Origin of the sequence: Streptomyces inhibens (genome assembly GCF_003389455.1) — a bacterium.
Classification (GTDB): Bacteria; Actinomycetota; Actinomycetes; order Streptomycetales; family Streptomycetaceae; genus Streptomyces; species Streptomyces inhibens.
Map to the genome: position 1 here is coordinate 1 of NZ_QUAC01000245.1, position 41,637 is coordinate 41,637.

A 41,637-nucleotide genomic window follows, 5' to 3' on the forward strand; every position below is an offset into this window, starting at 1 on the left:
CGGCGACGGCCGGCGAGTGCGAGCACGTCCTCAGCACCGATTCCCGGGCCCTTTGCCGCTACGCGACCGTCCCGTACTTCTACGTCCTCATCGCCATGGCCACGCTCGCCCGGCCGCGCCTGCTCCTGGCGGACGAACCGACCAGCGCCCTCGACACCACCGTCCAGCGACAGATCCTTGACCGCATCGGCGCCCTCGCACACGAACACGGCACGGAGGTCCTGTTGGTGACCCACGACCTCGACGTCGCCGCCGAACGGGCCGACCGAATCGCGGTGATCGACGGCGGGCGGATTGTGGAGACCGGGCCCGCACGCCGACTCCTCGACCTCCCGCACCACCCCCGCGCCCGCGCGCTGGTGGCCGCCTCCCGGAAGCTGGCCACCACCACCCGGACCCGCCGGAGCCACGCTGCCCCGGCATCGGAAGAACCGGGCCCGGCCCCTCTGATCGCGGCCGAGCACCTGGCGAAGGAGTTCAAAGGGACCGGCCGGGCTGTGGACGGGGTCAGCCTGTCCATCGGCCGGGGGAGACCTACGCCCTGTTGGGCGAATCCGGATCGGGCAAGACCACGATGGCCAGGATGATCGCCCGTCTTGAAACCCCCTCGGCGGGCCGGGTGACGATGGACGGCGAGGACATCGGCCGGCTGCGGGACAGCGCGCTGCGCAGATACCGCAGCCGCGTCCAGCACGTCCACCAGGATCCGGGCGCCGCTCTCGACCCACGCCTCACCGTGGCAGAGATCGTCGAGGAATCGCTGCGCATGCTGCGGACGGGCAGCAGGACCGTGCGCCTGATCGCCCAGCAGTACGACCAGATCGTGCAGTACACCACCGCCCTGCGGCTGGGCACCGCAGAGGCCGAGCAGGCGCTGCGGCGCTTCACCAAGGGCGGCCCCAAGCACCCGACCTACCAGGCAATCGAGGAGCTGGGCCGGGTGGTGCGCACGGCGTTCATCTGCGACTACCTGTCCGACGCCGACATGAGGCAGGAGATCAACGAGGGCCTGCAGGTGGTCGAGAACTGGAACTCGGCCAACCAGGACCTCTTCTACGGCAAGGACGGCGACCTGACCGGCAAGGACCGGGAGAGCCAGGAGGTCAGCATGCTGGCCCTGCCCCTCCTCCAGTCCGCCCTGGTCCACGTCAACACCCTGCTCAGGCAGCAGGTCCTGGTCGACCCCAAGTGGGCCGACCGGCTCACCGACGCCGAACGCAGGGGCCCGTCACCGCTGTTCTGGACGCACGTGAATCCGTACGGCAGGTTCGAACTCGACATGAGTTCCCGCCTGGACCTCGGCTCCCGGATCACCCTGCCCGGACAGCGGGTGGTTGAGGATGCACCGGTGAGCGGCTGACGGCCTGTACGCCGAAGGGCGGTCCCAGCCATGGAGGCCGGGGCCGCCCTTCGGCATGCTGCGCGCTACACGGCGACCAGGTGCTGTTCGGACGTACCGCCGTACGCGGCGCGACGCCGCTTCGCGAGGAGGTTGTCCGTCCACAGCGGACGACAAAAGACGAAGGCAAGGAGGTTACCCACTCCTTGCCACTCTCAAGGTATAGCGCACGGGGGGACTTGCGGCAAGACCCGGGTCCTGCCGCAGAATCAGCGGACGAAGTCAGGACCTGCGGAAACGGGGATTTTCGATGATCGATGTAATAGTTGCCGGCGGTGGACCGACCGGGTTGATGCTGGCCGCCGAACTGCGGCTGCACGGTGTGCACGTGGTTGTCCTGGAGAAGTTGGCGGAGCCGACCGGGCAGTCCCGCGGGCGCGGCCTGCACGTGCGCAGCGTCGAGATGATGGACCAGCGCGGCCTGCTCGACCGGTTCCTCGCGGTCAGCGAGAAGTTCCAGGTCGGCGGGTTCTTCGCCGGCATCGCCAAGCCGTGGCCCGACGGGGTGGACACCGCACACCCGTACGGCGTTGCCGTCCCGCAGCCGGTCACCGAGCGCCTGCTGACCGAGCGAGCCGTCGAACTCGGGACCGAGATCCGGCGCGGCAGCGAACTGATCGGGCTGAGCCAGGACGAGCGCGCCGTAACCGCCGAACTGGCCGACGGCACGCGGCTGCAGGCCCGCTACTTGGTCGGCTGCGACGGCGGTCGCAGTGCGGTGCGCAAGCTGCTCGGTGTCGGTTTCCCCGGTGAGCCCGCCAAGGTCGAGACGTTGTTGGGTGATGTGGAGGTGACCGAGGAGCCGGCGACGCTGGCCGCCGTCACGGCCGAGATCCGCAAGACCCACGTACGGTTCGGCACCGTGCCCATGGGGGACGGGGTGTACCGCATCATCGTGCCCGCCGAAGAGGTGTCCGAGGACCGTGGGACTGCGCCGACCTTCGAGGAGTTCAAGCAGCGGCTGCGGGTGTTCGCCGGCACCGACTTCGGCGCGCACTCACCGCGCTGGCTGTCCCGGGTCGGTGACGCCAGCCGGCAGGCCGAGCGCTACCGGGTCGGGCGGGTGCTGCTGGCCGGCGACGCGGCGCACATTCACCCGCCGACCGGCGGGCAGGGCCTCAGCCTTGGCATCCAGGACGCGTTCAACCTCGGCTGGAAACTGGCCGCCGAGGTCAACGGCTGGGCGCCGGAGGGGCTGCTGGACAGCTACCACGCCGAACGGCACCCGGAGGGCGCCCGCGTGCTGACCAGCAACCTCGCGCAGGGCGTGCTGCTGGGGGCCGATCCGGGGGCAAAGGCGTTGCGGGAGTTGTTCTCGAAGCTGTTGGACTTCGAGGAGGTGAACCGGTACGTGACCGAGATGATCACTGCGGTCGGGGTCCGCTACGACTTCGGCGAGGGCCACGAACTGCTCGGCCGGCGGATGCGGGACGTGGGGCTGAAGCAGGGGCGCCTCTACGAGCTGATGCACGGCGGCCGCGGGCTGCTGCTCGACCAGACCGGCCGGCTCTCGGTGGAGGGCTGGGCAGACCGGGTCGACCACGTCGTCGACGTCAGCGAGGAACTGGACGTGCCCGCAGTGCTGCTGCGGCCGGACGGCCACGTGGCGTGGGTCGGCGAAGACCAGCAGGATCTGCTCGGCCAGCTGCCCAGGTGGTTCGGCGCTGCCGTCAGCTGAGTGCGCAGTTGTGGGCCGCGTGCGCTGCCGCCGCGTGCGCGGCCGGGTGCCGCATGGTGATCTTGTGTCCCTGCGGTCCGTCCCGGGCCCGATGACCGGGCGGGCGGGACGGACCGGGACTGTCCTTGGACAGCGAAGTTAGTCGACTGTGAGTTGGTGACCTGGGCGGACTTGATTGGTTGGCAAGGGTGCCCTGCGACGTGGAGGTAGTGGTGCTTGGTTCTGGACGTAGAGCCTGATGGTGCCGTAGGAGATCGAGGTCTCGTGCTCGTCCATGAGCTTCGCCCAAATCTCTGCGGGGCCGTGACCAGCTTCAATCATGGAGTCGACGAGGTCCTGAACAGGATCGATGGTGGTTGGTCGGCGAGGCATCGGCTTGCGCGTGCGGGGTTCGAGGCTATTCAGGGCGGCTCGGACGGTCCGCCAGGTGACGTTGTGCCGTCTGCCAGGGCTTCTGCCGAGAGTCCTTCCGTCTCGGCATCCTTCCGGATGCGTCGGTATAGCTCTCTCTTGTCGATCTTCTTGGGAGGTGCGGAGGCCAGGCCCGGCTTGCGGCGTCGGTGAGACGAACGCGTATGGGTCAGGACTCGTTGCAGGAGTTCTGGCGGGTGTCCGGTCAGGAGCGCGAGACGTTCGAGGCGGGGTTTGCCGAACCGGTTCGGCGAGCCGGTGAGGAAGCCGTGCAGGTAGCTGGGTTTGAGGTGGTTGGCGCGGGCCGGGCGCCGCGAAGAGCCCGAGGAAACCCCCGGCGAAGGCCTCGAGGAAGACCCCGGCGAAGACCCTGGGGAATCCCCCGGCGATGACGCCGGGGAAGCCCTTGAAGAAGGAATCCCCGCCAACTCCCGTGAACTCCTGGGAACTTGACCCACCCGCCAGTAGCATCCGGCCGGCCAGTAGCACGCCGCCCAAGCAGCCATCCTCGAAAGGGGCTCCTGCATGCGCTTGACCTCCCGCGTCGCCCCCGTCGCCCTCGCCGTGGCCGCCCTCCTGCTCGGCGTCCTCCCCGCGCAGGCCCAGGCCGACCCCGACCGCGCCCCCGACCGTGCCCCCGACCGGGTCACGGTCGGTGACCGCACCTTCATCGCCGACGGCCAAGGCCGCGCGCTCCAGTGGCGCGGCTTCAACCTCGCCGACAAGAGCAGCCGAGGCACCAACGCGTTCGCCGACATTCACGAGAGCGACCTCAAAGACATGGCCGCCCGGGGCTTCAACCTCGCGCGCCTCGCGTTCTTCTGGGACGACCTCGAACCCACCCCCGGGCACTACGACCGCGGCTACCTCACCAAGATGCGCCGCATCCTCGACTGGGCCAACCGTTACCACATCAAGGTCATCCTCGACGCCCACCAGGACGTATACGGCCCCCACTTCGGCTCCCGCGGCGTCCCCGACTGGGCCACCCGCGACGAGGGGTTGCCGTTCTGGCCGATACCCGACGACTGGTTCTCCGAGTACTTCGAGCCATCCGTACAGACCGCCTTTGACCACCTGTACAAGGACGCCGACCTCCGCGCCGCGCACGCTCGCATGTGGATGACGGTCGCCTCCGCCCTGGGCAGGCACCCGGCGCTGCTCGGCTACGACCTGATGAATGAGCCGTTCGCGAAGTTCCTCGAAGGCGAAGACCTCCCCGCCGCCGCGGCCCGCTTCGAGGCCACCGAGCTCACCGAGCTGTGGAACCGCCTTGCCCGGGCGATCCGCCTGGTCGACCACAGGTCGTGGGTATTCGTCGAACCAACCGTCATCGTCGGTGTCGGCGTCCCAACCCAGATGGGCCACATCGACGACCCGCACGCCGGCTACGCGCCGCACTTCTACGAGACCGCGATGGAAACCGGCGCCGACTACGACCCCAACGGCACCTTCATCCCCGCCTACGAGGCCGCGATCAGCGACTACCCGACCCGTAACCGCATGCCGGTGATCGTGGGGGAGTGGGGCGGCAACCCCTACGTTCCGCACGCAAGCCAGTTCGTCACCGACATGACGGCCTCCCTGGACCGCTTCTCCAGTGGCTGGACGTGGTGGCAGTGGTGCCGGGGCGGCGGCTACTGCTTCCTCGACCAGACGGGCGCCGCGAAGCCCAACGCCCAGCTGCTCGTCCAGCCGTACGCGCGGGCCGTCGCGGGCGACCCGCTCAAGTTCGCGTACGACCCGGCTACACGCACCTACACGCTCACCTTCCGCACCCGCGACAACGCAGAGGGACCCACCCGGATCACCGTGCCCAGGGACACGTACCCAGGCGGCTACCGCGTCGATATCCAAGGCAGCAAGGCCAGTTGGGACGACCACGGCCAGACCGTCACCGTGAGCACCCACGGCAGGGCCGGAGCCACCTACAGGGTCACGATCAGTCCGAGGTAGCCCACCCGATTCGCTCGGGGGCTGCGGCCCGCGGCCCCGCATCAACTGAAGAAACCTTCTCCACATCACTGCGGGCAAGCACCTGCCTCCGGAGCCGGTGACACCACCTCCCCCAGGCCATGCGATCGACGTTCACCTCACACGCCTAGGTTCGCTGGCAAGGAAGCCCGAACGACTGAGTTCGCTGCCAAACGCCTCGATTGGACGACAGCGGTCAGGGACACCGGCGGGTGATGATGATGGTTCCTGTCCTGTCTCATTTGGTCTAGCTCTCGGTGAGTGCTCTGACCAGGCATGATGCATTGTGTGGTGAGACGGTCCGAGGTTGGCGTCTCAGTTCATCGTGTCCGCCAGGTGTGCATGGGTGGCTGTGTCTCGGTTCATCGTGTCTGCGGGCATCCTTTGGTCGCTTCGAGCGGGTGTGAGTGGGCCGAGACCGACCTCACGGTTTCAGCCCCGGTTGAGATCGGTCGCGCGGTGAGAAATTCAGGTACCGCTCCAGCCGGATGGGCTCGGTGCTGCCCTTCACATGGACGTCGGCTGTCAGGTTGAAACCCCCCCCAGGCCGCCGTGGTGAGCTCGAAGCCGGTCGAGCGATTGGTGACGACGCGGTCGGGATCCCGAAATGTCGGGTGCGGGTGGTAGACAACCCTGATAACACGGTCGAGATCGGATTCTGTGTCGCCCTCAAGCGCGATGCGGAGCCGAAAGTACCTGTAGCCGTTTCGGTCGATTGCACTGTCGCGGTGCGCGCTGTGAACCAGATGCACTCTGGGAGCGGCCTCGGTCGGGGCCTCGGTCAGTTCGGCCAGCGGCGGCGGCACTTCAAGAACGGGCTGCGCGCCCGGCCGGGGTCTGTGGGGACGAGGGCCCGAGCCTTATCCCTGATGCCCCCGCCTCGAAGGAGTCGCCGCGCTCGCCTCGGCTGTTGATCGCTTCGATGAGTCGCCCCAACCCAGCGCGGAACTTGAACGCGAGGGTCAGCACCACGATCGGCCAGATTAAAGTCGTCAGAAAAGGTATCCAGTCCTTTTTGAAAGTGGGGCGATCTTCGGAACCGGGGTGCCGGAGTCGTAGAGCTGTTGCGCTTGTTCGATCTGTTCCGGGGTGAGTCGTGGGGTCGTCCGCCGGTCCTGCCGCGGGCTCGGGCGGCGGCAGGACCGTCGTTGGTGGGGGCGAGCACGAGCTCGCGGTGCATGTCGGCAAAGACGGACATCATGGCGAAGAAGTCGCGTCCGTCGAGGGTGTTGCTGTCGATGCCCTGCTCGACGGTGTGGAGCCGGATGCCGCGGTCTCGTAGGTCGGTGCCCACGATGATGTGGTTCTGGACGGAGTGGAAGAGCTGGTCGAGCTGGTGGCCGTGATGGTGTCGCCGGAGCGGAGCTGGGGCAGCAGCAGGTCCCGCTCGGGTCATGCGGTTTTGTGGCCGTTCGTGCGCTCGATGTAGATGTCCTCTTCGTCGACGCCGGCCTGTATGAGCGTGTTGATCTGCGGGACGGGGCTCTGGCTTGCTGCCGCGCGGACGTGGCCGATCACGGCCGGGGCCGTTGGTGTCCGCCGCAGCGGGGATGCGGTCGTCATGGGGTGCTCACCTGGTCAGGGTCTGGACGGCTCGCAGGGCGCCAGGGGTAGAAGGGGAGGCTGCGGTCGCGTGGTTCTTCCTCGATCCAGCGGAGGAGCGGGTCGCGCTTGTCGGCGGCTTCGAGGGTGTAGCCGGTGGCCGCCCGGACGCGGACCTCCCGGATGAACCGCTGCAGATCCCGGTCGTTGCCGGTGAAGGGCAGGAACCGCAGATGGGAAGAGGCGGACAGGCCGGCGAGGGTGACGATGTCCGGGTAGGTGCAGGCGACGAGCTCGATGTCGTCCTTGAAGGTCATCCATTTCGGGCCGCTGAGCGCGGTCATGCGGCGGCGCCATCGCCGGTCGAACCGATTGCTGTCCCATCAGCGGAAGGAGATGTCGGTGGCCTCGGCCATCGCGTAGGTGACGATCTGCTGGCCGTGGCGGCGGACGAGGTTGTAGTGGTGCCGCTGTGCGCGGATCACCTCGGGGACGGTGTGCAGGTCGAGTTGCCGGCCGTGCCGGCCGATCCAACGGCCATGCCGCAGGCAGACGTTGGTGCTGACCGGGACGTGGTGCGAGGCGTGGGTGGTGATGCCCAGGGCGGCCAGGCAGCGGGTGCGGACGGGCTGGGTGGTCCACCCGTTCGGGTAGCGGTTTGAGGGGCTGGGCGGTGAAACAGGCGGTCAGCTCCTCGGTCCGCAGGTCGGGAAGAGCTCGCAGGAGCCGGTCGACGGGGTGTCCGGACAGGCAGTGAAGCGCGTGCAGGGTGATGAGTGGCTTCGTTCACGTCGGACGACAGCGTTTGGTCCCGAGTTTCAGCAGCAGTTAGTGATCACTGGGTTCGCGCTTGTTCGCGAGAAACGACAGAGCAGTGGTGCTTCCCCGCTGCTGTCGACCGATGAACCCGTGGTGATGGCAATTGCTGTCCAGAGGTTGTCAGTGAGTGATCTTCGGGTTGGTCATGGTGCGGGGCGGGCCTTGGACGGAGGTTGCTATCCGGCGAGGGCGAGGTTGTGGAGGCGGGTGCTGCGCCGCATCGCCTGATGTACGCCGTCGCCTTTGAGGCGGGCGGGCGCGGAGGATCTTCCAGGTCTTCATGCGGGAGAAGACGTGCTCGACTTGTGCACGTCCCCGCAGGTGGGATGCGTTGTGTTCTCCTGCCACGCGGACAGTTCCCGGCCGGCTTGGCGTCGATGTGGGATGAGCAGCCTTGTGCCGACGTACCCGCCGTCGGCGCAGCCGCATCACACGCCGGGCGCCGGCACACCGCCGCGCAGCTTTCGGTCCGCTCGGAGCGCGCACCCCCGCGACTCGTGAGTCGACGCCACCAACAGTTCGACAAATGCCCTCTTTGTCATGATGTGAGTCTGGTAGCCGCGGCAGGTGACATAACGAGGACATCCAGGCTGGGAGGCTGCCGGAGATGGGCAAACCAACGCGGCGCGATCTGCTCAAGGGGACTGGGGTGCTCGGCGCCGCCGCCGTCGTTGACGGAGCGTTGGGCACGCCGGCGCAGGCGCGCCCGCTCGTCCAAGAGGGGCCCAAGCAGGCCACCTCGGCGGAGGGTGGGGACGGCGTGATCGACGTTGCCGTCATCGGCGCCGGGGTGTCCGGGGCGTACGCCGCCTGGCGGCTGCTCGGCCCGGAAGCCAGCACAGCAGCGTGCTGAAAGAGCTTCGGCGGCGCGGCGGTCCCCTCGTGGTGGACCTGTTCGAGGGCAGCGAACGCGTCGGCGGCCGTCTCTTCTCAGTGACGCCGCCCGGTATTGCCACACTTGCACGCCGAGCTCGGCGGGATGCGTTACGTGAGCAGCCAACCAGTCGTGGCCGATCTCGTGGACCATCCGTCGGCGGTCTCAGCGCTGCTGGCTGACGTGTGTGGCGGCAGGCCCGGTCCGCGACTGCGGCGGATGGCCGAGAAGGCGGCGGGAAACCCTTTGTACGTCGGGGACTTGGCCGCCGCCCTGGTACGCGAGGAGGCGATCGAGGTCTGCGGCGGGATCGCGGAGGTCACCGTCGGCTGCCCCCTGCCGCCACTGACCAACTGATCACGCACCGGCTGCGCTACCTGCGCGAAGACGTGCTGCAGGCGCTCCGCGTCGCCTCGGTGCTGGGAGCAGGCTGCACGGTCACCGATCTCGCGGCGGCCCTGGGCCGGCCGACACACGAACTGCTCAGCATCGTGGCGGACGGCGAAGCGATGGCCGCGGCCCTTGCTTTCGGGGCGTCGGGGAGTCCGGCCTGCTGAGTCCTCTCGCGGGAATCCTGTAATGGTTGTCATGCCTCGCGGTATTACATCAGCCTGTCGGCATGCGCTCTTCGACACCCAGTGCCCAGGGCACTGGCTCTTCCCACCCCCACCAGCGAGACGGAACGGCCACCGGCTCTACGGATGTTCCGTTCGCCTTGGGGAGGGCTGACCGGTGACTGGCTGCCCGGTGACACCTTCCGGCTCACCCATCCTGGAGATGGCCCGCCGCGCGGCCGAGTATCGCGCGCAAGGCCGTCGCATCATCGACCTCACGCTCGGCGAGCCCGACTTCGCCCCGCCTGTGCACGCGGCTCTTGCCGCCCAGGAAGCCGCTGCCCGCCCGTTGGGCTACACCCCAGCCAACGGGATTCCGGAACTGCGCCGTGCCGCACGGCACGCGCTGGAACGAGACCGCGCCCTGAGTTACACGGATGCCGAGGTGGCCGTGGGGTGCGGTGCCAAACAGGTCATCTTCAACGCGCTCTTCGCCACCCTGGGCCCGGGCGACGAGGTGATCATCCCGGCGCCTTACTGGGCAAGTTATCCGGACATGGTTCGCCTGTGCGGCGCCGTGCCCGTGATCGTTCCCTGCTCGGCCGAATCGGGGTTCAGACTCGCTCCCGACGCCCTGGAAGCGGCCATGACCGAACGCACGCGCTGGGTCGTGCTCAACGCTCCCGGAAATCCTTCGGGCGCCACCTACAGCCATGACACCCTGGCCGGTCTCGCCGAGGTTCTGCGACGGCACCCCTCGGCGATGATCCTTTCGGACGAGATCTACGCCCACATCCGCTACGGCGAGGGGGAGTACATCAGCATCGCGCAGGTCGCGCCTGACCTGCGCGAGCGGATCCTGCTCGTCGACGGCGTCTCCAAGGCGTACGCGATGACCGGCTGGCGGGTCGGCTGGGGGTTCGGGCCGTCCGAACTTGTCCGTCGTATCACCGCCGTGCAGTCGCAGAACTGCACGCAGACGGCGACCGTGAGCCAGATCGCCGCTGTCGCCGCCCTGGAGGGGTCTCAGGAGGTTCTGGCGGAACGATGTGAAACATACCGCCGACGGCGCGATGCGGCTCTGGCGATTCTGCGGCAGAGCCGGCACCTGGAAACGGTGGAACCAGACGGCGCGTTCTACCTCTTTCCACGCCTTGCGACCAGCGACGACCTCGCAGCAGCGGACACCTTCCTCGAAGCGGGATGCGCGACCGTCCCGGGCAGCGCCTTCGGTGCGCCGGGCCACCTGCGGCTCTCCTTCGCCACCGACATCGCCACCCTGGAAGAGGGCTGCCGCATCATCGTCGCCACGCTGGACGGGATCCCGGCGTGATCGCACTGACCGTCAAGGCGCTGATTCCGGTCGTCCTGCTGATCGCGCTGGGCTACGCGCTCAAGCGATCGATGATCACGGCCGAGGGTTTCTGGTCCGAAGCCGAGCGCCTCAGCTATCACGTGCTGCTGCCGGCTCTGTTCCTGCACAGCCTGGCGACGGCTGACACCGACGATCTGCCGGTGCGGGCCCTGGCAGGCACTCTGGTCGCCTCCACGGTGGCAGTCGCCGTGCTGGTCATCGCCTTCAGGCCCATGATGCGACTGAAGCACGACGGCTTCACCTCGGTCTTCCAGGGCAGCGTCAGGTTCAACAACTACATCGGCGTGACCATCGCCGCCGGCCTGTACGGCACCCAGGGCGTCGCCACCGCCGCGGTCTGCAACGCGGCGATCGTACCCACGGTCAATGTCTTGTGCGTGCTGGTCTTCGCGCGGTTCGGGAGCGCACGCCTGCGCCTGACGGGCATCGTCAAACAGCTCGTGACCAACCCGCTCATCCTCGCGTGCGCGGGAGGCATCCTCCTTCAGGCACTCGATCTGCGCCTGCCGCCGGGCATCGAGCCGGCGCTCCAGGCACTCGGAGCCGCCTCGATGCCGCTGGGGCTGCTGTGCATCGGCGCCGCGCTGCGCTTCGGTACGGCACGGTCGTGGGCGGCGCCGATCCTCACGTCGTCGTCCGTCAAGTTCGCCCTCATGCCCGCCGCGACCTTCCTGGCGGCTCAGATGGTCGGCCTGGGCTCCCAGGCGCTGATCATCGCCGTGCTCTTCCAGGCTCTGCCCACGGCATCGTCCTCGTACATCATGGCGAGGCAACTCGGCGGCGACGCACCGCTGATGGCCGGGATCACCGCGACGCAGACACTTCTGGGCATCGCCGCCGTCCCGCTCGTCCTGGCACTGGTCTCGGCATAGCGCCTGCAACCGGGCGGAACGCTAGCGCCGCTTCATGCGGTGGCGGCGGACCGCATCGGTGTTGGCACAGCGCGTGCAGCAGTAGGCGCGGCGACCGCTGCGGCTGGTGCCGACGAAGGCGGTCCGGCAGGAGTCCAGCGCGCAGACGCCCAGCCGTTACTCCAGCCGTAGTTTGTGATCTTCGCGTGGTGGCCACTGTCTGGCGTCACCAGCGGGCGACGAGCGTCTCCTCCTTGCCCCGGTTGCGGTACAACCAGGTGGTTCCCGGCGCTACATCCCTCGTCAGATAACCGATGATGGGGCTCTCGCTGCGTTGCGCTGTCCAGCTCGCCGAGCAGCTTCAGGGCGTCGGGCACGGGAAAGAATGCGGCCTGTTTGATGTCGTCGTCCTCCGGCGCGACGTCTCCCGACCACTCGTCGATCTCGAAGGCAGCGGCCAACGCCGAAGGGTACTGCTCGGAGTCGGTGTGAATGAGGGATGCGGTCCGCACCGGGTCGCCGACCAGCAGTCCCGTCTCCTCCTGTAACTCACGCCGGAGGGCTTCGTGCATGAGTTCGCCGTCCTCGATCCCGCCACCGGGGAGGGATCAGAGAATCTCACCGCCGGCGCCGGGGCTCTCTCGCACGAGCAGCATCTCGTTGCCTCTGCGGATGATGCCAATGACCAGCTGCACCCGCGGTACTGGGGCCTGCGAATCCTCTACCGTCATGTCGCAGACCGTACGTGATGGCCAGTCCGCCGGGCAGCGTGCGCCAGATCTGTCGAACGTCGGACATTTCCAATGAGGAAGTGACGAGAGCGGGGCTGAGGTTCACGCATAGCCGTCGACGGCTGTGGTGGCGTTTGGGGTAGGGGAGCCGGTCGAAGTTGTCGATGTTGAGGCTGATCCTGCGGCCGGTGGTGGAGTCTTCGGTGGTGGCGAGCTGGTGCCCTGGGCTGGCCGCGCAGTCCAAGAGGGCGGTGGGCCACCTGCCGATGAGCGGGTCAAGGCAGGCAGTTGCTGCGAGTCGGCCCGCCTCGTCGTTCGTACGGAAGGCCGGCAGCGGGCGGTGGATCAGCTCGCTGTTGGTGTCGCTGCTTCGGGCCGTAGCGGTTGGACTTCGGCGCCGGTGAGCGTCCGTCAATCTGCGCTTGGTCCCGTCTGGTTCGTCACTGATCCACATTTTCTGCATTGAGCGATGACATGCGCAGGCCATAGGTATATGGTTTCGGCCACTGTCACTCAGGGTGTTGCTCTGGCCAACGATCGATCCGATGGTCGACGGCTGCAGTGCCCGGGGTGCAGTGCCCTACCCCCCTCACAGCTCTGCCCGCGTGCACCGGACCCGGTCGTGCCAGACCGGGGTCGTGCGCGCCGCAGAAAGGCATGCCCATGTCCCGAATACGGGTCACGAGACCCGCCGCTCTGACCGCGCTGGCAGGCGTAGGCGCCTGTCTGGCAATCGTCGTCGTGCCGTCCGCGTTCGCGGGCACGACCACCCCGGCAGGCGGCACCTGTACGATCCGCCCCGCGGAGAAGAGCTCCGAGGCGCCGCTCAGCTGTCTCGGCGTCACCGCTTCTCTCGACCATCTGCCTGCTGTCGGCGAGCAGGCCACCCTCACCGTGAACGTCGAGGCGCAGGCCGACGTCAAGCACGCCGGCCTGTCCGTCCAACTGCCGCCCGCACTCCGGATGACCGGCGAGGAATCCGGCCTCGCCGCACCCACAACGGACACCTTCGGCCAGCGCACCAGCCAGACGCTTGCCCTCACCCCCGGCACCCACACCGTCAAGCTCAAGGTCAAGGCCGTCGCCGCCGGACCCGCCCAGATCCAGGCGGACATCAGCGACATCGACCGTCCCGACCCGCGCCGCGCCGGGCACGACTCGGTGGAACTCACCGTCGGCACATCCAAGGGCTCCTCCGACAAGGGCGTCTCGGTCACCAAGGCCGACGCGGCGCCGGTCCACGGCCCCGGGCCCGGCGCCCGCAAGGCACGCCCGGTCACCCCCAAGGCCGCTGCCCCTGCTCCTGTCTCTGCCCATGCCTCGGCTGCCTCGGCCCCGGCCTCCCCGCGCACCACCGCCGCGGCCACGTCCAACGCCCAGGTCTGCGTCAGCGGCACCTTCCGCAACCGCTTCCAGTCCGCCGAGGGCGGCAGTTGGAACGGCAAGGCCAACCGGGACGAGCCGGTCAGCAACGTCAACATCACCCTGTGGGGCAAGCCGACCGCCAACAGCGGTACGCAGAAGCTCGCCACGGGGATGACCGGCAACGGCGACGGCAAGTTCAACCTCTGCTACACCCCAAGTGCCTCTGTCATCTCCCAGGCATGGGTGGAGTTCCAGACACAGGCCGGCCGGATGTGGTCGGTGGTCGACGGCAGCGGCCGCCTCTACTCCACCGCCACGTACTCGCTGAACAACATCTCGGGNTCTACTCCACCGCCACGTACTCGCTGAACAACATCTCGGGCAACACCAGCCTGGGCAACGTGTACGCCAACGAGGGACAGAGCCGCGCCTGGCACACCCTCGACACCCTCAACAAGCTGTGGTGGAACCGCGGTTCCACGACCAACTGCTGGGCAACCAGCCAGCAGGACGGCCACTGCACCCCGGTCACTGTCCAGTGGTACCCCGGCTCCACCGACGGCACGTACTGGACCACCAACGACGACAAGATCCACCTCGCGGACAACGACCCCGACTCCGAGCACACCACCGTCCACGAAGCGGGCCACGCCCTCATGGGCAAGCTCTACAAGGGCTGGTGGCCGAACGTGAGCAACTGCTCGCCCCACTACGTCAACCGCACCTCCTCCACCAGCTGCGGCTGGACCGAGGGCTTCGCCAACGCGGTGGCGTTCCACACCTTCAACGACACCACGTACTACTGGGGCAACGGCAGCTCCATGAACCTCGCCAATGACCGCTCCACGAACGGCATCGACCCGGGCGACGCCTGCGAGGCCCGCGTTGCCACCGCGCTGGTCGACCTGTGGTCCCAGGTCGACGGCGGCTGGATGAAGAGCAACTCCATGATGTCCCGGACCTGGCAGTCCAGCTTCCGCGAGTACTTCGTCAACGACCGGCCCGATTACGGCCTGGACAGCGGCTCGACGGCCCGGAACATCCTCTACAACCACACCATCCAGTACTGATACTGACTGCTGTCAGCTGGACAGCCCCATGGACCGGGCCGACGGTCGGCCCGGTCCAGCAGCTGTCAGCTACGACGGGCCTCACCCATCCGATCGACGTCGGCTCCGTGCAGGACACCGCGGTGCCCGGTGCCGCCGGGGACGTCCCCGTGCGGATCTACACAGTCGGCGTCATGCGAGAGCGGTGACGGCCTGCTTGTGGTTCTTGCCCTCAGCCCTCTTACGTTCGTAGAACGCCTTCGACGTGGGGCACGACGGAGCGGCCACCATCGATGACATGTAGAAGACCCGCAGCAGGCGTCGGCAGTAGCGACGAGGTCTGCGCATGTTGCCGCTGATCCGCCCGGAGTCCCTTGGGACCGGCGCCAGGCCGGCGACACCGGCTAGAGCCTGTCCGAGGGGGCACATGCGCAGTCACAGATGTATCGCTGCGACGGTGACAGCGCCTTGAAATAAGTACGCTCTTTTGTCATACCGGATCGCTACGGCCCGGAAGTGCGGTGAGGTAGCCGGTGTCGACCTCAGCGACGATCGGAGCGTCCTCGACGATGAGGACTCGGCGGGCGGGGCCGAAAGCGGGGGCGGGTCGGATGTTCAACGGGTCAGCCCGTCACCGGGGCGAGGTCGGCGGCGCCGAAGGAGACCGAAAACCGCTCGCACCAGATCACGACGCTGCGGAACTTCGGCAGGTCCGTGCCGGCCGGGACGGTGTAGTTCTGGTTTCCGAGGTTGCCCTTGAGCTTCCCGAGCGCGACTGCCCCGTCATCGAGCCCAGCCTTCGCCGCATCGGCAGCCCGGGTCGAAAGATAGACCCGTACATCCGGCCCCTCGGAGGTCTTGAGGTCCTCCAGACGCAGCACCTGGCCGCCGTCCGCCAGCCGGACTGTACGGGCGGTGCCGCTGGTGTCGTGCTCGTGGGTGACGAAGCGACCTTCAGCGAGGTCCTTCGGCTTCGTGCTGGTCATCGACGGTTCCCCGTCCTTCACGCCGGCGTTGTCTTTCTTTTGCGGCCCGTCCTTCACTTCGGGGGCGGATGCGGTGGGCAGCGACTCGTTCACCGTGGTGTCGGTGAACGCCTTCCAAGGCTGGAAGAGATAGAGCCCGATCCCGGCGACGACCACCAGCACGAGAAGGAGGGCCACGTAGGTACGGCGGGACACTCGGGACACCAAGACCTCCTGAAGGGGACAAACGGGCCGACCGCGATCGGCCAGCCCAAGCATGCGTCCAGCAAACCCGCAGCCGCCCCGTCGGGGTACCGGGGAGGACGCCCCGTAAGACACCGGTAACCAGCCAGGCCGGCAGTCCCGACCCGGGCGGCGAAGGGTGCGACCCTTGCGCCTCCATGACGATCGGGGCCACCCCTGCTTCGCAGTCATGAGACGCCACCTGGCGCAACCGGCCGCAGCTCACCGTCACGGATGGCGACGACACCAGAGCCACCGCTTTCGGCCTGCCCACGCCTCGTAGGCTCCGTCCTCGCCGTCCTGTTGCTCGCGCAAGCAGCAGCGCCGCCACCGGTCACTCAGCCCGGCCGGTGAACATCCCGCACCTGCCCGGCGAAGTCAGGCCGCCCACTGCACGCGGCGCTGTTTGAGATCACCGCGTGCAGTGGGCCGAGTGGTCAGCCGAAGAAGACCGAGGAGATGTCGCTATCGAATCCGATGGTGCCGAGGTCCGCGATGTCCCCGTTGACGACCTTGGACCTGCCCTTGCAACCGTGCTCGGACCAGGGCCCGTCCGGCGGATCACCGCTGGACAGTTCGCGGCGTCTGATGGCAGGCCGGTTCTTCTCTGATCGGCAGGGAGTCCATGCACGGAAATGGGCTGCAGGCGTGCACGGTCTCCGTGTTACATGGGCTTCATGATGTCTACCGACCGACTACTGGCTTTCGCGGCCATGTCGTTCCTGCTGATTGTGATACCCGGTCCCAGCGTGCTGTTCGTGATCGGGCGGGCCCTGGCGCAGGGGCGCCGTGCCGCGCTGACCACTGTCGCGGGGAACACGCTCGGGGCCTATGTGCTCGTCGTGGCCGTGGCGCTCGGGGTCGGGGCCGTGGTGGAGCGCTCGGTCCTCGTCTTCACGGCGCTGAAGCTCGTGGGCGCCGCGTACCTGGTGTATCTCGGTGTCAAGGCGGTGCGGCAGCGCGGGTCGTTGCATGCCGCGTTCACCGGTGACGGTCCCGCGCATGGCACCCTGCGCACGTTGTGGGAGGGGTTCGCGGTCGGCGTGGCCAACCCGAAGACCATCGTGTTCTTCGCCGCCGTACTGCCTCAGTTCGTCGACCGTGACCAGGGGCACGTCACGGTTCAGATGCTGGTGCTCGGCCTGGTCTTCAATGTCATAGCGGTGGCTTCCGACAGCGTGTGGGGGTTGGTCGCGGCCACCACGCGGAGCTGGTTTGCCCGCTCACCGCGGCGGCTCGCCCTGGTCGGCGGGGTCGGTGGGCTCACGATGATTGGCCTCGGCGTGACCGTCGCCGCGACAGGCCGCAAGGATTAGGTGCTGCCCGGCAGATCATGGACGGAGCCATAGGCGGATCGCTGCGACGGTGACGGTGCCGTGGAAAACGTACGCGCGTTTGTCGTATCCCGTAGCCACGGCCCGGAAGTTCTTGAGGGCGTTGATCGTCCGCTCGATTTCGTTCCTGCGCTTGTAGATCGTCTTGTCGAAGCCGGTGAGCCAACCGCCTTGCTGCCACGGCGCTTTCGGTTGGCCCGCTGGCCCTTCGGCTCCGGGATCGTGTGCCTGATCTGGCGCCGCCGCAGGTAGCGGCGGTTTCGGCGGGACGAATACGCCTTGTCGCCGCCGAGATGGTCGGGACGGGTGCGAGGATGCCCGCCTTCCGGGCGCGGAACGCTGATTCGCTCCAGGACCGGGATCAGCTGTGGGGCGTCGCCCCACTGGCCGGGTGCGATCACGAAGGCGAGCGGACGGCGTCCGCCCTCACCGGCCAGGTGGATCTCGCAGGTCAGCCCGCCCCGGGAACGGCCGAGAGCCTCGTCGGATCGGTGCTGAACGGGTCGGCGAGGCCTGCCCGGAACGCGAGGTGTGCGCTTACGTGCACCTGCGGCGTGCTGGTGGGCACGGCAGGAGGTGGAGTGCATGCTGACCATGCTCCGTTAGTTGTTGGGTGGCCCAGGAGGGCCGGATGTGGCTGGCCATGCTGTGCCGACCGTGGCTTGACTGGAGTGGCCGTCCGGCTCTCCGGGGCGCCTTGGCTGCTGATTGAGATGTGCGCTTTGGTCGCTGAATACGGAGATGACGGCGGGGTGTTCCTCGGGCCGACGATGCGCTCTGCGGAACGAGGAGGGGCAAGTGAGCATCTCACCCGTGACCAGCAGTTACGGGACAGTCCTTAGGTCAGCCCTTCCTCGCGGGCGATCCAGCAGGCATGCGGTGATGCGGTGGTGGATCTCGGCGCCGGTACGGCCCTGTGGCTATGTTCACGAGTTCCGACGGAGGTTGTTCACCGTTGTTCGTTCTCGCCGAAGCCAGTCGCGTCTCACTCAATCCAGTCGACGCGGATCGTAAGGGATGCAGTCGGAGCCGTAGCCAGCAGCCCCTCCCCGCACAGGCTGAGGCCATCATCCTGCCGTAGCGAGGTCACTTGGCGGCCACCGTCGAAATCGCCAACGGTGTCCGCCAGGAAATGCCATCTCCTATGATCTGGCCTGCTGCGATGTGGGAAACCCCGAACCCGCCCTCACTGCCCCGGATCTGCACGTGGTGATGTGCTGTGCGATATGCACCATTACCTGTACGCGGTGCTGAGCTGCACTGTTGATGGGGAGTTGAACCCCTGCGTTGCTCTTCACGCGCCAGGAGTGGGCCGGAAACCGCCGGCCCTCGGTGTGTGCACGCCTCCGAAACAGCTACCTGCTCCACATCGTCACGCTCTGCCGGGACTGCTCAGTCCAGCAGATCGGCCTCCCAGTTCGTACGCTGGATCCGCACATCGATTTCACGGATCTCCCGTGCGAGTACATCTGCTTGACCACGCAGTTCCGCGACCGGAAGCGCGGAGAGCATCATGAGCTCGGATCGAAGCTGGCGACCGTATCCCCGCTCGCCCGTACCCGCTGCCGCATCCGCCGCCGCAGTGACCACCGAGTGACGCAGCCGCAGCACATCCCGGCGCGCGAGCGCGTCGGTGAGTGTGCCGTCCTGGCCCATCTCCACTGCGGCATTGGTTCGGTTGATCCGCCGGATCAGCGTCTCAAGGGCACCCAGCACCTCACCGGCCTCGGCCAGCAACTGGGCTGCATCCTCGGCGGGCGTCTCACCCTCCTGATACCGCGCACTGCCAACGACGCGCGCTCGCAGCTGTTCTACACGACGCGTCGCCTCCGCACGTTCTGCCAGCGCCTCAGCAAGCTTCACGGTCTCCACCTCCCGTCCGCCGTGAATTTCGCACAAGTATACGGACTTAAACCGGCTCAAACGCACCAGGTTTTTCGATCCGCCGAAGCCCGGACCGGGCACTCGATGCACGGCTCTGCAAGATCCACGCCAGCCGGTACGACCACCCGGCGCACCCCAGTGCGATCACCCGTACGACTAGGTGCACTGAGACGGAAGGTGAAACGACTGGGCTCGCCGAGAAGACGTCTCGATTGGATGCGAGCGGTCAACCGTCTCGGGAGGCGGCCGGATCGGCCCGGGGGCATGTTCACGAGAACGGGAGGCACCCGGCGCCCTGCCTTGCTCCCGGGCGTCGCCGCGATCCACCTATGGTTCCGATCATGACCCTTCGGACGGACACTGGACTGTCCGCCAGCGCGGGGCCTCGTCGTCGGGGATGTCCGGGGAGGCGAAGTGGAACGGCACCCCGAGGTGGTCGGCCAGGGCCCGGCCCGCCTCGGCGGCAGCGGTGCCCAGCGGGGGCCCGCCAGGGCGGTGGTGGACAGTCGCCAGGTGGCCTTCCCCGGCTGGGTCGTCCAGGACCGCGGCCAGCAGCACGAACCAGTCATGGATGGTGTCGCCGTCCCAGAGAGCCTCGACCGCGGCCACCCGGCCCGGGAGGACCGCGGCACGGGCTGCGAGTGAGGGGATGTCAAGCGGATCGGGCGGCCTTCGGTGCACGCGGTCGCCGAGGGCCTCGTATCGCGCGTGGACCACCTGTTCCGCCTCGCGCAGGCCCAACCCCAGTGGGCGCAGGGCCTCCCACACGGCCTTGACTGCCGTCATCCGGCGGTCGTGCAGCACGTTCGCGTCGACCTCCTGGAGGGTCTGTTCCTCCAGGTAGGCCCACCAGCCGCTCACTGGGCCGCCGGGCGGGATTCCATGGCGTGCGTCATGGGTCGAACGTACGTCAGTACGCCGCGAACGGCCCAGCCGGCCCGCTAGGAAGGCACGGCGCTGTCGAAACTCGGGTTCTGGCTCAACTTCTGTGGAGCTGCAAGCCCACACCCATGCACGTCCCCAGCGACAGGAGCTGACCTGCCATCCCGTGCGTGCTCAGCCCCAGCCGACTGGCCCCGGCCCTGTCACCACAGAAGTTGAGCCAGAACCGAAACGCGTGAACATTCGCCCCGGTCTCGGGGCCCTCGTGCCTCCCGGATCGGTGTCGAAGAGCTGTCCATGCTCATGGACGAAGCCAGCCCTGCTGTCCGTTGTCATCCAATCGAGGTGTTTGACGGCGAACCCAGTCGTTTCGGCCTTCTTGCCGGTGACGTGGACCGTCCGAGCTGGTCCGGATCGGAATGTGGCGCAGGGGCCAAGGGTTAGCGGCCGTGCTCGGGGCCTCAGTTGGTGTGGTCGGAACTTTGGGGACAGTCATCTTCTAACTTCGACGTCAAAGGACACTGCTAACCGTCGCATTCAATCGAGGCGTTTACTGTCCCGTATCCGGCGATCTGGTCCCCGTCTCAAGTGAACGGGCCCGATTCGCTCGATGTCTCAGATGATCTGGTCCGCCACGGCCCGATCCGATGATGCTCTCGCTCTCGGCTCGTTCATCGAGACGAGGCAGCCCTGTTCTACTCCGGGCCTTGCTCCCCGTCGATGGCGGTACGGGCGACCAGTCGTTCATAGCGCTGCCTGGCGGCTTGAGGAGTGCCGAGTCCGAGACTGAAAGCGATCTCCGGCCAGGTCATGCCGCGGCCCCGCGCCATCTGGAGGAGTCCGGCTTCCAGTTCGTCCATGTCCCCGCGAGCCAGCGGCATGAGGCTCAACGCAGCGGTGATGTCGGTGTGGTCCACCTCCGGCTCGCCGTCATCGAGCTGTGCGGCTCCGCTGAGCAGGAACGACACGAGCCTGATGGCTTCGTGCGGCCCGATGACGGAGGGGTGAACCTGTCGTCGGCGTTGCTCGTCGGTGGCCGCGTGTCGCTCGGAGATGCGGAGCAGGGACGCGTATACGCGGTGCGCCCGTGCCTGGTCCGGATGCGGGGGCGTGAAGGAGCCGGCGGATTGATCGGGAGTCGATGTCATGCAGCCAGGATGGATCAGCACACTAGTTGTTGTCAACGAATCATTGTGAACATTCTGTTTGGTTAGTGCTTTCGTCGAATACGGGGCAGCTGAATGGCGGATCCACCAGCAGCGCCGCGCGGTCGAACGCCGGATCAAAGCCACGGGCCGGGTTCCAGGAGTGACTCGTCATCGGTTACAGCCGAGGCCGGAGCATGACCTGGGCGCGGCTGTCCGCCCAGGCATCCGACGCTCCAAAGCCAGACTGGAACAACTGAGACGACAGCCGGCATCCATACCTGCGGGACCAGATCGATTGAGAAAACCGCCGCCTCTGGCGTCTCACCGTTTCTGGTCGCCGCAGGTCACGGCGCCAACCGTGAACCAGATCATCTGCGACGGGACATGGGTGCCCGCCGTCATCCAATCGAGGCGTTTGACAGTGAACCCCGTCGTCGTAGCTTCCTTGCCGGCGAATCGAGTCGTGTGAGGTGAACGTGCTGCCAGCACTCGGTGCCCCGCACCGCCCCGGACGTGCCCCGCGCGGGATAGCACGCTCGGCTATGGGAGATGTGTCCTGGGCGGATGGCCTCAGTGGGTTGTCCGCGCTCGCCGGTGTCGGCACTGCGGTTGTCGCGCTGCTGATCAGGCGTAGCGCCAACGAGGCCGCGCAGCACTCCAATCAGGCGGCCGAGAGGGCGAATGCCGCCGCTGAGATGGTGGCGCAGGTCGAACGGGAGCGGTGGCACCACGAGATGACCCCGCGCTTCGACGTCACGGTCACCCGGCTTGGGCCCGGGGCGGACCAGCCGGCCTGATGCTGACGTTCGAGGGCCCGCCAGCGCTGGAGCATCTGGGCGCGGTCGAGGTCAGCATCCGAGACGACGGCTACACCCACGGCGTGGGCCTCGGCGGGGGCCCGTCCGAGCAGGAGATTGCCGATACCGTGTGGGGGCCGTACCGCTTCAAGCCCAGCATCGACGGCGCCTCCGCCAACGGCCGCGAGGTGCCCGCCGCTGTTATGGAGCTGAGGGAGGGGCGCAATCTCGCTCTGGAACGGTCCTGCGCCCCCACTTGGGCCAACACCGCCTCGTGGCGCGAGCGCTACGACGGTGATCCGGTGCAGCTGTGGGTGCGCTGCCGTCGCGAGGGGCACCAGCCATGGCTGCTCACGTACAACATCTCCGTGGCCGACCCACAGTGAACGACAGATGCCTTTCGTTCAGGTGGGGCCCGGGGACCACTTGCCGTGTATCGACCGTCCCGCCTCCACGGATCCCGCGTGATCATTTGCCAACCATTCCAGTCGACACAGGTCAGCGCACGGCAAACGACCAACTTCGCTGACAACGGACATCTGTGGAGCTGCAAGCCCACGCCCAGACACGTCCCCAGCGACGGGAGCTGACCTGCCATTCCGTGCGTGCTCAGCCCCAGCCGACTGGCCCCGGCGGCCCTTTCGCCACAGAAGTTGAGCCAGGACCATGAGTCGTGAACAAAGCCAGTTGGCCGGTGCGTGGCGGCCAAGGCGTAGTGCAGCTCGGCTGTGAGCTGACTCGCGTAGTTCATGGTGGCGGTGAGCTGCTGGCAGATGGCGCTGGGCGGCACGTCGCCTGCGGAGCGCTTGAGCGCTTCGATGGCGTCTGTGATGGTGTCGGCCATCCGCTCATAAGCACGGAGTGCATCTGGAGCGGACTCGTCGATCGTGGTGTGGGCGTCGCGGGTGTGCGCGTGGATGATCAGGCGGCCGCAGGCGATGTCGTCGTGGATCTGTTGTGCCTCGGCGCTGACTTGAAGGATTTCCTCGCGCGTGAGCCACGGCATGGGGTAGGCGGCCCATGTCCATTCGTCGTCGATATCGGCCTGCACGGCCTGCGCGAGCGGGACCTCGATGCCTGCTGAGCGGAGTGCACCGACGGCCTTGTCGGCGTAATGGGCCTCTTCGCTGTCGATGCGGGCCAAGATCATCGTTCGTTCGTCGAGGTGCCGGAAGGAATGCGCAGCCAGGGAGCGGGTGCGCGTCACGAGCTGGGATTTCGCACCAGGGACGGGCACGAACTCGTCAACGTCGGCGCCTCATGGCCGGCATGCGTCGAGATCGAGCTCAAGGAAGCCCGGGCGTGGAGAGGGGCACCGGCGGGCCGTGCGGTGGCGCCTCCGGCCGCCGGTGCCCGCTCCCTCGGAACCGGCCGCTCAGCGGATCCCCCAGATGAGCACACCGCCGAGGACGAGCAGCAGGCAGACACCGAGGTTGACCACCTTGTGCTCCAGGAACACCGCGGCGAATTCGCGGATCGTCGCGCTGGGCCAGAAGTACGCGGCAGTGGGGGAGCCCACGACCTGACCGTTGACGCCGGTCTTCCGGGCCATCAAGGCGGCGCGGAAGGCGTGGTAGTTGTTGGTGACCACGACGCTCCGGTAGTCCGGCTTCTCCGCTTCCATGATCGCCCGGCTGAAGCGCAGATTCTCCTCGGTGGTGCGCGAGCGGTCCTCCCGGACGATCCGGTCCGCGGGGAACCCGCGCTCGATGAGGTAGTCCGCCATCGCATGGGACTCCGGGAGCTGCTCGTCCGGCCCCTGCCCGCCGGAGGTCAGCAGCACGGGCGCGGTGCCGCGGGCGGCCAGCCGCTCGTACACCGCGCGTCCGCGTTCCAGCCGGCTGGCCAGCAGCGGCGGCACCTTGGACCCGCCGATCAGCCCGGAGCCGAGCACGACCACGTAGTCGGCGTCCCGGCGGACCGGCAACCGCCCGTAGAGGAAGGCGTATCCAACGAAGCACAGAAAGAGGAACGAGACATAGCCGACCAGCCCGACGGCGGTCGCCCCGATCACCAGCAAGGTGCGCGAGCGCAGGGCCACGGCCGCGATCAGCAGCGCGATGACCGCGAAAATGCCGAGTCCGGCCAGCAGCGACAGCAGGTTGGCGAGGCGCCTGCCTTCCTTGCGCACCATTTTCACGCCGTTGGCGATCAGGAAACAGGCGAGTACGACGGTTCCCAGCGTCGGCAGCGCCAGGAGCGCCACGGCCGCGATCTCCCCCAACAGGGCGTGTGACCGGCCGAGTTTGCCGATCAGTGCGAGCAACGCGAAGGTGACGGCGAGCCCCAGATGGATGGCATTGCCGAACCTGCGGCGATCGCGCAGCACGCCGAGGCAGAAGAGGACGGAGAAGAGGATCGCGGGGGCATAGGCCAACATGGCTGCATCGTAGACAAATTCATGATGCGCTCTTCACACGATGTGGTTGGGGGCGCCGGGCCCACGGATCCGGCGCGCGGGTATGGCCTATCCGCCTTACCGCCGGTAACTTGGCCCTGCCCGCTCGGTGGTGACCTTGCCGAGCGGCTGTCCGCCGGACAAAGCCGGCGAGCACTCCCGAAGCAGCAGGCGGATGACGTGAAGACCTTCTTGCGCGCGGTGTGCCGTGCGCTGGCCCTGTGCCTCGTGATGGCCGGCCTCTTCGTCCCCGGAGCCGCCGCGGCCCCGGCCGCGCACCCTGCGGTGGCCGGGGCGCACCCGGCAGCGGCATGGACCGCTCCGCTGTCCACCAGGGGCCGCTACATCGTCGACGCCGACGGCAGACGCTTCCGGCTGAAGTCCGGCAACTGGGACGGCGCTCAGGGCTCCTGGAACGGCTCGGGCGACATCAATGACCCGGCCGGTCACCACGCCGGCCAGAACTCCCACGGCATCCCGATCGGCCTCGACCGGGTCGGGATCGCCACGCTGCTGGCCGACTTCCGTGCCCTGGGCCTCAACAGCATCCGGCTGCCGTTCTCCAACGAGATGATCCACGCCACGGCCCCGGTGCCCGATGCCGCGGTCGCCGCCAACCCCCGGCTGCGCGGCATGACACCGCTGCAGATCTTCGACGCCGTGGTGGCGGAGCTCACCGCGGGCGGCTTCGCCGTCATCCTCAACAACCACACGAACACCACCCGATGGTGCTGCGGCATCGACGGCAACGAGCGCTGGAACAGCGCCCAGACCACCCGGCAGTGGGCCGACGACTGGGTCTTCATGGCCCGCCGCTACAAGGACAACGGCCGAGTGGTGGGAGCGGACCTCTACAACGAAGTACGCCGCGACATCCTGGACGACCCCAACTGGGGCCTGGGTGACGGGCACGACTGGCAGGCCGCCGCCCAGGAGGCCGCGGATCGCATCCTGACCGAGGCCAACCCCCGTCTCCTCGTCATCATCGAGGGCATCAACTGGACCGGTGTGCCGGTGGACGGCCTGCCGCACGGCCGCCCCACCCTCACCCCGGTCCGTACGCTCTCGCACACCCTCGTCGTCTCCGGGAAGCTCGTCTACTCGGCCCACTTCTACGGCTACACCGGGCCGCACCACAGCGGCGCCACCGGGATCGGGGAGACCAGCGACCCCCGCTACCAGGACCTGTCGGCCGACCAGTTGCGCGCCGTCCTGTACGACCAGGCCTTCTTCGTCGCCGCCGAGACCGGACAGCACTTCACCGCACCCCTGTGGATCAGCGAGTTCGGCGTCGGTTCCGACGAGTCGGGCGCGGCTAGCCGTGCCTGGTTCGCCAACCTGACGGACCATCTCGCCGCCACCGACACGGACTTCGCCTACTGGCCGCTCGTCGGCTGGAGCACCGACGCCCAGGGCCGCCCGGCAGGGGACAGCTGGGCATTGCTGAGGTACGACAACTCGGGACACCGCACCGGAGTGCTGGACGGCGGGGACTGGCGCACGACGGCCTGGCGCAAGCTGACGACGGCCCCGCAGAGGACGGGCCCCGTGCCACCCGCCCCGGCCTGGCACATGCTCACCCTCGACCACCGCGACTTCGTCCAGTCCCTGAGCGCACGGGACCTGGGCGACTGGGACGAGGGCGCCCGCAAAGCGGCCTGTCCCGACGGCGAACGGTTGATCGGCATCAGCCACACCCAGGGCCGCGGTCTGTGCACCGACGCCCCCACCGCCGGCGATCCGCGCCGCCCGGGCAGCCGCCCCGAGGTCGTACGCGACGAGCGCCATGTCCCCGCGGGCGGCGACTGGGCACCCGGATACCGCAAACTCCAGTGCCCCGAAGACTACTTCCTCACCGGATACAGTCTGCGCGGCACGACGGTCTCCGCCGCACTGTGCGCCCCCGCCCGCACGCAGCTCGGCACCGCAGGCCGGACCGTATGGTTCGATCGCGGCGACAGCCGCCCGCCCGGCGACCCGGGCGGCGACTTCGCCCACGGCCACTTCAAAGGCCAGTGCCCGTCCGACGCATACGCGGCAGGCATCGCGTCCACGAGCAGCCTCGGGCACCTGGGCCGCCCCGACGCCCTTCTCTGCCGGCCCCTGGCACGGAGCGCTGCCGACGTACCCGGACGGTGAGTATCCGGACTCATGTCGGCCGAGGCGCGCCCGGACACTCAATCGTGCGGAAGTGCCTGGCGTCGTTGGGAGTGGCCACGACACTGGTTGCTAGTGTCATGGTCTTGACTCCTGCCGCGAATGCGGCGGAGCGGAACTATGAGGTCGTCGTCTGTGACATCGACGGCTACTACAGCACCGCAAACGTCGGCGGGTACAACCAGAACAACCAGTATGTGCACACGCCGAACCTCTCGCTCGGCGCGAAATGCGGGCACCAGCCTCATTGGTGGTTCAAGCCGAACCGGACTGTGGAGATCAACGTCAAGGACGGTGTCACGGGAGATTGGGCCCGGCACTTCAGGGAACTGTCGGCCGCCTGTCCGGTGAAGGCACGTCTCAGAGGATTGGCAACATCCCCTGACACCTGCATGCCCTGAACGATCGGCTGTCCAGGGCCCGCACCATCTCGGTGGTACACCAACCCCATGGTGCGGGTGGCCTTGCGCTTACGGCTGTACCACCAGTCAAGCTGGGGCGTGGACGAGGTCCCACTTCGCGGCGGCACCGACGCCGAGGCACGATCCGCACACGGCTGGCCACGTTCCGCCCCACCGCCCGGACGATCCATCGCCTCTTTGTCTGAATCATCCGGACCACTGCGAGCAGTGGCCGTCGCCGGTCGAGTCGCCTCCGTCTGCGCTCGGATCCGGGGCGCCTCCTGCGAGGCATCATCGATCGGATACCCGGCATCGACCAGCATCCGCACCGCAGTCTCCAAGGAGATCGCCCCATCCCCGTACGCCTGGACCCCCTCGTCAAGCACCGCCGCACGGTCCGTCGGCGTGTGCGGTGCCCACGCCAGCCGCGCGCCGACAGCGACTCTCCAGCACTTCGAGATCTCGGGGTTGGCGGACGAGCCGGTCGAGGTCGTAGAAGATCACGCCGTCGATGACGCCGTTGGCCAGGTCGGCGAGGAGTTGGCGAATTCGGGGCGCAGGACGATCGGAGTCGATGGCTCCGATACCGGGCACTTTCCGGCGAACTCAGGGGCTGGGTGGTGTCGTGGATCCGCTGTACGTTCCGCGGCCGCCACCCCGGGTACTGATCACCATGCGCACTGACTTTGATCCCGCTGTCATGTCCCGCAACGACTTCTACCGGCTGCTGACCGCCACGGTGGTGCCGCGGCCCATCGCCTGGGTGTCCACCACCTCGGCGGACGGCACGCACAATCTCCCACCTGCGAAGTTCTGAGGAAAGTGGTACGGGGGATGGGACGTTAGCCCAGGTCAGGGAGCTCCGGCAATGGCTGGCGTCGGAGTTGAAGCGCTGGCACCGGTCTTGACTTGGACGCGGGCTCCTTTTCTTTGCCTCGTCCCGAGACCGGCCTGCCCACGAGCCAGTGGGGCGCAAATGGGGCGCCGGTTGTGGTCGGCTGCGCAGTCGTTCGCTCATGTCAGAGCATTGCCGGAGGGTGTGAAAGGTGCCCGAGGTCTGGTCGGCCTCGCTCTTGGGCGGCCATGAGTCGGTCGACCGCAGAGGTGTCCGTTGTTGCGGACAGGTAGGCAACGCTGGGCCTTCGAGTGTGTCAAGCCGGCACGTGGACGCTCCTGCGGCTACCTCCTTCGGTGAGGAGCTCACCAGCAGGTTCTTGGTCTGCTGGTGGTACAGCCGCCGCATGGGAGCTGACCTGCAGAAATGGCGGTCCTCCAGTGATCGGGCGCGATGCTGGGCCGTGAATGGTCCGGATCTTGGCCGTGGGGGATGGACGCCACGACCGGGCCAAGGGGGAGTGGAGGTTCGCCGGCAGGCGGCCATGGAGGACTACAAAGGGGCCGTCAGTAAGCTGACGGCCCCTCATGAACGATCGAGGTGAGGAGCTCTAAGTTGAGGGCTGTGCATCGTCACCCCTCACATGAGCAATGCTATCGACAGCAACCGACAGGCCAGGCTGACGAACAGATGTGAGTGCCTTGAGGTTTTTGGTGTGATCTGTCAGAGGCTCGGCGTCATGCCATTCGTGGCCCTGTCCGGCGGTGGCTGGCTCGTTTTCCCTCAGTCGTGTGGGGTCTGCCTGGGGCGGGGTGTATGACCTGAAGGCGGCGTCGCCCTCAGAGAGCATGTTCGTCCTGCGCGAGCGCACTTCGCTGTCAGTCCCGTAAGCGACGCTCACCGCGCGCTGCGGTTGGATCACCTGACGCTCCGTCTCCGACCCATACGCCACACCCCGGTCCAGCTGCGGGCAGTGCCGCAACCCGAAGTGTCCGCAGTCGCTCTTCTCCTTCCGCAGAGTTTCCAACTCCGCGCGCGGTGGGGCTGGTTCAGGCTCCTCGAACCAGTTGACTTCGTCCGCCAGTACCGCGCAGCGTCGGGCGGCGCGTTCGATGCGGCCCTGTCGGCGGCCTCGTGGCGCAGTGGCAGGCGTTCGTGTCACAAGTCACACCCAGTTAAGTCCTGGTGTGCCGCCGGGCGGAAGGTTAACGATGGGAAACTGTCAACAACTCGAACAACCTGAACCATTGAGGGGCAGAACGTGAAGGTGACAATTTCGCCGCGCTTCTCCGAAGTCGACGTGCTCGGCCATGTCACAAACTCCGCAGTGCCGGTCTGGTTCGAGCATGGTCGGTTGCCGATTTTCCGACTGTTCAGCAAAGAAGCGAACATGCGCGATCTCGCGCTCATTCTGCGCCGGTACGAGATCGACTTCACCCGACAGATCTTCGCGTCCGACGACGTCGTCATCGAGACGAAGGTAGCGAAGATCGGCAACACCTCGATCGCTATCGAGCAGATCGCCACGCAGAATGGCGCCGAGGTCGCCCGCGGCACTTGCATCATGGTCCACTTCGACTACGAAAGGGAAACCACCACCAGCATCCCGGACCACCTGCGAGCCGAACTGAGCACGCTGTAGCACCAGAACCACATAGCCAGCTGAGATTGGACTATTGCCTTGAGCGTTTCGCGCAACCCGTTGGTCGACCTTGACTCGGCCGAGTTCCTTGACAATTTTCAGCGCAATATCGACGAGTTCGACAGCGCCCGACTGCCGCAGGAGCCGCTGTCCAGGGAAAGCCTGCGGAAGCTGGTCGAGTTAGGTATCTACTTACCGGCCATCCCGCGCGAGTACGGCGGCCGGGAAAGCCACCGGGAGATGTGTGAGGTCATTGAAATCATGTCCGAGCGCAACCTGCCGCTGGGCATGTACACGATGATCGTAACTGTCCTCTTCCTCCGCAACGTGGCGGCCAGCGGTGATGACGCGCTGAAAGAAGAGGTTTTCGACGACTTCGTCAACAACCCCGTCATCGGCGGTCTCGCCTTCACTGAACCGAGCAGCGGTTCGAACCTCGCGCGCATGCAGACCACGTACCACGACGATGGTGACACGTACCGGATCACCGGAACCAAGCATTGGCAGGCGTTCAGTGAGCAGGCGGACTGGTGGATCATCTGCGCCAAGCATCCAGAGCGCAAGGAGTTCGCCTACTTCGCCCACAAACGATCAGACGGCGGATTCGCGACCACCGAGGTCTACGACAGCCTGGGGCTGAAGAACCTCGGATACGGACTGAATACCCTGGACCTGCGCGTGCCCCGCCACTACAGGCTCACCAAGAACAGGGAGCACCTGGGCGACGCCGCCGAGATCCTGTGCGCGTCCCGGTTCAGCAAAGCCGCCATGGCCAGCGGTTTCCTGCGCCGGTTGAACACAGAGGCCGTGCGTCAGGTCAGCACAAGGAAGATCGGTGACGGCACGCTGCACGACATCGACTACGTGCGGTACAAAGTCAATCGCATCAAGCAGAACTACGTTGTGTGCAACGCGCTGTATCGGCAGCTGATGCTGGCGGAGAACTACTACACAGACCTGGAAAACAGCATGTTCGCCTCACTGGCGACCAAGGTGCTGGCTTCCGAACTTATGCTGGAATCGGCTATCGACTACCAGCAATTGTGCGGTGGGGAAGGGTACCGGATGGGCGCGCCGGACAACATTGCCGCCTACGCCCTGCTCGACGCGCGCGTCTACACCGTTTTTGACGGAACAAATGACCTGCTGTGCCAGCATCTGGCGAATCTGTTCCTGCGTCAGTTTCAGCAGTCCGGGCTTCGATCGCCGCTGGAGTTCATCGGCCGGTTCGCGTATCTGGAAGATGCGTTCCTCCACCTCACCGACATCAACCTCAGCCACATCGTCGACGCGCCGTCCCAGGACAAAATCGTGATCCTGGGACGCATCCTGTCCAGAATATATGGAATCAGTACGCTACAGAAATCGTCCCGATCGGCCACGCCCAGCACGCGGCTTGCCGTGGACGATGCCGACTACCCAAAGGCGATCGCGGTCCTGAAGAACGAGATCGTCTCCCTGGTCAACGAGTGCGAGTTGGCCGGCCGACTCGCCGGCACGCAGGCAGCATCGGATGCGATTCGTCCGCACGCCGCCATGATTACGGCCGACTCAAAGGTTGGCATGCACTAATGGCCGGCGAGAACCAGAACCTCAAGGTTTCGCTCACCGCGTTGGTGTTCGTCATCATCTACGGATCAGGTTTTGTGGGCGGTCGATATGGCCTGCCCTATGTGGAGCCTTTCTACTACCTGGCCATCCGGTTCGGCGCGACCGCAGTTATCTTGTTCGCCCTGATCGTGTGCTTAAGGGTTGGCTGGCCACGCTCGGGCTATGTCCCCCTCATCCTCAGCGGCATCCTGCTACAGGGTGTGTTCTCCGCCGGGGTGTTCTACGCGCTCTACCTCGGCATGACCCCCGCGGTCTCCGCGCTGATCATCGCGCTGCAACCAATTCTGGTGTGGCTGATGGTCTCCGTCGTGACCGCGAGAAAGGTCCGGCTGCTGTCAGTGCTGGCCCTGATCGGCGGGGTGGTCGGTGTCGCCATCACGGTGTACCGGGGCCTGGAGTCGTCATCCGGGCTCACTCCGACCAACATAGCCTTTGGTTTCCTTGGCTTGGCAGGACTGTCCACCGGGCAGTTCTACTACCAGATGAAGAACCCCGGCGCGCACCTGTTGATCAATGGATTCGTTCAGTCTGGCTCGTCGGCCGTCGTCATGCTCGTCGGCGCACTGATCTTCGAGAGGGGCGTCATCCGGTGGACACCGGAGCTGCTGCTGTCGGAGCTGTGGATGTCGGTCGGCGTGTCGATCGGTGCGCTCAGCTTGCTGTTCATCTTGATGCGTTCGGAGAGCGCGGACCGGGTGGCGTCGTACTTCTACGGTGTACCGATCGCCGCGGGGCTGATCGCCTGGCCCGTACTGGGCCAGCGCCCGACCGTGTCGGAGATCATCGGGTTCGCGGTCATCGTGATCTCGATCATCATCTTCAACCGCAGCAGCAGACCACCCCGCGCCAAACACGCACCCGCGGTGCCGGTCGACAACTCCGTGCCGGCGACAGACCGCCCCTGAGCAGGGGCGGGGACTGGCGCGGTGGCCGACGCCGTTTCCGGTCCCCGCCGCTTCAAGTGAAGTGACCTGCCGTTGGCTGCCCGTTGTACGGCTGGCGATTGCCCGGGCGGGGCGTCTTGGTTCCGGAGGTGCGCGTTGCCATTACAGCAACAATAGTTGTAGTCCCGGGCGCGGTGGTCGCAGCCTGATGCTCGACCAAAGGCTGTCGGCAACAATGAGGAGGCCACAGGATGACCACCCACGAAGGCGTCGGATCCGCACTGAGCGCAGACGGCAACGGGCCGCTGGGCAACCGCGTCCACCACGTTCGAGCTGGCGAGTTGGATGGGCATGCCGCCATCAGTGGCGGCACAGTCGGCTCGAAGAAGCTCTGGATGGGCCTGGTAGAGAATGCGCCGTTGAGTGCAACGGACAACCACCATCACGGCGAGTCCGAGGCGGGGATCTACGTGGTCAGCGGTCACCCCGTGTTCGTCTTCCACGACGGCATACAGGAGGTACGGATCTCCGCCGATCCTGGCGACTTCCTGCTTGTCCCCTCGTTCGTCCCGCATCGCGAGGAGAATCCCGACCCGAACGAGCCCGTGGTCGTCGTGATCGCACGGACCACGCAAGAGCCGATCAAGGTCTCCGTGCCCGAGCTGTACCAAGTCAAGGAGACAGGCGCGCGGTAGGAACGAAGACGTGGACAGATTGATCGGGTGAAGCACCCGCGCCCCGCTCCAGACGCTCCGGTCGAACTCCCACCGTGTGGATGATCGGTGCTGGCTCCACCGTCACTCACGGAGGAGCCAGACGCAGCGACCCCGGAAGTGCGACCCGTGCGACCGGGGTCACGCGAACTCCCCGCCGGAGACCGTACAGCCCCGGGCGGGCTGCCGTGCCCCATCCCGCCTGGAGATCATTTACGGGACAGCCCTGAAGAACCCACTGTCATAGGGCTCCGTCAGTCGCACACCTAGCACCCAGGTTACCGAGTCCCGACAAAGCACCGCCAACCAAGATCAGATGCTCTCCGGGTCAGTGGGTTGTCGTAACGTATGAACCCCGCCCGATTGAGCCCCTCACGGATCGCGTCTCAGGGGTCAGCGCCTCTCGTGCGGACGGGTACCGGCTTGCCCCGTGGCCGTCAGAGCCGCCGCGAGTCCGTTCAACCGCAGGCGGGTGGCGCCGCGCAGGTGGGGGAAGTCGTGGTCGGGCTCCGCGGAAGGGGTGAGGAAGGCTGCTTGCTCGGTCCACCTCAGGTGGGTGCTGTCGGCCTCCGGATGCAGTTCGATGGTCACCAGCGAGGTCCAGCGCGGCACGTCGTCCACCCGGGACGTGTACGCGTACACGATCCTCGACCCCGAGGTGATGTCGAGGTATCGGGATGCGTATGCGAGCCGTTCCGGCGGTGCGTCCGGGACCGTGAAGACACTGGACGCTGTCTCGCCGCCGTTCAGGGTGAAGTCGTGGCGGTACGACACCTGGTGGCCCGGCAGCTTGAACCACCGGCGCCGGACCGGAGTGTCGGCAAAGGCCTCGAACACCGCGCTCGGCGGCGCGGCCAGATGGAATCCGACCGTGAAGGTGTCGTGCCGCACCCCTGGGACCGCGCTGCTGTCCTGCTCGTCAGCGGCTGCGTCTGCGGCACTGGTTCCGACGGCGTTGGTGGCCATCTTTTCCTCACATGGAATCGTGGCGGATCGGGCGAGCGCCCATTAGTTACTATCCGTATGTAACGGGGTGCGGCCACCGCGATCAAGGTCTGGCGCTCACGCACTTTCAGGTCAGCTACGCACTCGAAGGGAACCGACACATGGATTCCGCACTGCGCTCCCAGCTGGCGGCCGCCGGGGTCACCCCGGAGTGCGCGTCGACCATCGAACTCGTGCGAGACGTGCTCGCCCGCGTCGGAGACAAGTGGACCGTCCTGGTCATCACCACGCTCGCCGACGGACCGCTGCGCTTCACGACCCTGCACGAGCGGATCGCCGGGGTGTCCCAGAGGATGCTGAGCCAGACGCTCCGCTCCTTGACCCGCGACGGACTGCTCACGAGGACGGCCTACGCCGAAGTACCGCCTCGCGTCGAATACGCCCTCACCCCTCTGGGGCGATCGCTCAGCGACACCGTCACGCACGTGGTGCGCTGGGTGCAGGCACACCAGATCGAGATCGTCCGTAACCGTGAGGTGTTCGACGGAGCTGGTTCCGCGGCGCCGTGAAGCAACGGGCAACGCCGCCGCGCTCTCCGCTCGCTGGGCTCGCGGTGGCATGCGTCGGCACGGCAGCTCGCACTGCCAGGTGTCGGGTGCCCGCCCTGAGTAAGGATCAGGGGGTGAAAGGCCCCTGTAGGATCCGCCGGCCCGCCTTCTCGTCGCCGTCCCAGACGAACACCCCGCCGTCGAGCGGCATCCGCCCCCACAGCAGAAGCAGCAACGATTCCGCGGGCGCGGCCAGCGCGGCCACCGGTGCACCGGGGCCGTACTCCCACGATGCGCCGGTGTCGGTGGCTTCCAGGCGCAGGGCAGCCGTGGGCGGCTGTGTGCGTCCGCGGGCGATCTGCCGGGGCGCCATCGTGTCGAAGACCTCGGCCACCCCCTCGCCCGCGAGTCCGGCGTCGAGCGGTACTCGGGACACCCAACGCGAGTTCGGCGTCCCAGCGGTGGACGAGTGCCTCCATGCAGCGGCGCCGCTGCCAGAAGCCGACGGTGTGCGGCGGGTGGAACGTCCAGGCGGGAGCGGATGGATCGGTGTCCAGTGCCTCGTACAGCGTCTGCGACGCGTCGTCGAACCATCGCACCAGAGCAGCTCGCTCGCGCGGCGCCGCAGGGGGTTGGTAGCCACCGCGCTTCCGGGTGACTGCGGCGGCCGCCGAGAGGTTCGAACTGCCCACATGCTCCGCCAGATTCAGCAGTGTCCAGTCGCCGCAGTGCTCGGCCTGTGCGGTGAGATCCCCCTCGAGACAGTCCCGGAAACCGTCCAGTTCACGGCGCAGGTGGCGGAGAAGCGAAGAGGGTTCCATGCGGCGAAGCTATCCGACACGGCGGGAGCCTGGCACCAGCCCTTGCCGCTGCGGACGCCGGTGGGGTGCCGAGGTCCGTGGCGCATCCGCGCGGTCTGCGCGTTGCCCGAAGGTCTGTGGAACAACGCGTTCAGGACGGTTCGGTCCGGCCTTGGAAGACGACGGTGAGGAGCCCGGGAAAGCACGCTTCGAGAGCGTCCGCGCGCAAGGTGAGGTAGTTTCTGCGGCCTTCGTGGCGGAGGCGGATGATGCCGCTCTCGCGCAGGACTCGCCAATGGTGGGTGAGGGTGGATTTCGGCGCGCCCGTCTCGATCGCACCGCAGTAGGTCTCTTCTCCCGACGCGAGTGCGCGGACGATCTTCATCCGCACCGGGTGCCCGAGTGCGGCCAACACGTCCTCGAGCTTGATCTGTTCGCGGGTCGGGTGCAGGAGAGTGGGCACGGTCCGAGGCTACGGCATATCCGTATATCCGTACATCGGCCGTTCGCGTGCGCTGCAACTGGCCGCTGTGCACCGGGAGTTCGGCCTCGACTATTGTACGGTTCTGCCGTACAAACGTACTCGTTCCCGGGGGTCGTATGCCTGGCGCAGTGTCCGAAGCCGAGCTGGCACGTTCGCTGGAGGGCGGGTTCGTCAGCCGCCACGCCGAGATCGGCGGGGTCCGCCTGCATTACGTGGAAGGCGGCAACGGCGATCCGCTGATGCTGTTGGGGGATGGCCACAGACGTGGTGGCAGTTCCACAAGATCATGCCCGCACTCGCCGAGCACTTCCGGGTCGTCGCCGTCGACCTGCGCGGCATGGGCGGCTCGGGCAAACCCGCCGGCGGGTACGACAAGAAAGCCATGGCCGCGGACATCCGCGGCCTGGTCGGCCACCTCGGACACGACGCCGTGCACATCGCGGGGCACGACATCGGGGGCATGGTCGCGTACGCGTTCGCCGCCAACTACCCTGAAATGACGCGCCGTGTCGCATTGTTGGACATCGCGCCGCCAGACGACCGGTTCTTCGGCTACTCCCTGCTGCCGGTACCCGGGCGCCATCAAGTCGACGGCGACATCCACGCCGGCCCCGGCCGGTTCCTGTGGTGGTTCGCCTTCAACCAGGTCCCCGACCTGCCCGAACGTGTACGCCCGCGCCTACTCCAGCGATGAGGCGATCCGCGCCGGCAACGCCTGGTACCGGGCCCTTGCCCAGGACATCGCCGACGGGAAGACGTACGCTCCCCTGACCGCTCCGGTCCTGGCCCTCGGCGGTGGCGAAGGCACCCGCGCCATCCTGGAACCGGTCCTCGCATCCCGGACCACCGACCTCGAAATCGTCGAGGTCCCCGGCAGCGGCCACTACATCCCCGAGGAACAACCCGAAGCAGTCGTCGGCCACTTCGTCCGCTTCTTCCGCGACCGGCCACACGACGTCGCACTGGGCGGCGCCGTCAGCCGCTGACTGCCGCGCGGCGGCGGTTCACGATCAGCAACCGCGCTGCACCCCGGCGGCACCTGCTATCAGCTTCCTTCAGGTTCCTTCGGACGTACGCGGGCCGGCGCTGTGGTCCCGCACGCCGTCACCGAGGACGAGTCGCAGAGCCGCTTCGGCAACGCGTTGGAGCTGGACGCACGGGACGCCGGAGGCGGCTTGGACGGCGATGCCGTCGGTGATCGTGTGCAACAGCGGAGCCGGGGTTGCCGGTTCGGCTCCGGCGGGCAGGTCGTCCAACTGCTCCAGGCGTCTGCGCAGTGCGGCCACGGCGGCTTTGCGTACGGCGGTCGCGTTCCGCCGGGCGCGCTCGGCACCCGGACCGCAGGCGTGGACGCCTTTGACGGTGAGGCATCCACGAGAGGTGCCGTCACCCGCGGTGAGTTCGACGCTGCCGAGGATCAGGCGCTCGGCAAGTTCGCCGAATGTCGGCGCGGCCAGCGCCACCTCGGCGAAAGCTGCCGGTCCGCGCAGGTAGCGGCCGAGAACTTTGGCGAACAGGTCCTCCTTATTGCCGAAGGCGGCGTACATGCTGGGCTTGTTGATGCCCATCTCGCCGGTAAGGTCCGCCGGCGACGCGCCCTCGTAGCCGTGGCGCCAGAACACGTCCAGCGCGCGGTCGAGTGCTGCGTCGACGTCGAACGCGCGCGGTCGGCCACCGGGCGGCGCCGGGGAGCGTCTGCGCAACGGCACTCCGGGGCACGTACTGCTCCACGGGACACTGGCCGACGGGGCGACCGTGTCCGTGGCTGTCCACGGCGGCAACCGACGGAACGAGTCGGCTTTTTCCTCAAACTCGGTGCGAACGAGGGACGTTGACTGCCGTGCCGCGCCGTCCCGGCATGTACATGCACTGGACCGACTGGAACATCACCGTGAACGGCGAGCCCGTTGCCGTGCCGGCGGCGTACCGCACGGTCCCCGATGCGGTGCCATCGGGCCCGGCCGTCAGGATCGCGGCACTGCACCGCGACTTCGCCCAGGCCCTCACCGAGGATCGGCCTGCCCGCCCCGACTTCAACGAGGCCGCCAGGTATCACCGCCTCCTTGCCGTCATCGAACGCTCCGCAGCGAACGGCGCGCAGGAGATGACCGTCGTCAGGCTTTGAGGCGCTCGCCAAGTGTGCTGCCGGCGGTCGAACGGGTGCACCGGCAGGCGAGACGGCCACTGTCGGCGACGGGCCCTCTCGCCGTCGCGGGTCAGCTCCACGTCATGTTGATCTCACGGCCGAAGTTGAGGTAGCCGGCGCGCTGGAACGCGTTCGCCATGGGGACGTTGCCCAGGTCCGTGGACGCGCGAACGCGAGGGACATTCTGCTGGGCGAGCACGCGGGTCCCTTCGGAGAGGAGGTCGTCGACGTACCGGTTACCGCGGTGCTCGGGGAGCACGGCGATGTAGGCGATGATCGCGTGGTAGCCGTTGTGCGCCGGGACAACGAATCCCACTGGGGCCGCGTTGGGCAAAACGGCGACGCGCCACCAGTCCTTGGGGCTTGTGTAGCGCGCGAGTTCGTCCTCGTAGTGTCTGGTCGCCGCGGCGTCGGCAGACATCCGGTCGAGGTCGTGGCGACTGTGTGCGTCCAGCGTCCCGTCCAGGACCCGGGTCATGAGGGCCGGCAGTTCGGATGGGTTGCGAGGTGTCCGGAAGGCCAGGCGTCCGCTCGGTTCGGGGCCCGGCGTTCCCGGACGCCATTCCAGGCGCAGCCGCTCGACGAACAGTCTGGCGCCGGTGCGCTCAAGGATCGCCATACGGTCCTCGACGATGCCTCTGGAGGAAGCGCCGTCGCGCCAGTCCGGTGGAATGAGGCGGCTGTATTCGGGCGGAGTTGATCCCCCGGGGAGGGTGGCCGACATGGCAGTGCGCAGAAGCCGGACACCGATCTCCACGCGGTCAGGGACCGGCAGGCTGTCGTCGACGTCCAAGACGTCCAGGCTGGCCGGGGTGTCGCCTCCCGGCCGGCTCCACCAGGCCGCCCTGGCCAGCAGTCGGTCACCCAGCAGCGCCATCCACATCCATTCCGGCCGTCGGCGTCCTTGGTCGAGGTCGTCTGCCAGTTCCTCGTTGAGGGTGTACGGCAGCTGGCAGAAGAGGCCGAGCTCTTCGCGTCCGGTGATCGGGCGCATGGTCAGGTTGTTCGGTTCCACGGTCGAGGCATGCTCCAGAGGAGGGCGCTCGTCCGTTCCGGGGTCGGACGGGTCTGCGCCCTGGAAGGAGACAAGCGCGGTGGTCGTGGGGATCATCAGCTTAATCATCAGCTTGGAGAGCATCTGATCTTGGTTAGCGACCCTTTGTCGGGACTCGGTGACCTGGGTGCCAGACCGCGTCGGCGCGGTCACTCGCTCCGTCTGACCGACGCCCAGCTCGTCCGGCAGTACATCGGCTGAGGTCGACGCTGACATGGGTTCAGCCCACCGGCTCGAGCTCGGGTGAGGACGACGGCGCGCCGGCCCATCGGTGCAGGGCGGCTTCGAGGCCGGCGATGTCGGCGGTGTCGGCGGTGTCGGAGGCCCAGGCGACCACCCCGTCCGGGCGTACCAACATCCCGGTTGGCGTCGCGTGGTCGTCGGTCACGCTGCTCACTCGCCCGGCCCAGGCCGCGGCGAGGTGGGCGAACGCGCCGTCCGGAGTGCGGTCGAGCAGCAGGAACCCGCCGCCGTGACCGTGGTCGACCAGACGGGAGCCGTCCCTCAGCCAAAGGTCGGGGACGAACCGGCCGACCAGCGGATGGTCGCCGGGCAGGCCGATGCGCTGCGTGACGCCGGAGATCTTCTTGACCGCGTGGGTCGTGCCCGCCCAAGTGCTCAGCAAATCGGCGACGACCTCCCGCAGTGCGGCCGACTTGGCGTCCCCGCGCATCACCCGGATCTGGGCCCGCGTCCAGTCCAGCACCCAGGCGCCAAGGGGACGACGCTCGGCGTCGTAGGTGTCGAGCAGCCCTTCGGGCACCCACCCGGCGACCACGGCACCGAGCTTCCAACCGAGGTTCATCGCGTCACCGACCCCGAGATTGAGCCCCTGACCGCCGAACGGCGAGTGCACATGCGCGGCGTCGCCGGCCAGCAGCACCCGGCCCGACCAATAGGTAGCGGCCTGGCGGGCGTTGTCGCTCCAGCGGGTCGCGCGGCCGCGCAGCGCGGTCAGCGTGACGTCGGTGCCCGAGACCCGGCGCAGACTGGTCTGCACCTCCTCGAGGGTCACCGGCGCCATGGGGGTCCCCCCCCGCGCGAGCGAAGCCGAGCGTGGGGGAGGTCGGCGAGAGCGCCGTCGAACTCCACGGTGACCACCCGCCCGGGCTGTGGCCCGTAGCGGTACGCCCCCCGGCTCGACCACGCCCATCCGTTCGCGAGCTTCTCCGGGTCGGCGATGTCGACGACCGCCAGGTGTCCGGTGAGTTCGGGGTCGGTGCCGGGGAAGTCGATGCCCGCGAGGCGGCGCACGGCGCTGTGCCCGCCGTCGCACCCGACCAGCCACCCGGTGCGCACTGTGCCGGCAGTAGTGCCGACGAGCACGCCGTCGCCGGTGTCTTCGAGCGCGGTGACCTCCACCCCGCGAAGCACCGGTACGCGGAGTCGCGCGACATGGTCGGCCAGCAGCTGCTCCAGCTCACGCTGTGGCACCATCCTCGCTCCGTCGGCCGCGGTGTGCGCGGCGAGGTCGGGATCGGTGAACCCGAGGGAGCGGCGCGCGGCGCGCCACCAGCCGCCGAACCCCGAGGCCGAAGCCGCCCCCAGGCCGCGGCGCCGCAAGGTCCCTCTCACCGTGGAACAGGTCATCGACACCGCGCTGGGCGTCATCGCCACAGAGGAGTACGAGGCACTGACCATGCGCCGACTGGCCGGCGCGCTCGACACCGGACCCGCCTCGCTCTACGCCCACGTGGTCAACAAGGCCGACCTCGACGAGCTGCTCATCGGGCGGCTGTGTGCCGAGCTCGTACTACCCGAGTCCGACCCCGCGGCCTGGCGGGAGCAGATCCGCGGCGTGTGCACCCAGATACGCGACCAGTACCTGAAATACCCCGGAATCTCTCGCGCCGCGCTCGCCATGGCCCCCACTGACCTCGAGACCCTGCGCGTCAGCGAAGGAATGCTGGCGATCCTGCTCGCCGGCGGCGTCGCCCCGCAGGCCGCCGCCTGGGCTATCGACGCCCTCTTGCTGTACGTGGCCGCCTACTGCCTTGAGGCATCGATCGTGCGCCAGCGATCAGCACATGATGACGCCGCTTGGGTCGTCGACCGCGGCGAATTGCTACGCCGGTTCACCGCCCAGCCTGCCGAGACCTTCCCCCACACCACCCGCCACGCCGCCGAGCTCACCGCCGGCGAGGGCCATGACCGGTTCGACTTCACCCTCGCCCTGATGATCGACGGCCTCGCACACCGCTGGCCCGACGTTGCCCTCTCACCTCGCTTCCTGTGGCAGATGCTTTCTCCCTTCCGGAAGCACCTGTTGCGTTACGTCGTCGAGTTGGACGTCATGCAGTCCAGGCTGGAGGGCCGCACGTCGCTGGACGGATACACCGTCGACTACAGCACCGGCTTCCGGAAGGTGGACCACGACGACCTTCAGGTGCGGTTGGCTCACGACGATCTTCCCGCCCTGGCGCGGAAGTTCTTCGGCCTCCCCAAGTTCCGGGACCTGGCCGCTGATCGGTTCCCGATCGTCTTCGTGGACGAGTACCAGGACACGCCCGCCGGCCTGGTGGAGGCCATGCTGGGCACACCGGTCTGGGGGAGGGTGGGCCGGGCGGTCACGTCGTGGGCGGCCCAGAGCCGGGCGAACTCCGTGCTGCCGGCGAGAAGTTCCTTGACCAGGCTGGTCACCTCCGGGTCGTTGGGGTAGCGAGCTGCGGTGGCGCGCAGGTGCTGGGCCGAGGTCCGGGCGAACTCGTCCGCGTCCGAGACGCCGTACAGCCGTCGGCCGTGCCGGTACGGGCCGAGGAAGGTGCGTCGGACGAGGTTTCGGTCCCGGCGCGACAGGGCGGAGAAGTCCTCCATCAGGGCAGCGGTCAGGTCGTTCCAGGCAATGACCTCGTACGTCGCCGACATCACGATCGCTGCAGCCTCCGGCAGCCGGTGCAGCAGGTCGACGATGCTCTGCCGTACCTCCCGCGAAGGCCCGGGTGGCGGCGCGGGCGGGCACCGGCGAGGTGGTGGAGGTGGTCGAGCTCGGCGTCCGACAGGCGCAGCGCGCGGGCGAGTTGGGCCAGCACCTCACGGGAGGGATGTGGGGCGCGGGCCTGCTCTAAGAACTCCTAACGCAATGACTTCAGGCGCCGCCAGCAGATGAGTGCGCATCCCAGGGTGAGAAAGGCTTCGTGGATGTCG

Annotated in this window: 41 protein-coding genes and 9 pseudogenes; 25 read left to right on the forward strand and 25 right to left on the reverse strand. The window is 67.5% G+C overall.

The features are described from left to right. From DY245_RS44810 to DY245_RS31670, 4 genes and pseudogenes are all read left to right on the forward strand, one after another. Positions 1 to 587: pseudogene (locus tag DY245_RS44810) on the forward strand (hypothetical protein); the annotation flags it as partial. After that, the gene (locus DY245_RS31660) at positions 575 to 1,360 is read left to right on the forward strand and encodes a Tn3 family transposase (RefSeq protein ID WP_342354231.1); all 786 of its coding nucleotides are present in this window, start codon (positions 575 to 577) and stop codon (positions 1,358 to 1,360) included. The pseudogene DY245_RS44810 and the gene DY245_RS31660, both read left to right, overlap by 13 nt. Positions 1,361 to 1,649: 289 nt before the next feature. Further along, positions 1,650 to 3,077: a rifampin monooxygenase gene (rox, locus tag DY245_RS31665; protein WP_128510643.1), complete on the forward strand. Its 1,428-nt coding sequence runs from the start codon at positions 1,650 to 1,652 to the stop codon at positions 3,075 to 3,077. Positions 3,078 to 4,013: 936 nt separating this feature from the next. Further along, positions 4,014 to 5,444 carry a cellulase family glycosylhydrolase gene (locus DY245_RS31670; RefSeq protein ID WP_128510644.1) on the forward strand — a complete coding sequence of 477 codons (1,431 nt, stop codon included), beginning with the start codon at positions 4,014 to 4,016 and terminating at the stop codon, positions 5,442 to 5,444. Positions 5,445 to 5,824: 380 nt separating this feature from the next. On the opposite strand, the gene DY245_RS48470 is transcribed toward DY245_RS31670, so the two are convergent. The 5 genes and pseudogenes from DY245_RS48470 to DY245_RS47040 form a co-directional block, all read right to left on the reverse strand. Next, positions 5,825 to 6,268 (reverse strand): pYEATS domain-containing protein, encoded by a 444-nt coding sequence (locus DY245_RS48470; protein ID WP_220377971.1) that lies wholly within the window; start codon positions 6,266 to 6,268, stop codon positions 5,825 to 5,827. After that, positions 6,244 to 6,858: a recombinase family protein gene (locus DY245_RS48475; protein ID WP_128510645.1), complete on the reverse strand. Its 615-nt coding sequence runs from the start codon at positions 6,856 to 6,858 to the stop codon at positions 6,244 to 6,246. The genes DY245_RS48470 and DY245_RS48475 overlap by 25 nt, the downstream gene beginning before the upstream one ends. Further along, positions 6,855 to 7,025 carry a hypothetical protein gene (locus DY245_RS44815; RefSeq protein WP_181923963.1) on the reverse strand — a complete coding sequence of 57 codons (171 nt, stop codon included), beginning with the start codon at positions 7,023 to 7,025 and terminating at the stop codon, positions 6,855 to 6,857. The genes DY245_RS48475 and DY245_RS44815 overlap by 4 nt, the downstream gene beginning before the upstream one ends. After that, on the reverse strand, positions 7,022 to 7,348 hold the full coding sequence (locus DY245_RS31680) for an RNA-binding protein (RefSeq protein WP_128510646.1): 327 nt from the start codon (positions 7,346 to 7,348) through the stop codon (positions 7,022 to 7,024). The genes DY245_RS44815 and DY245_RS31680 overlap by 4 nt, the downstream gene beginning before the upstream one ends. A 651-nt stretch (positions 7,349 to 7,999) precedes the next feature. Further along, positions 8,000 to 8,242 (reverse strand): annotated as a pseudogene (locus DY245_RS47040) (transposase family protein); the annotation flags it as partial. Positions 8,243 to 8,430: 188 nt separating this feature from the next. On the opposite strand from DY245_RS47040, the gene DY245_RS31690 reads away from it, so the two are divergent. The 5 genes from DY245_RS31690 (at position 8,431) to DY245_RS31705 (ending at position 11,498) form a co-directional block, all read left to right on the forward strand. Next, positions 8,431 to 8,676, forward strand: coding sequence for a twin-arginine translocation signal domain-containing protein (locus DY245_RS31690; RefSeq protein WP_128510647.1), 246 nt, complete (start codon positions 8,431 to 8,433; stop codon positions 8,674 to 8,676). Between the two features lie 135 nt (positions 8,677 to 8,811). Beyond that, positions 8,812 to 9,054: a hypothetical protein gene (locus DY245_RS31695; protein ID WP_128510648.1), complete on the forward strand. Its 243-nt coding sequence runs from the start codon at positions 8,812 to 8,814 to the stop codon at positions 9,052 to 9,054. A 32-nt stretch (positions 9,055 to 9,086) separates the two neighbouring features. Then, on the forward strand, positions 9,087 to 9,254 hold the full coding sequence (locus DY245_RS44820; RefSeq protein ID WP_181923964.1) for a hypothetical protein: 168 nt from the start codon (positions 9,087 to 9,089) through the stop codon (positions 9,252 to 9,254). Positions 9,255 to 9,474: 220 nt separating this feature from the next. Next, a complete protein-coding gene (locus DY245_RS31700) occupies positions 9,475 to 10,584 on the forward strand; it encodes a pyridoxal phosphate-dependent aminotransferase (protein WP_128510649.1) in 1,110 nt (369 codons plus the stop codon). Further along, positions 10,581 to 11,498, forward strand: coding sequence for an AEC family transporter (locus DY245_RS31705; RefSeq protein ID WP_128510650.1), 918 nt, complete (start codon positions 10,581 to 10,583; stop codon positions 11,496 to 11,498). Before DY245_RS31700 ends, DY245_RS31705 begins: the two co-directional genes overlap by 4 nt. Positions 11,499 to 11,519: 21 nt before the next feature. Here the strand turns inward: DY245_RS31705 and DY245_RS31710 are convergent, their stop codons facing one another. From DY245_RS31710 to DY245_RS31730, 5 genes and pseudogenes are all read right to left on the reverse strand, one after another. Next, positions 11,520 to 11,651 carry a CGNR zinc finger domain-containing protein gene (locus tag DY245_RS31710; protein WP_128510672.1) on the reverse strand — a complete coding sequence of 44 codons (132 nt, stop codon included), beginning with the start codon at positions 11,649 to 11,651 and terminating at the stop codon, positions 11,520 to 11,522. A 242-nt stretch (positions 11,652 to 11,893) separates the two neighbouring features. Further along, positions 11,894 to 12,049, reverse strand: a pseudogene (locus DY245_RS48480) (NUDIX hydrolase); the annotation flags it as partial. 36 nt (positions 12,050 to 12,085) lie between these two features. Then, positions 12,086 to 12,208: a hypothetical protein gene (locus DY245_RS48485; protein WP_280525016.1), complete on the reverse strand. Its 123-nt coding sequence runs from the start codon at positions 12,206 to 12,208 to the stop codon at positions 12,086 to 12,088. Between the two features lie 2,609 nt (positions 12,209 to 14,817). After that, positions 14,818 to 15,030 (reverse strand): annotated as a pseudogene (locus DY245_RS31725) (transposase); the annotation flags it as partial. 215 nt (positions 15,031 to 15,245) lie between these two features. Beyond that, positions 15,246 to 15,770, reverse strand: a complete 525-nt coding sequence (locus DY245_RS31730; RefSeq protein WP_244943394.1) for a DM13 domain-containing protein — start codon at positions 15,768 to 15,770, stop codon at positions 15,246 to 15,248. A 737-nt stretch (positions 15,771 to 16,507) separates the two neighbouring features. Here DY245_RS31730 and DY245_RS31735 point away from each other — a divergent pair. Continuing rightward, entirely contained in the window at positions 16,508 to 17,146 is a 639-nt protein-coding gene (locus DY245_RS31735; protein ID WP_128510652.1) for a LysE family translocator, read from the forward strand. 15 nt (positions 17,147 to 17,161) lie between these two features. Here the strand turns inward: DY245_RS31735 and DY245_RS31740 are convergent. The 4 genes and pseudogenes from DY245_RS31740 to DY245_RS31755 form a co-directional block, all read right to left on the reverse strand. Further along, a pseudogene (locus DY245_RS31740) lies at positions 17,162 to 17,763 on the reverse strand (IS5 family transposase); the annotation flags it as partial. A gap of 793 nt (positions 17,764 to 18,556) precedes the next feature. Continuing rightward, positions 18,557 to 19,027, reverse strand: a complete 471-nt coding sequence (locus DY245_RS31745) for a DIP1984 family protein (RefSeq protein WP_128510653.1) — start codon at positions 19,025 to 19,027, stop codon at positions 18,557 to 18,559. Between the two features lie 360 nt (positions 19,028 to 19,387). Then, entirely contained in the window at positions 19,388 to 19,909 is a 522-nt protein-coding gene (locus DY245_RS31750) for a hypothetical protein (RefSeq protein WP_128510654.1), read from the reverse strand. 716 nt (positions 19,910 to 20,625) lie between these two features. Then, positions 20,626 to 21,078: a DNA-binding protein gene (locus DY245_RS31755; protein ID WP_128510655.1), complete on the reverse strand. Its 453-nt coding sequence runs from the start codon at positions 21,076 to 21,078 to the stop codon at positions 20,626 to 20,628. A 578-nt stretch (positions 21,079 to 21,656) separates the two neighbouring features. Between DY245_RS31755 and DY245_RS31760 the strand changes: the two genes are divergently transcribed. The 3 genes from DY245_RS31760 (at position 21,657) to DY245_RS31770 (ending at position 22,959) form a co-directional block, all read left to right on the forward strand. Next, entirely contained in the window at positions 21,657 to 21,875 is a 219-nt protein-coding gene (locus DY245_RS31760) for a hypothetical protein (protein ID WP_128510656.1), read from the forward strand. Then, positions 21,875 to 22,261: a hypothetical protein gene (locus tag DY245_RS31765; protein WP_128510657.1), complete on the forward strand. Its 387-nt coding sequence runs from the start codon at positions 21,875 to 21,877 to the stop codon at positions 22,259 to 22,261. Before DY245_RS31760 ends, DY245_RS31765 begins: the two co-directional genes overlap by 1 nt. Positions 22,262 to 22,548: 287 nt before the next feature. Continuing rightward, positions 22,549 to 22,959, forward strand: a complete 411-nt coding sequence (locus DY245_RS31770; protein ID WP_128510658.1) for a hypothetical protein — start codon at positions 22,549 to 22,551, stop codon at positions 22,957 to 22,959. Positions 22,960 to 23,250: 291 nt separating this feature from the next. Here DY245_RS31770 and DY245_RS31775 read toward each other — a convergent pair whose 3' ends face one another. Continuing rightward, positions 23,251 to 24,255 (reverse strand): YdcF family protein, encoded by a 1,005-nt coding sequence (locus DY245_RS31775; RefSeq protein ID WP_128510659.1) that lies wholly within the window; start codon positions 24,253 to 24,255, stop codon positions 23,251 to 23,253. 249 nt (positions 24,256 to 24,504) lie between these two features. Between DY245_RS31775 and DY245_RS31780 the strand changes: the two genes are divergently transcribed. Together DY245_RS31780 and DY245_RS31785 are read left to right on the forward strand one after the other, a co-directional pair. Beyond that, positions 24,505 to 26,412, forward strand: a complete 1,908-nt coding sequence (locus tag DY245_RS31780) for a glycoside hydrolase family 5 protein (RefSeq protein ID WP_128510673.1) — start codon at positions 24,505 to 24,507, stop codon at positions 26,410 to 26,412. A gap of 71 nt (positions 26,413 to 26,483) precedes the next feature. Beyond that, complete coding sequence (locus DY245_RS31785; RefSeq protein WP_128510660.1) at positions 26,484 to 26,831, forward strand: hypothetical protein; 348 nt, start codon at positions 26,484 to 26,486, stop codon at positions 26,829 to 26,831. 378 nt (positions 26,832 to 27,209) lie between these two features. Here the strand turns inward: DY245_RS31785 and DY245_RS47995 are convergent, their stop codons facing one another. Further along, a complete protein-coding gene (locus DY245_RS47995; RefSeq protein WP_128510661.1) occupies positions 27,210 to 27,425 on the reverse strand; it encodes a recombinase family protein in 216 nt (71 codons plus the stop codon). Between the two features lie 79 nt (positions 27,426 to 27,504). Here DY245_RS47995 and DY245_RS31795 point away from each other — a divergent pair. The 5 genes and pseudogenes from DY245_RS31795 to DY245_RS31815 form a co-directional block, all read left to right on the forward strand. After that, positions 27,505 to 27,645, forward strand: a pseudogene (locus DY245_RS31795) (flavin reductase family protein); the annotation flags it as partial. A 1,282-nt stretch (positions 27,646 to 28,927) separates the two neighbouring features. Further along, complete coding sequence (locus DY245_RS31800) at positions 28,928 to 29,308, forward strand: acyl-CoA thioesterase (protein WP_128510662.1); 381 nt, start codon at positions 28,928 to 28,930, stop codon at positions 29,306 to 29,308. A 39-nt stretch (positions 29,309 to 29,347) separates the two neighbouring features. Further along, positions 29,348 to 30,880 (forward strand): acyl-CoA dehydrogenase family protein, encoded by a 1,533-nt coding sequence (locus DY245_RS31805; RefSeq protein WP_128510663.1) that lies wholly within the window; start codon positions 29,348 to 29,350, stop codon positions 30,878 to 30,880. Further along, positions 30,880 to 31,824, forward strand: coding sequence for a DMT family transporter (locus DY245_RS31810; RefSeq protein WP_128510664.1), 945 nt, complete (start codon positions 30,880 to 30,882; stop codon positions 31,822 to 31,824). The genes DY245_RS31805 and DY245_RS31810 overlap by 1 nt, the downstream gene beginning before the upstream one ends. A 230-nt stretch (positions 31,825 to 32,054) precedes the next feature. Continuing rightward, positions 32,055 to 32,498: a cupin domain-containing protein gene (locus DY245_RS31815; RefSeq protein WP_128510665.1), complete on the forward strand. Its 444-nt coding sequence runs from the start codon at positions 32,055 to 32,057 to the stop codon at positions 32,496 to 32,498. Positions 32,499 to 32,909: 411 nt separating this feature from the next. On the opposite strand, the gene DY245_RS31820 is transcribed toward DY245_RS31815, so the two are convergent. Then, on the reverse strand, positions 32,910 to 33,482 hold the full coding sequence (locus DY245_RS31820) for an SRPBCC domain-containing protein (protein ID WP_128510666.1): 573 nt from the start codon (positions 33,480 to 33,482) through the stop codon (positions 32,910 to 32,912). A gap of 140 nt (positions 33,483 to 33,622) precedes the next feature. Here DY245_RS31820 and DY245_RS31825 point away from each other — a divergent pair, with 140 nt between their 5' ends. Further along, positions 33,623 to 34,030: a winged helix-turn-helix transcriptional regulator gene (locus tag DY245_RS31825; RefSeq protein WP_128510667.1), complete on the forward strand. Its 408-nt coding sequence runs from the start codon at positions 33,623 to 33,625 to the stop codon at positions 34,028 to 34,030. A gap of 106 nt (positions 34,031 to 34,136) precedes the next feature. On the opposite strand, the gene DY245_RS47055 is transcribed toward DY245_RS31825, so the two are convergent. The 3 genes and pseudogenes from DY245_RS47055 to DY245_RS31835 all read right to left on the reverse strand — a co-directional run bounded on the left by DY245_RS47055 (position 34,137) and on the right by DY245_RS31835 (position 35,272). Further along, positions 34,137 to 34,445: a hypothetical protein gene (locus tag DY245_RS47055; RefSeq protein WP_244943395.1), complete on the reverse strand. Its 309-nt coding sequence runs from the start codon at positions 34,443 to 34,445 to the stop codon at positions 34,137 to 34,139. 73 nt (positions 34,446 to 34,518) lie between these two features. Then, positions 34,519 to 34,830 (reverse strand): annotated as a pseudogene (locus DY245_RS47060) (maleylpyruvate isomerase N-terminal domain-containing protein); the annotation flags it as partial. Between the two features lie 130 nt (positions 34,831 to 34,960). Then, complete coding sequence (locus DY245_RS31835) at positions 34,961 to 35,272, reverse strand: ArsR/SmtB family transcription factor (RefSeq protein ID WP_128510668.1); 312 nt, start codon at positions 35,270 to 35,272, stop codon at positions 34,961 to 34,963. A gap of 307 nt (positions 35,273 to 35,579) precedes the next feature. Between DY245_RS31835 and DY245_RS47065 the strand changes: the two genes are divergently transcribed. Further along, entirely contained in the window at positions 35,580 to 35,987 is a 408-nt protein-coding gene (locus DY245_RS47065) for an alpha/beta fold hydrolase (RefSeq protein WP_244943396.1), read from the forward strand. Further along, the gene (locus DY245_RS47070) at positions 35,959 to 36,279 is read left to right on the forward strand and encodes an alpha/beta fold hydrolase (protein WP_244943397.1); all 321 of its coding nucleotides are present in this window, start codon (positions 35,959 to 35,961) and stop codon (positions 36,277 to 36,279) included. The genes DY245_RS47065 and DY245_RS47070 overlap by 29 nt, the downstream gene beginning before the upstream one ends. A gap of 69 nt (positions 36,280 to 36,348) precedes the next feature. On the opposite strand, the gene DY245_RS31845 is transcribed toward DY245_RS47070, so the two are convergent. Next, the gene (locus DY245_RS31845; protein ID WP_128510669.1) at positions 36,349 to 37,002 is read right to left on the reverse strand and encodes a TetR/AcrR family transcriptional regulator; all 654 of its coding nucleotides are present in this window, start codon (positions 37,000 to 37,002) and stop codon (positions 36,349 to 36,351) included. Positions 37,003 to 37,133: 131 nt separating this feature from the next. Here DY245_RS31845 and DY245_RS31850 point away from each other — a divergent pair, with 131 nt between their 5' ends. Beyond that, positions 37,134 to 37,418: a hypothetical protein gene (locus DY245_RS31850; protein ID WP_128510670.1), complete on the forward strand. Its 285-nt coding sequence runs from the start codon at positions 37,134 to 37,136 to the stop codon at positions 37,416 to 37,418. A gap of 91 nt (positions 37,419 to 37,509) precedes the next feature. Here the strand turns inward: DY245_RS31850 and DY245_RS31855 are convergent, their stop codons facing one another. The 3 genes from DY245_RS31855 to DY245_RS47655 all read right to left on the reverse strand — a co-directional run bounded on the left by DY245_RS31855 (position 37,510) and on the right by DY245_RS47655 (position 40,068). Beyond that, positions 37,510 to 38,433, reverse strand: coding sequence for a GNAT family N-acetyltransferase (locus tag DY245_RS31855; protein ID WP_128510674.1), 924 nt, complete (start codon positions 38,431 to 38,433; stop codon positions 37,510 to 37,512). Positions 38,434 to 38,713: 280 nt separating this feature from the next. Then, positions 38,714 to 39,508: an FAD-dependent monooxygenase gene (locus DY245_RS47650; RefSeq protein ID WP_280525017.1), complete on the reverse strand. Its 795-nt coding sequence runs from the start codon at positions 39,506 to 39,508 to the stop codon at positions 38,714 to 38,716. After that, positions 39,505 to 40,068, reverse strand: a complete 564-nt coding sequence (locus tag DY245_RS47655) for an FAD-dependent monooxygenase (protein ID WP_280525018.1) — start codon at positions 40,066 to 40,068, stop codon at positions 39,505 to 39,507. Before DY245_RS47655 ends, DY245_RS47650 begins: the two co-directional genes overlap by 4 nt. Here DY245_RS47655 and DY245_RS31865 point away from each other — a divergent pair. Beyond that, positions 39,974 to 40,684 (forward strand): annotated as a pseudogene (locus DY245_RS31865) (TetR/AcrR family transcriptional regulator C-terminal domain-containing protein); the annotation flags it as partial. The gene DY245_RS47655 and the pseudogene DY245_RS31865 sit on opposite strands and share 95 nt — an antisense overlap. 350 nt (positions 40,685 to 41,034) lie before the next feature. On the opposite strand, the pseudogene DY245_RS31870 reads toward DY245_RS31865, so the two are convergent. Next, positions 41,035 to 41,558: pseudogene (locus tag DY245_RS31870) on the reverse strand (MmyB family transcriptional regulator); the annotation flags it as partial. Positions 41,559 to 41,637: the final 79 nt, after the last annotated feature.

What these genes read in the sequence shown, in the direction of transcription:
- DY245_RS31660 (WP_342354231.1), top strand. Translation starts at nt 575, where the DNA reads ATGGCCAGGATGATCGCCCGTCTTGAAACCCCCTCGGCGGGCCGGGTG.
- rox (WP_128510643.1), top strand. Translation starts at nt 1,650, where the DNA reads ATGATCGATGTAATAGTTGCCGGCGGTGGACCGACCGGGTTGATGCTG.
- DY245_RS31670 (WP_128510644.1), top strand. Translation starts at nt 4,014, where the DNA reads ATGCGCTTGACCTCCCGCGTCGCCCCCGTCGCCCTCGCCGTGGCCGCC.
- DY245_RS48475 (WP_128510645.1), bottom strand. Translation starts at nt 6,858, where the DNA reads ATGACCCGAGCGGGACCTGCTGCTGCCCCAGCTCCGCTCCGGCGACAC.
- DY245_RS44815 (WP_181923963.1), bottom strand. Translation starts at nt 7,025, where the DNA reads ATGACGACCGCATCCCCGCTGCGGCGGACACCAACGGCCCCGGCCGTG.
- DY245_RS31680 (WP_128510646.1), bottom strand. Translation starts at nt 7,348, where the DNA reads ATGACCGCGCTCAGCGGCCCGAAATGGATGACCTTCAAGGACGACATC.
- DY245_RS31690 (WP_128510647.1), top strand. Translation starts at nt 8,431, where the DNA reads ATGGGCAAACCAACGCGGCGCGATCTGCTCAAGGGGACTGGGGTGCTC.
- DY245_RS31700 (WP_128510649.1), top strand. Translation starts at nt 9,475, where the DNA reads ATGGCCCGCCGCGCGGCCGAGTATCGCGCGCAAGGCCGTCGCATCATC.
- DY245_RS48485 (WP_280525016.1), bottom strand. Translation starts at nt 12,208, where the DNA reads ATGACGGTAGAGGATTCGCAGGCCCCAGTACCGCGGGTGCAGCTGGTC.
- DY245_RS31735 (WP_128510652.1), top strand. Translation starts at nt 16,508, where the DNA reads ATGATGTCTACCGACCGACTACTGGCTTTCGCGGCCATGTCGTTCCTG.
- DY245_RS31755 (WP_128510655.1), bottom strand. Translation starts at nt 21,078, where the DNA reads ATGACATCGACTCCCGATCAATCCGCCGGCTCCTTCACGCCCCCGCAT.
- DY245_RS31765 (WP_128510657.1), top strand. Translation starts at nt 21,875, where the DNA reads ATGCTGACGTTCGAGGGCCCGCCAGCGCTGGAGCATCTGGGCGCGGTC.
- DY245_RS31775 (WP_128510659.1), bottom strand. Translation starts at nt 24,255, where the DNA reads ATGTTGGCCTATGCCCCCGCGATCCTCTTCTCCGTCCTCTTCTGCCTC.
- DY245_RS31780 (WP_128510673.1), top strand. Translation starts at nt 24,505, where the DNA reads ATGGCCGGCCTCTTCGTCCCCGGAGCCGCCGCGGCCCCGGCCGCGCAC.
- DY245_RS31810 (WP_128510664.1), top strand. Translation starts at nt 30,880, where the DNA reads ATGGCCGGCGAGAACCAGAACCTCAAGGTTTCGCTCACCGCGTTGGTG.
- DY245_RS31815 (WP_128510665.1), top strand. Translation starts at nt 32,055, where the DNA reads ATGACCACCCACGAAGGCGTCGGATCCGCACTGAGCGCAGACGGCAAC.
- DY245_RS31820 (WP_128510666.1), bottom strand. Translation starts at nt 33,482, where the DNA reads ATGGCCACCAACGCCGTCGGAACCAGTGCCGCAGACGCAGCCGCTGAC.
- DY245_RS31825 (WP_128510667.1), top strand. Translation starts at nt 33,623, where the DNA reads ATGGATTCCGCACTGCGCTCCCAGCTGGCGGCCGCCGGGGTCACCCCG.
- DY245_RS47065 (WP_244943396.1), top strand. Translation starts at nt 35,580, where the DNA reads ATGCCCGCACTCGCCGAGCACTTCCGGGTCGTCGCCGTCGACCTGCGC.
- DY245_RS31855 (WP_128510674.1), bottom strand. Translation starts at nt 38,433, where the DNA reads ATGCGCCCGATCACCGGACGCGAAGAGCTCGGCCTCTTCTGCCAGCTG.